We start from the raw sequence: 54,734 nt of genomic DNA on the forward strand, positions 1-54,734 counted from the left end.
TCGCGATCGTCAGCTTGACCTTGCCACCCGGCTTCGCCGGGTCGTCACTGCCACCGCAGGCCGCGGTGCCGAGCACGAGCGCGGTCGCGAGCAGCGGGCCCGCGATCGTGAGAAGACGGCGACGGACGCCGGGTGTTGCTGCACTCATGGACTTCCTCCAGAGCTCGGATATGTGGGTGGTGCCGATTTGCCTGTCATCCCGGCCGTCCGACGCGAACGCCGGACGGCCGGGTGCTTCGTTCCCGCCCTCGGCCCTACGGGCCGCTGACGAGGTTGACGACGTTGTTGCCGGAGTTGGCCGTCCCGCCGGTGTTGTTGATGACGCGGTTGATGGTTCCGGTGCCGCCGAGCGAGACGGTCACCATGTTGTGGAAACTCGTGCCCGAGCTGGGCACCTCGAACGCCCGCTCGGCCACCACGGCCGGGTTGACGTTGAAGTAGCAGTAGCTGCCCAGGCCCCAGGCTTCGTGGCTGGTGACCGTGTTGGCCACCTTGTACGCCGCGTAGCCGCGGGTGGAGCCGTTCATCCAGCTCGCCTGGTTCGGCGGGTCGTAGGGCAGCTCGTTCTGGAAGAAGTACGTCCGGCCGCCGTTGCCGTTCCAGATCACCTGGTACTTCTGGTAGTGCTCGACGAACAGGCCGTAGAACGTGATGTTGTTGCCGTTGACGACCAGGCCGGTGTCGGCGGTGTTGGTGTTCCAGCCGACGCCGGAGCCGTGGTCGGCGCGCCAGATCCAGGTGTGGTCGCCGATCACGTGGTGGCTGTTGATGACCAGGCTGGTCGTGGCCTTGCCGACGCCCGCGCCGCCGATGCGGAAGAACACGTCGTGCAGCGAGGTCGGGTTGGCCGCGTGGTTGGCGCTGGAACCGGCCGGGCCGACCTGCATCAGCGTCGCCGAGTTGGTGCTGCCGGCGTCGATCAGGATGCCGGCGAGCTTGACGCCGTCCACGTCGGCGACCGACATCGCCATGACCCCGTTGTCCGGGATGATGGTGGCCAGGCCCAGGCCCAGCACGACGGTGTCGGGCCGGGTGATCCGGATGGTGTCGTTGACGTGGTAGACCCCGGGCGTGAACAGCAGGTTCTGCCCGGCCGCGAGCGCGGCGTTGATGGTGGCCGCGGTCGCGCCCGCCTTGACGATGTGGAACTGGCTGATCGGCAGCGAGGTGCCCGCCGGGGTGCCGGTCGCCCAGGTGGTGCCGGTGCTGTTGCTGCGCAGGCCGGGCACGAACACCTGGTACGCGCCCGCGCCGTCGACGTACAGGAAGGGCTTCTCCCGCACGACCGGCGTCGCGCCGACGTTGGTGTAGGGCGGGCTCGGGAACGTGTTGCCCGGGGCGCCCTGCGTGCCGACGAACACCATGTTCCAGTTGGACCCGGCCCAGCTGCCGAACTGCGAGTTGCGCGAGATCCACTGCTGCTGGCTGCCCGAGTTCACCTGGCCGTCGATCTTGACGTCGGAGAACCAGCCGCCGCTGGCCCAGCCGCCGTCGTCGAGCAGCAGGTTGCCGCGCACGTGCATGCGGCGGTACGGCGCGGCCTGCGACACGGCCCAGCGGTCGGTGCCGCCCGTCGGGGTCACCGACAGGTTCTCCGCCCCGCGCCAGAAGTTCTGGGTCGCGTTGTTCGGCGGGAACCAGTCGGCCTCCACGTGCACCGACCCGTTGATGTTCACCGCGTCCGGCGAGAAGCCCAGACCCAGGACCTGGGTGTAGAAGCCGACGTTGACGTTGACGTTGTAGCTGCCCGGCTTGAACATCAGCGCGTACCGCTGGGTGCCGAACTGGTTCGTCTCCTGCCCCGAGAACACGCTGTTCAGCTGGGACTGGATGGTCGAGGCCGACATCGACGGGTCGAAGATCCGCACGTTCGGGCCGAGGTCGGGGTTGTTCGGGTTAGGCGGCACGGTGCTGGGCGAGGGCTGCGGGCCGCCGACCGGGTTGAGGAAGAATGACTGCGCTCCCGTTCCGTTGCAGGTGTACTGCACCAGCTGCACGCTGTCTGCGGTGGAGGCGGCGGGCACGTCCAGGCACTTGCCGCTGTGCCGGCTGACGAAGTGGTATGCCCCGTCGGCCTCCTGCACCGCCTGCCACTGCTGGTTGTTGCCGCCGCCGTAGAGCCACAGGTGGATCGCGGCGTTGTCGGCGGTCGAGACGTTGGAGACGTCCCAGACCTGGTTGACGGCCGGCGCGGTGCCGACCTTGAAGTAGCCGCCGCTGGTGGCGTCGAAGCGCCACTGCTGCGCGGCGGTGCCGTTGCAGGTGTACTGCTGCACCGCGGTGCCGTTGGCACTGGCCGCGGCCCGCGCGTCGACGCACTTGCCGTTGGCCTTGTTGACCACCGTGTACGTGGTCCCCGAGGTCACCGCGGCCTGCGCCGTGGTGCTGCCCAGCACGACCACGGCAGCCGCGCCGAGCCCGGCGAGCAGCGACGCGGTCAGCGTCGTGACGATCAGCCGCCGCCTCATGAGTAGATCCACTTCTGGTTCGCGCCCGTGGTGCAGGACCAGATCTGCAGCCGCGCGCCGTCGGCGGAGCTGTTGTCCTTGACGTCCAGGCAGGTGCCGGAGAACTGGTTGACGAACTGCTGCGTCGAGCTGTTGTAGGTCCACTTCTGGGAGGTGCCGGTGTGGCAGTCCCACAGGTGGGTCAGCGTGCCGTTGGCGGCGTTGGGGCCGACGATGTCGAGGCACTTGCCGAGCGAGCTGAGCCGGCCGCTGGAATCACGGGTCCAGGACTGCGCCCCGGTGCCGTTGCAGATGTAGAGCTGGACCGCGGTGCCGTTGGCGGTCGCCGCCCCGGCCACGTCGATGCACTTGCCGGCCAGCCCCGTGATCGGGCTGGTGCCGCCGCCGGGGTTGCTGCCCGGGGTGCCCGACCAGGTGAAGGTCGCGGTGGTACGCGCGGGCAGGGTGTACACGAAGGACTGGTTGCCCCAGTTGACCCGCATCGACTGCGCCGAGGTGCCGCCGTTGTGCGCGATCAGGGCCTTGGACCCGTCCGGGTTCTTCCACGCGACGTTCTGGATGGTGCCGTTGGCCGTCGAGTCGATGCGGAAGGCGCCGGGCTTGACGAACTTGGTCAGGTGGCCGGTGGTGTAGTACTCGATGGTGTAGTCGACCTGACCGGCCCGCGAGCCGCCCTCCTGCACGGTGATCAGGCCGGTGCAGACGTCGCAGCCGCCGTTGTGCGGGCCCATGAACTGGTTGAGCGCCAGGCTCCACTTGACCAGGCTGCCGCTCCAGTTGCGGGCGTAGTTGACGATGTCGGCCATGTCCTCGTTGTGCTGGTTGCCGATCCAGGTGCCGCCCGAGTGCTCGGTGCTGAACTGCTTGACCGACGGGTACTGGTTGTGCACCTGGGTGCCGACCGAGGGGTCGCCGAAGTAGCCGTGCCAGGCGATCCCGCCGAACAGCGGGTCGTTGCGGATGCCCGTGTCGGCCAGCGTGCCCGCGCTCATACTGGCGTAGTCGCCGTAGTTCCAGTCGTGGATGAGCACCTTGGTGGTGATGCCCGCGGCCCGGAACGCCGGGTACACGTGGTTCTTGGTGAACTCGATCAGGCCGGAGGTGTTCCAGCTCATGCCCGGGTAGTTCATCGCGGTCGGGTTGCCCGACTGGCAGCAGTTGGGCTCGTTCTGCACCGAGATGTAGTTCACCGGCACGCCGATGGCCTGGTAGCTCTGGATGTACTTGACCAGGTACTGGGCGTACATCGGGTAGTACTCGGCCTTGAGCCAGCCCATCTGGTCCATCCGGCCGTTGTCCTTCATCCAGCCCGGCGCGCTCCACGGCACGCCCTTGACCCGCAGGGCCGGGTTGAGGTTCTTGGCCTGCTGGGTGAGCAGCCGGACGTTGGTGTCGTAGCCGTTGCTGCCGAAGTCGTTGAGGTTGCAGCAGGTGTCGTCGAGCGAGACGTTGCCGGGCCGGGACAGGTCGGACGCGCCGATCGGGTTGCGCACGAACGACAGGCCGATGCCGTCGGTCGGCGAGAACAGCTTGCTCATCACCTGGTCGCGGGTCGCCGCGCTGATCGGGCCGCCGCGCAGCAGGTAGGCGGTGGTGTCGGTGATGGACGCGCCGCCGCCCTCGAACTGCTGGTAGGTGGTGCCCTCGTTGACGGTGATGGTGTGGTTGGCGCTGCCGCCGGCGGGGCCGAAGGCGATGTTGCCCTGCTGCTGCAGGCCGCGGGTGACCGTGCGGCCACCGGAGTCGGACGTGGTGGTGAGCCAGACGCTGACGCTCTCGCCGGCCGCGTAGGCCGAGGGGGCGATCACCGAGCCGGTCACCAGGAACGCGGTCGCCGCCGTGGCGGTGACCGCGATGGTGGTGGTCCAGCCTGACCGGGGACGGAACACGCGGGACCCTCCTTTCGACGAAGCCATGGCGAGCCATGACAGGACAGGGGCGCGGGGTTCGCCGGGCGCGCCGCGTGAGAGGTGGCGCGTCGCGACTCCTCGCGTGGGGCGGTGGAGGACCGGGCGGCGGTGGGGCTGCCGCCGACCCGGTCCGGGCTGTTCCTGTTACGCAGGAGCGTCGATGTAACCGATGTAACAGAATGATTGACGTCCTGTTGACAGCACTGAAACATAAGGCATTCGGGCCTGTCAAGACTCTGGAATGTCCGAGAAAGACAGTAGTATCCAGCCACGTTTAGCTGAAACAAAATGAAACTGCCGCTGCCTGCGGAGAAAAGGAAGGCGTCCTTCCTATAACGTTCGACGCGTCAGCGGGGCGGGGCGGCCGCCGTCGAGTCGCGGATGACCAGCTCGGTGCCGAGCGAGACGTGCACGGCCTCCAGCGTGTGCCGGTCCAGCAGGCGCATCAGCATCGTCACCGCCATCCGGCCCATCTCCTGCAGCGGCTGGCGCACCGTGGTCAGCATGGGCGTCGTCGCCCGGCTCACGTCGATGTCGTCGAAGCCCGCGATCGACAGGTCCTGCGGCACCCGCAGCCCGCGTTCGTGTGCCGCGGCCAGCACGCCGACGGCCATCTTGTCGTTGAACGCCACCAGCGCCGTCGGCCGGTCCGGCAGGTCCAGCAGCTCCCCCGCCGCCCGGTAGCCGTTGTCGGTGTTCGGCTCGTTGACGTGGCGCACCAGCTCCGGCGTGGGCAGCACCCCGGCGTCGGCCAGCGGCGCGACGTATCCCGCCATGCGGGCGTCGTTGGCCAGCCACTCCGGCGGGCCGCCGATGATGCCGACCCGGCGGTGGCCCAGCTCCACCAGGTGCGACATCAGCCGCCGCGCCCCGGCGAAGTGCGCCGCCGACACCGTCACGATGTCCTTCGGGGCGAGCGTGCGCGGGTCGATCACCACGAACGGGAACTGCTGGTCGCGCAGCCGCACCAGGTCGTCGGGCGACTCGGGCGGCAGGATCAGGATCGCCCCGGCCACGTCCGGCCGGTCGGCCAGCGTCGACAGCACCGGGGACGGCTGCGCGGCCTCGCCCGCGTTGAGCACCATCTGCCGCCCGTGCAGCTCGATGGTCTCCGCGATGGAACTGACGATCAGCCCGAAGTAGTCGGTGAGCACGTACGGGCAGCGCACGTAGACCGCGCCGGTGGCCGGAGGCAGCTCGCCGCGGCGCAGCGGGGCCCTGTCCCCGCGCCGGTGCACGGCCTGCAGCACCAGGTCACGCGTGTGCGGCGCGACGTTGGGCGCGCCGTTGAGCACCCGGGACACCGTCGCGATGGACAGGCCCGTCTCCGCGGCGATGTCACGCACCGTGGCGCGTACGCCGACCGTTCTAGGCATGGGCGCACACGATACCCGACCTGTCATTGCTCCGGACGGTAACGACGTTCGTACTTGTCCCAGGAGATGCCGGCCGCGGCGAAGGCCTCGCCGACCCCGACCTCGGAGATCGGCCGGGAGTAGCGGTAGCCCCGCTCGCCCTCGACGTGCCAGAAGAACCGGCCCAGGGGGTCGACCATGACGTACGAGCCGGTCATCTCGTCGTTGTCCTCGCTGACGATGACCTTGTCGAAGTGCCGGTGGCGGTCGAGGAACGCGCCGAACTGGGCGGCGGTGACGGCCTCGCGGTCGCCGTACACCGGAAGGACCTGGAAGATCTTCCACCGCTCCGGCCGCACGGCCTCGATGAGCGGCGAGAGGTCCTCCTGGTGGTTGGCCGCGCAGACGACCGTGTTGAGTTTGATCCGGGTGCCGGCGGCCTCCCGCAGGCGCGACACGTAGCCGCACAGGAACGCCGGGTCCAGCATGCCGCGGTGCCGGTCCAGCCGGCCGATGCGCTGGTTGGTCTCGTCCACCAGCGAGTCGACGCTGATGCCCACGAGGTCGATGTTGGCGGCGGTCCACGCGACGTCGAACCGCCGCAGCATCAGGCCGTTGCTGACGTACGAGACCTGGGCGCCGAGCTCGCGGCAGACCGCCACCAGCTCCGGCAGCCGTTTGAGCAGGGCCGGCTCGCCGCCGACGAAGTTGAACCGGATCCCGTCCGGCCCGCCGCCGAAGTGGTCGAACAGGTCCCGGACGACAGCCTCCCCGGCGGCCACATCATCGAAGATCTCCGTTCTGGTCACGCCCAGCCCCCACTTGCCGAAGCAGAAGGTGCAGCCGTAGTTGCACCGCTCGGTGACATGGAGGTTGACCACGAACTCACTCATACAAGGAAGTTGTCCTTCTCGATGTGATCCATGAAGCTGCCGGCGTCCTCGATGCGGTTCTTGAAGTGCTCGTTGACCACCCCGCGGATGGCGAACTCGGCGCCGTCACGGTCGACCGCCACGACGCCGTCGCCCTCGACGACCCGGCCGATGGCGTACAGCGGCAGGCCTTCGGCCTCGGCCACCCGGGCGAGTTCGTCGGCGCGCGAGCTGGGCACGCAGTAGAGGATGTTCCAGTCACCACCGCCGAACATCAGCTGGGTCAGCGGGATCGAGGTGGCTTTCGCGCACTCGACGGCGTAGGGGTGGTACGGCACAGCCTCCAGGTCGATCTCGACCCGCACGCCTGCCGCCGCGAACGTCTGCAGCACGTCCAGCAGGCCGTCACTGGCGTCCATGCCGCACCGGGCATAACCGCCCGCGTTCACCGCACCGGCGGAGCGCCACTGCGCCGTGGGCGTGCTCAGGTACTCGATGTAACCCTCGGCCTCCGGGACGGGCCGGCCCTGGAAGACGTCACGGATCATGAAGTAGGAGCCTGCGAACCCGCCGACCCGGCCGGCGCAGAAGATCCGGTCGCCCGGTTGCGCCGTGTTGCGCGGCAGGAAGCGGTCGGCTCCCACCGTGCCGACCGCCGTGCCGACGACGTGCGCGTCGGCGGCCTCCTTCGTGTCGCCGCCGGCGAACACGACCCCGTTGCGGCGGCATTCCGCGGCGGCCCCGAAGACGATGTCCCTGACGTTCGCCGCGGTCTCCTCGCCCGGGACCATGATCGCGATCATGACCGACAGCGGGCGGCCGCCGGAGGCCAGGATGTCGCTGCAGTTCGCCGTGACGGCCATCCTCCCCCAGGTCTCGTAACCGGCCAGGCCGAGGGAGAGCGCGACCGGACGGGACGCGCGGTCGATCTTCTGGATGAGGTCGAACGGGGAGTCCGCCATCTCGATCACGGAGGCGTCGTGCCCGAATCCCCCGATGAGCCGGGGATCGACGAACAGGTCACCCAGCAATCCGGACAGGAACCCCTTCTCCCCGAGCGAGCGGAGATCAGCCCCGGAATCCATGGACGTCATGTGCGAGCCTTTCTTGATGGAGACACGTCGCGCCGTCAGTCGTTGCCGGCCGGACGGGCGGGACCGCCGCCCGCCTGCGACGGCAGCGGGCCGGCCGGAGCCGCCGGACGCAGCCGTCCGACACCTTTCAGCTGCTTCAGTTCGTCGTCGTCGATCTGGTACTTGGAGTGCAGTTCCACGCCGACCTCGGCCAGCCCTTCGCGGGCGTCCCCGTCCATCCGCTCGAACAGGCAGAAGACGTCCGACACGTTCAGTCCGTAGGTCCGCAGATGATTGACGCAGGTCGCCAGGAACGACCCCTCCATGCAGAGATCGTCGACGATGACGGCGGTCGCACCGGGCAGGAACGTCCCCTCGATCGGATATCCGAAACGCGGGGCGCGGCCGGTACGAATCATAAGGAAGTCGGAGCCGAGCAGCTCCGCGACACTCGATCCGACGAGCAGGTTGCCCTCCCGTGGCGTCGCGATCGATACGCCTTTGAGATCCGTTCCGAGGCCCTCTTCGACGAAGTCGGCAAGCGACCTGGCGAGCACCGCCCTCTTGGCGGGGACACAGCTGGCGGTATGCATGTCGAGATACACCGCTATCGGCTGGGTGACGATGTATCCGACCCCGGATTTGTCCGACTGGATGAAGATGTGATCCGCGGCGATCGCGCGCACCGGATCCTCGTCGATCTCGTCGAGAATCTTGAGCGCCTCACGCGATTCGACCTTGCGGCCGGGCGCGGCGACCGCCGTCCGCTGCAGGCGGTACTGGCTCACGTTCACCCCGAGCGTCACCAGTGCGACCAGCGCACCGATGATGCCCGCCACCGCAACCGCGAATTCCATGCCGTCTCCACTGGACGTGCGAGCAATAGAGGAATGCCGCGCAGCGATGCGCACCCTGAGTTCCGATCACGTTACCGGCGGCATGCAATGACGTCTATCAACTTTCGGCGGACGGAGACGACGGCCGACCGCACGAAAGTCGTTCATGTACTCAGCCGCTCATCCGGCGCCGGGATGGACGATCATCCGCGCTGGCATGGCATTCGAGTGGCATGTCATACCGTGCGTATATTCGACGTCGCCACCGGCGACGCGATCATTCCTTTCGCGGGCCGATTCCGCCGTTCTGCAGAGGCTGACTCATGAAGCTGGTCATCGTAGGGCACATCGGCCTGAATGAGGACCGCACGCCCCATGGCAGCGCCGTGTCGCCCGGCGGGGCCGCGTACGCCTGCGCCCGCGGCGCGGCCGTGCTCGACGCCACCCAGGTGGGCGTGGTGGCGACCGTCGGCGACGACCTGAGCCTGGCGCCGATCCGCAACCTCGGCGTGAACCTGCTCGGTGTCCGGGTGGCCCGCGGCCGCTCACCCCGGTTCTACATCGACCAGCACCCCGACGGCCGGCGCACCTTCAGCGTGGACTTCGGCATCGCCACCGAAGCCGCACCCGACAGCTTCCCGCAGGCCTACCGGCTCACCCGGCACGTCCACCTGGCGACGGCGCCGCCCGAGCAGCAGCTCGCCTGGCTGGTGCACCTGCGCCGCGTCCTGCCGCGCGCCACCATCTCGGTCGACATGTTCGAGCACTTCGCCGAACGGGACGGCGCGCTGTGCCGCCAGGTGTGCCGCGGCGCCGACCTGATCTTCATGAACGAGGAGGAGCAGCGGCTGCTCTTCGGCGGGCACGAGCACCCGCCGGTGCCGGCGGTCGTGAAGTTCGGCCCCGAGGGCGCCGGATACTGCCAGGACGGGCAGCTGACGCGCGTGCGCGCGACGCGGGAGGAGCCGGTCGACACCACCCACGCCGGCGAGATCCTGGCCGGGGTCTTCCTGTCACTGCGGGCGTACGGCCTGCCCCGGCAGGACTGCCTCGCCCACGCCGTACGGGCGGCCGCCGCGAAGGTCACCCAGTTCGGCGTCAACGGCGACGCGCTGACCGCGACGCTGGACCGGATCCGCGCGGAGGTGACCGCCGCGGCGTGATCCGCGCGACACGGCACAGGCGATTCGCTGCGTTCTCCCAGGATTCGCCCAGCCGTCATGGATAGAGTCCCCAGACAGCTGGGCCGCCCCCACCAGCGGAGATCCATCAATCCCCCACATCTTCCTGTGGAAAGGTGACGCGATGCCCGCGACGACCCGACCCGCCTCGCGGCGGCCGGACAAGACCGGCGGCAAGGGACGCAAGAATCTCAAGGCGCCGGCCGGCGGCGGTATGAGCACCAACCTGAAGTTCACCCTCGGCGTGCTCGCGGCGGTCGCGCTGATCGTCGGCGGAGCCGTGTTCTTCGCCATGAAAGGCGGCTCCGAGCCGGCCGCGGCCGGCTCGAACCCGGTCCGCGCCGACTCGCACCAGCTGTCCACGGCCGCCGACGGCAAGGTGACCATCGTCGAGTTCCTCGACTTCGAGTGCCCGTCCTGCGGCCGCGCCTACCCGGCCGTCGAGCAGCTGCGCAAGGAGTACGCCGGGAAGATCACCTACGTGGTCCGGGAGTTCCCGCTCGACATGCACCCCAACGCGATGAACGCGGCCGCAGCGGCGGAGGCCGCCGCCAACCAGGGCAGGTTCGAGGCGATGTACAACAAGCTGTTCACCACCCAGCAGGCCTGGGGCGGTCAGCAGACCGACCACGCGAAGACGTTCGACGGCTACGCCGAGGAGCTGGGGCTCGACATGGCGAAGTTCCGCGCGGACGTCGCGTCGCAGCAGGTGCGGGACCGGATCGAGACCGACCGCACCGACGGGGCGGCCGCCGGGGCGCGGGGCACGCCGACGTTCTTCGTCAACGGCAAGCTGTTCGAGCCGGCGGCCACGTACGACAACCTGAAGGCCGCGATCGACACGGCGCTGGCGGGGTGACCATGACCGCGATCAAGCAGCGCGGCGCGACCCACGCCGAGCCGACGAGCGTCGAGGGGCACCTGTCTCCACGGCGGACCACCGTCGACCGCGCCATCGGCTGGATCCTGACCGTCACCGGCGTGCTGGGCACGGCGGCGGCGTTCACCCTGGCCGTGGAGAAGATCCACCTGCTGACCGACCCGTCGTACACGCCCTCGTGCAGCATCAACCCGGTGCTGTCGTGCGGCTCGGTGATGATCACCGAGCAGGCGTCGGCGTTCGGCTTCCCGAACCCGCTGCTGGGCCTGGGCACGTTCCCCGTCGTCGTGACGCTGGGTGTGCTGGTGCTGGCCGGGGTGCGGCTGCCGCGCTTCGTCTGGCTCGGGCTGCAGGCGGGGGCGACGTTCGCGCTGGGCTTCGTGTTCTGGCTGATGTTCCAGTCGATGTACCGGATCGGCGCGCTGTGCCCGTACTGCATGGTGGTGTGGGTCGCGGTGGTGGTGCTGTTCTGGTACACGACGCTGTACAACCTGCACCACGGGCACCTGCGAGTGCCGGCCCGCCTGCGCGGCGCGGTGGACCTGGCCGTGGACGTGCACGCGGTCGGCCCGGCGCTGTGGCTGCTGGTGACGGTGGTGCTGATCGCCCAGGCGTTCTGGAGCCAGTGGCAGATCATGCTGTCCTGAGACCTTCCGGCCGCCGCGGCCTCTCCTCCCCGTCGCGGCGGCCGGTTCCCGGAAAGGAGATCGCCGTTTCCGGTCAGGACCTGGGATCGGGCCCAGGCTTCTGACCGGAAACGGCGATCTTTCGGTGTGCGGGAAGCCGGCGCGCCACGGCCCGGCCGCGGGTCAGCAGATGCGCGGGAGCGGGTCGCCGACCAGGAGGTCCATGATGCGGGTGCCGCCGAAGCGGGTGCGCAGCAGGACCAGGTGGGCGGGGTCGTCGTCGACGCGGCCGATGACGGCGGCCTGCTCGCCCAGCGGGTGCCTGCGTAGTGCGGCGAGCGCCGCGTCAGCCGCGTCCGGGGCGACCACCGCCACGAAGCGGCCCTCGCAGGCGACGTAGAGCGGGTCGATGCCGAGCAGCTCGGCCGCGCCGCGTACGCCGGGGCGGACCGGCACCGCCTCCTCGTCGACCACGATGCCCACCTCGGCGGCGCGGGCGATTTCGTTCAAAACCGTGGCGACGCCGCCCCGGGTCGCGTCGCGCATGGCGCGCACACCCGCCCCGCACGCGTCGAGCAGCGCCGCGGTCGCCCCGTGCAGCGGCGCGGTGTCCGAGCGCAGGTCCACCTGAAGGTCCAGGTCGCCGCGGGCGATGAGGACGGTCATGCCGTGGTCGCCGACCGGCCCGGACACCAGCACCACGTCACCGGGCCGGGCCCGGTCGACGCCGAGGTCGTGGGCGCGCTCGCGCAGCCCCACCCCGGCCGTGGTGATGTAGCAGCCGTCGGCCTGGCCGCGCTGCACGACCTTGGTGTCCCCGGCGACGATGCGCACGTCGGCGGCCTTGGCGGCAGCCGCCATGGAGGTGACGATGCGGGTCAGGTCGGCGACTCCGAAACCCTCCTCCAGAATGAACCCGGCCGACAGGAACAGCGGGCGCGCGCCGGCGACCGCCAGGTCGTTGACGGTGCCGTTGACGGCCAGCTCGCCGATGTCGCCGCCGGGGAAGAACAGCGGCGACACCACGTACGAGTCGGTGGTGAAGGCCAGCCGGGTGCCCGCGACGGTCAGCGCCGCCGCGTCGTCGAGCGCGGCCAGCTGCGGGTTGTGGAACGCCTCCAGGAACACGGCCTCGACCAGGCTCTGCGTGGCCTTGCCGCCCGCGCCGTGGGCCATGGTGAGGCGTTCCTCGCGGATCCGGGCACGGGCCCGGCGGGCGCGGGCGACCCGCTCCATGACGGCCTGCTCGCTGACGCCGGCGACCGCCTTCGCGCCCGCCTCGGTGACCGGGCCGTCGATGGTGACCTCGCCGCTCACCGGGCCGTCACCTGCAGCAGCCGCTGGCGGCGGAACCGGCCGAAGTTGTAGTACGCCGCGCATGCGCCCTCGGGCGACACCATGCAGGTGCCGATCGGGGTCTCCGGCGTGCAGGCGGTGCCGAACACCTTGCACTCCCACGGTTTGAGCACGCCCTTGAGCACCTCGCCGCACTGGCAGGACTGCGGGTCGGCGACGCGTACGCCGGGCACGTCAAAGCGGCGCTCGGCGTCGAAGTCGGCGTACGCCTCGGTCAGCCGCAGTGCGCTGTGCGAGATGAAGCCCAGGCCGCGCCACTCGAAGAACGGGCGCAGTTCGAGCACGTCGCCGAGCACCTTCAGGGCGGTCGGGTTGCCGTCCCACGGGACGACCCGGCTGTACTGGTTCTCGATCTCGCAGCGGCCCTCGGCGAGCTGGGCGAGCAGCATGTCGATCGAGTGCAGGATGTCCAGCGGCTCGAACCCGGCCACGACCAGCGGTTTGCCGTACTGCTCAGCGATGAACCGGTAGGGCTCGCAGCCGATCACCGTGGACACGTGCCCGGGGCCGAGGAAGCCGTCGAGGCGCTGGTCCGGCGAGTCCAGGATGGCCTTGATCGCCGGGAGGATGGTGACGTGGTTGCAGAAGACGGAGAAGTTGGTCAGCCCCTCCGCCTTGGCCCGCAGCACCGTGACCGCGGTCGACGGGGCGGTCGTCTCGAAGCCGATGGCCATGAACACGACCTGGCGGTCCGGGTGCTGCCGGGCAATCTTCAGCGCGTCCAGCGGCGAGTACACCATGCGGATGTCGGCCCCGGCGGCCTTGGCGTCCAGGAAGGAGCCGTCGCCGCCGGGGACCCGCATCATGTCGCCGAACGAGGTCAGGATGACCTCGGGGCGCCGGGCGATCGCGATCGCGTCGTCGACGCGGCCCATCGGGATGACGCAGACCGGGCAGCCCGGCCCGTGCACCAGCTCGACCTGCTCGGGCAGGTAGTCCTCCAGGCCGTGCTGGTAGATGGTGTGCGTGTGACCGCCGCACACCTCCATGAACTTGTACGTGCGGCCCGGTTCGCACCGGGCGGCGATCCGGGCCGCCAGTGCTCGGGCCTGTTCGGCGTCGCGGAACTCGTCCACAAAACGCATCGTCGCCTCGCTCAGTCGATGGTGGAGCTTCGCAGGGCGGTCAGCTCGTCGGCGTACGCGTCCCCGAGGCTCTTCAGGAAGTCCATCGCGGCCGTCGCCTCGGCCTCGTCGATCTTGGATAGCGCGAAGCCGACGTGGATCAGCACCCAGTCGCCCTCGTTGATCTCACCGGGCTCGAACAGTCCGATGTTGATGGCGCGTCGTACGCCGCTGACGTCGACCTGCGCCAGGTCCGGCCGGTCGGCCATGATCTCGACGACCTCGCCGGGAATGCCCAGGCACATACGCTCAGGCCCGCAGGTCGACGAGGTGGAGCTCCTCGAGGATGAGGTCGTCGCCCCCGGTGACCACCACGTCGGCGCTGCCGCAGAAGGCGCAGACGGGCAGCATGTCCATGGACTGCTCGGCCCGGCCGCAGGCCGCGCAGGACACGTGCGCGGGCACGGCCACCATGTCGATCTCCGCACCGTCGGCGGTGGTGCCGGTCGCGACCAGCGCGAAGCCCTGCTTGAGAGCGGGCTCGGCGACGCCGTGGCGTACGCCGATGCGCACCTTCACCCGGTTGACCTGCCGACCTTCGGCGCGCTGGGTGACCGCCCCGAGGATGCTCTCACAAAGTCCGATTTCGTGCATTTTATCTCCTTATTTCCAAAATGCCCAACGCCGATCGCCCCACTCGGGAAACGAAGCCCCGGCGGCCACTTCCCGGCCACCGGGGCTTCGAAGGCATCCGGCGGTCAGGCTTCGAGGGGCAGCGCGGCGGCCAGCAGCCGCCACTGCTCGCGGGGCAGGCCCGGCTCGGCGGTCACCACCTGCACCGCCAGGTGGTCGGCACCGGCGTCCAGGTAGGCGGCCGCGCGGCGGGCGATGGCGGTCTCGTCCCCCATCGCGAACACCGCGTCCAGCAGCCGGTCACTGCCGCCCGCGCGCAGGTCGTCCTCCGTGAAACCCAGCCGCAGCAGGTTGTTGGTGTAGTTGGGCAGCTGGAGGTAGAGGGCCAGGTGGCCGCGCGCCGCAGCCATGGCGCGCGCGGCATCGGTGTCGAGCACCGCCTTGAACTCCGGCGCGAGCACCGCCGCCGTGCCGAGGATCTCCCTGGCCTGTGCGGTGTGCTCGGGCGTCACGAGATACGGGTGCGCGCCCGCGGCCCGGTCGCGGGCCAGCGCCAGCATGCGCGGGCCGAGCGCCGCCAGCACGCGGTCGCGCACCGGCACCGGTTCGGCCGCGGCGTCCAGCGCGGACAGGTACTCCGTCATCGCGGTGTACGGGTGCGCGTAGCGCTCGGTGAGCCGGCTGTGGCTCACCCCGAGGCCGAGCACGAACCGGCCAGGAAAGGCGCGTTCGAGTTCGGCCCGCTGCGCGGCGACCTCGACCGGGTCGTGCTCCCAGATGCTGAGGATGCCGGTGGCGATCGTCATCCGGGAGGTCGCCTCCAGCAGCGGGCGCGCGTAGGTGACCGCCGGTCCCCCACCCAGCCAGAGCGTGCCGTAGCCCAGGTCGTCCAGTTCGGCCGCCGCGTCGGTGAACTCGCCGCTCAGCGCCCCGCCGCCGGACCGGAGCGCCTCGGTCCACGCTCCGCTCCACACCCCGATCCGGCCCCATCGATCGTGCCGTGACACGACACCTCCCCCTGTCACATGCTGCGCATCTTGAGGTACCGCTTCATGTCCGGGAACGTGCGCACGAGCACCGCCGTCACCCCGGCCAGCACCAGCCCGGCCATCACCTTCTTGAGCGTCACACCCGTACTCCTGTCTCTCGATCCTCTTCGGCCGGCGCGGCGGCGATCAGCCCCGCCGGCAACGGCAGCGCGCCGGTCAGCGCGGCCGGGCCCAGCTCCCACAACTGCCGTACCAGCGCCACGGCGGGCGCCACGGCGGCCTCGACCGGCGGGCTCAGCCCCATCCGCTCGCTCAGGTCGGCCGGTTCGCAGCCGACCAGCAGCACCCGACCCGGGGCGCTGCCGCAGCTGTCCAGCAGGTCGAGCACCCGCTGCGGCTGCATGCCGTGCGGGTCGACCAGCACCGGGCCGTCGTCGGCCCGCCCGGCGGCCCGGTCGGCGGCGCTGACCTCCAGCAGCCGCACCGTGCCCGGGGCGTCACCGCGGCAGTCGACGTCGATCAGGACGGTCGCGTCGTAGCCGGCCATCAGGTCGTACGCCAGATGCACCCCGCGGATGCCGTAGTCGGCCACCCGCAGCCAGGTCGGGCACGGCCCGGTCAGCAGCCGCGACGCCACCGCGACGCCGAAGCCGTCGTCTCCCAGGAAGATGTTGCCCAACCCGGCCACCAGCACCTTGCGCGCATTCACGTGGACACCACCGTGACCTCCTCGGGGGCGAAGTAGCGGAACCGGCCCTGCAGGATCTGCAGGTCGGCGGCGGGGTCGTCGTCGAGGGTCACGGCCAGGTGCGTCGAGCCGTCGACGTCGAGCAGCACCGCCTGCACGGTGGCGACCCGGTCGACCAGGAACATGTCCTGCGCATCGCTGCGCCGCCCGCCCGGGTGCAGGCGCACCTTGCTGCCCTGGCCGACCGGGGTGCCGTCGATGACCACGGTGTCGGTCGCCGGATCGACGGAGGAGTCCGCGCCCGGGTCCCACCAGGGGCGGTCGGTGCCGAACACGTCAGGCCCGGTGGCGGGCGCCGGACGCAGCTGCCGGATCGCCCCGTGCAACCGCTCGAACACCTCCGGCGGCAGCGTCTCGGCCCGGCCCAGCAGCGCCTCGCCGCGCGGGTCGGTGGCGCGCACCCGGCGTTTCTCCTCGTCGGTGAGGGTGAGCGTACGCAGCACCAGCAGCTCGTCGATCTCCAGCGCGTCGTACATGTCGCCGGGGCTCTCCGGCGCGACCACCGGGTGGTCGTACAGGATCACCGGCGCGGACAGCATCACCTCGCGGCTGCCCTCCGGGCCCAGCATGACCGGCCACGTCCTGATGTTGCGGCACTCCTGCACGGCCGTCTTCGCCCACTCCGGCGGGTCGAGCAGCGACACGAAGTTGCCCGCCGTCAGCGCGAACACGCTGTGCGCCGCGATCAGCGAGTACCGCAACGCCTCCGGCCGCCCCAGCCCGCCCACCTGCGCCGCTTCCGGCGAAGCGTTAAGAAGGTGCCCTTCCTCTACGTAAACCGATGTGCAGAGCTGCTGCTCGTCTCGCTGACGCGAGCCGACGATGCCCTTCCTTTGGCTCAGGTTGGTGACGGTGGCGGTGAGGCGGAGCAGGCCGTAGGGGCCGGGGAGCGGATCGGCGTGGAGGCGGAGCTCGGCGCGCAGGGGGTGGCGTACGCGGTGGAGGCGGACCGATGGGGACAGTTGTTCGGTTTCGGTGCCGCCGGGGATGGTGAAGGCGTGTACGTGGTCACCGGCCAGGTCGGCGAGGGGGATGACGAGGTCGGCGGATTGTTCGACGGTTTCGTCGAAGGGCAGGTGGATGGTGCCGTCGACCTCGGCGGAGGGCACCGGGTGGTAGCCGTCGCCGGTGTCGGTCTCGACGGTGCGGGACTGGGCCTGCAGGAAGCGCACGCGCCAGTGCAGGCGGGTGTCGGGGCGGGGCTCGGCCAGCAGCTGGGTCTGGCACCAGGTGTACTCGCCGAGGGCGTCGTCGGCGTAGGCGGGCGGGACCAGGACGCCGAACTGCCAGCGCAGCTGGTTCTTGGCCGCGTCGGCGCGGTACGGGTAGAGCAGGTACCCCTCGTAGAGCACCGCGTCGGCGACCGCGCGGGCCTGCTCGAACGCTTCGCTCAGCGCGGTGTCGGGCACAGGCCGTCCTCCTTCGCCGCGAGCAGGGCGCACAGCGCCTCGTCGGCCGTCGGCACCGCGTGCCGGGCCTGGTGGCGCAACAGCGCGTCGACGGTGTCACGGCGCAGCCGAAGCCAGGCCGTGTCCGGGAAGTACAGGTCCATCAGCTCGCGCCACACGGCGACGGGCAGCGCGTACGCCGCCTCCCGGTCCCACGGCACCCGCCCGACCTGCACCCCGCCGGGTCCGGCCTCGAACAGCGTGCCGCTGAACAGCAACGTCATCGGCACCGTGCCCTCGGTGAGCGCGTGCAGGTATTTGCCCAGCCCCGGTTCGAGGTCGTACGTGCAGGGCACCATCAGGTCGAACTCGGTCTCGCCGGTGAACCCGGGCACGGTCACGCCGACGGTGGCGAAGTGCAGCGCCTGCATGCTGGTCGCCCAGCGGGCGGGTGCGCCGAAAACGTAGTCCAGGCCCTGCGCCTCGGACTCGGAGTAGGTCCGGGCGCGCGGGTCGATGCGCAGCTGGCAGCTGAGCACGAGCGCGTGCACGCGGACCTCCGCCGGGGCGGAGATGCGCAGGCGGAAGCGCAGCGTCGGCCCGGCGGCCCACGGCAGCGCCTGCGCGTCCACGCAGGCGAACGACAGCTCAGCCATGCCCCACCCCCACGGGCGTGCCCGCGTTCTCGCGGACCTGGGCGAGCCAGCCGTCGATCGCCGCCCACGCCTCCTGCCCGCCGTCGAAGCCGCGCCAGAGCCGGCGGACCAGCCCGACCAGGCGGTAGCAGACGTCGACCGGCACCACGTAGGCCTCCGGCCCGTCAGGGCCGCGGTGCAGCAGCAGCGCCAGCACGTCGGGCGGCAGCTGGGCCGTGTACGGGTGCCGGGCCAGCACCTTCGCCCATGCCTCGGGCGGCAGCTGCGACTCGGTCGCCCCGGCCGGGCTCGGGTAGAGCGCCACCGGCTGCCCGAGCGCGCTGTTGACGAACACGAACGTCAGCCGCACCGGCACGTCCAGCCCCGCCCAGTCCAGGTCGGACAGTGGGAAGTCGGGCAGCGCCACATGCTCGCGCGGGATCGCGGCGAACCGGCGCGCCCCCGCCGGCTCCTCCCGCGGGCCGGGCCGCCGCTCGTCGGCGGGCACGAACAGCAGGTAGCAGGGACGGCAGGCACACGGCAGCGATCTGCTCGCCAGGTCCACCAGATGGTCGTGCTCGGCCGGGATCGCGGCAGCGCACAGCTCGCAACGTTCCTGCGCCGCCTGCGCGGTGGCGGCTGGCGGCGCGGACGCGGTCAGGTACCGCCGCAGCGCGGTCATGCGGACGCGCCGGTCGGCGCCTTGGGCCGACGGCCGATCTGCAGCAGCTTCTGGGCCGGTGGGGCCTCCTCCAGCACGACCTCGACGATCTCCGGCGCGGCCTGCTGCACCAGGCGGGAGACCAGCTCGCCGGCCGTCTCGCCGGTGCTGCCGCAGCCGCTGCCGCAACCGCCCGCGGTCGCGATCCGGGCGGTGCCCGCGGCGTCGATGTCGAGCAGGGTGAACTCGCGGCCGAGCCGCCTGCGGGCCCGGTCCAGCGCCACCAGGACCCGTTCCTCGATCGGCACCGGATGCAGGCCGTACAGCGCCAGCAGGCCGCCGACCAGCTCGTCCTCGGCCAGCACGCGCAGCTCCTCGGTGACCCCGGGCACGGTGACCAGGCCGTCGAGCAGCCGGGCGAGCCCGGCCTCGTTGAGGTGCAGCAGCTCGCGGACCACCCCGTCGGCGGCGGTGCGGGCGGCCTGCCCACCCGCGCTCTCGACTTCTCCCAGCAGCCCTTCGACGCGTACGCCCACGGTGTGCGGATCCAGTGCCAGTACCCGGTCCATGTGTTGATCGCTCATCACGCGGCGCCCGATGCGAACGCGTGCGGGGTGTGCAGCTTCTTGAGCACCGAGCCGTTGCCGGTGTACATGTGCACGCCGCAGGGCAGGCACGGGTCGAAGCTGCGTACCGCGCGCATGATGTCGATGCCCTTGAAGTTCTCCTGCGAGTTCTCCTCGAAGATCGGGGTGTTCTGCACCGCGTCCTCGTAGGGGCCCGGCGTGCCGAAGCGGTCGCGCACGCTGCCGTTCCAGGGCGTCGGCGGGTACGGGTGGTAGTTGGCGATCTTCCCGTCGCGGATGACCATGTGGTGCGACAGCACGCCGCGCACGGCCTCGGTGAAGCCGACGCTGTTCGCGTCCTTGGGGACTTTGAACGGCTCCCAGGTCTGGGTGCGCCCGGCCCGCACCTCGGCCAGCGCCTTCTCGCAGGCGTGCAGCGCCACGGCGGCCGCGTACGCCTGGAAGTAGGTGCGGGCGCGGTTGCGCTCCAGCGCGTTGCTCCACTTCGGGATCTTCCACTCGAAGGTGGCCTCGGGCCGGGTCAGCGTCTTCGGTAGGTTGATCACGACGCTGTGCCCGGTCGCCTTCACGTAGCCGATGTCGACCAGGCCGGACAGGGCGGTGGACCACAGCCGGGCGATCGGGCCGCCGCCGGTGTCCAGGGCCAGGTGGTCGCTGCCGTCGAACCAGCGCGGCGACATGACCCAGGAGTACGCCCCGTCGAAGTCGCGTTTCTGCGGCTTGGGCAGGGTGTGCTGGTTCCACGGGTGGCGCACGTCGACCGGGTTGCCCAGCGGGTCCCGTTTGACGAAGACCTCCTGGCCCTGCCAGTCGTCGTAGTAGGAGCTGCCGAGCAGGATGCGGATGCCGAGGTTGATGTCGACCAGGTCGTTGGTGACGAGCTTGCCGTCGACCACGATGCCCGGCGTGACGAACATCTTCTTGCCCCACTCGCTCATCCGCTCGTAGGTGAAGTCGCAGTGGTCGGGGTCGTTCAGCGCGCCCCAGCAGCCCAGCAGCACGCGCCGCCGGCCGACCTCCTCGTAGCCGGGCAGCGCGTCGTAGAAGAAGTCGAACAGGTCGTCGTGCATGGGCACGACCCGCTTCATGAACTCGACGTAGCGCATCAGCCGGGACAGGTAGTCGGTGAACAGCTGCACCGTGGCGACCGTGCCGACGCCGCCCGGGTACAGCGTGGACGGGTGCACGTGCCTGCCCTCCATCAGGCAGAACATCTCCCGGGTGGACCGGCTGACCTGCAGCGCCTCCCGGTAGAACGCGCCTTCCAGCGGGTTCAGCGAGGTCATGATCTCGGCGATGGTCTTGTATCCGTGCTGCTCGGCGTGCGGCGCGGGGGTGTTCTTGGCCTTCTCCCACACGCCCGGGTTGGTCTCGCGGACCATCTTCTCGCAGTAGTCGACCCCGACCAGGTTCTCCTGGAAGATGTTGTGGTCGAACATGTACTCGGCGGCCTCGCCGAGGTTGACGATCCACTCGCCCAGGTGCGGCGGCTGCACGCCGTACGCCATGTTCTGGTTGTAGACCGAGCAGGTGGCGTGGTTGTCGCCGCAGATGCCGCAGATCCGGCTGGTGATGAAGTGGGCGTCGCGCGGGTCCTTGCCCTTCATGAAGATGCTGTAGCCGCGGAACACCGACGAGGTGCTGTAGCACTCGACGACCCGGCGGGCCTTCCAATCGATCTTCGTGTAGATGCCGAGGCTGCCGACGATCCGGGTGATCGGATCCCACGACATCTCGACGAGGCCCTCCGCGGCCGTCTGCGTCGCCATGCTCGTCCTCAACGCCTTTCTGACTCGATACGGCCGCTGGTCAGCGGTGGTAGCCGGTGGTGAGCTCGGTGCCCCGGTGCCGCCACTTGGGCTCCTTGTCCACGGTCTTGCCGGTGATGTTGCGCAGGCGGCGGATCATCGCGCCGTACACGCCGCTGCCGGCCGAGGACACGGTCGCGCCCGGCGGCTCGTCCATGAACGGCATGAACTTGTCCGGGAAACCCGGCATGGTGCAGCCGATGCAGATGCCGCCCACGTTCGGGCAGCCGCCGACGCCGTTCATCCAGCCGCGTTTGGGCACGTTGCACTTGACGACCGGGCCCCAGCAGCCGATCTTCACGATGCACTCGGGCGTGCCGTAGTGCGTGGCGAACTGGCCCTGCTCGTAGTAGCCGCCCCGGTCGCAGCCCTCGTGCACGGTCTGCCCGAACAGCCACTGCGGGCGCAGCTTGTCGTCCAGCGGGATCATCGGGGCCTGCCCGGCCGCCTGGTAGAGCAGGTAGGTGATCGTCTCGGCGAGGTTGTCCGGCTGGATCGGGCAGCCCGGCACGCACACGATCGGGATGCCCGCCGCCGAGCGCCAGTCCCAGCCCAGGTAGTCGGGCACGCCCATGGCCCCGGTCGGGTTGCCGGACATGGCGTGGATACCGCCGTACGTGGCGCAGGTGCCGACCGCGAGCACCGCGAGCGCTTTGGGCGCGAGCCGGTCAAGCCACTCGCTGGTCGTGATCGGCTGCCCGGTCGCCGGGTCGGTGCCGAAGGCGGCCCAGTAGCCCTCTTCCTTGATCGACTCGTTCGGGATGGAACCTTCGATCACCAGCACGAACGGTTCCAGCTCGCCCCGGTCGGCCTTGTGGAACCAGGACAGGAAGTCGTCCGCGCCGCCGTCCGGCCCGCATTCGAAGTCGATCAGCGGCCAGTGCACCGCGATCTTCGGCAGGCCCGGCAGCGCGCCGAGCGCGATCTCCTCGATGCTGGGCTGGGTCGCGGCGGTCAGCGCGACCGAGTCGCCGTCGCAGCTGAGCCCGGCGTTGATCCAGAGAATGTGGATCGGCTGCTCATCGGTGCCGGCAGGCTGTGCCTGTAGTGCGGTCATCAGCGAACACCCCCTGTGTCATGCGGAACCGGCCAGCTCCGCCACGGTCAGCTCCCACAGCACGTGGCAGGCGGTGGTCTGCGCCTCCTGGATGCGGTGCACCGACGGCGACCGCACGACGAACAAGTGGTCCACGACGCCCGGCTCGGCCAGCCGTCCCCCGCCGCCCCCGCTGAACCCGACGGTGACCATGCCGCAGCGGCGCGCCCGGTCGAACGCGGCGACCAGATTCGGCGAGTTCCCGCTGGTGGAGAAGCCCACGGCGACGTCACCGGGCCGGGCGTGCGCGGCGACCTGCCGGGCGAACACCGCCTCCACGCCGACATCGTTGGCCAGCGCGCTGACCACCGCCACATCGACGCTGAGCGCGTACGCCGCCAGCACCGGCGCGCCGTACCCCGCCGGCGGGTCCGCGAACAGGTCGGCGCAGGCCTGGGCGTCGGTCGCGCTGCCGCCGTTGCCGAACGCGAACAGCCGCCCGCCGGTGTCCAGCGCGACGGCCAGCGCCCGTGCGCACGCGGCCAGCGCCGCGCCCTGCTCGGTGAGCACCTGGGCGCGCAGCGCCGCCGCCTCGCGCAGCTTGCCGGTGGTGGAGACGACCAGCTCGGCCGTGAACGCGTCCACGGCCGGCACGGGCTGCGCGTACAGGAAGGGGTACAGGGCGCCCAGGTGCGCCGGGGCGGCGTTGCTCACCCGGCCACCTCCGGCAGCACCCGGATGGCCTCGCCGGCGTGCACCAGCACGGTGTCGCCGACCCGCGCGGCGACCAGCGCGACGCTGATCTCCTCCGGACCCGCGCCCGCGTCGGCCAGGGCCAGCCCGCCCGCCAGCAGCAGCACCACGGTCGCCGGGACAGCGGTGTCCGAGCAGGTCACACACGACCCGCCGGCCAGGTCGGCCACGGCCCGCAGCTCCGCCGGAATGGCGTGCCTCATGGCGTGGACCCGTCCGGGCCGTGTTCGAGCAGCGCGTGGGTCAGTTCCCAGAGCAGGTGGTACGCCGACACCTGCAGCTCACGCAGCACGAGCGGGTCATCGGCGGGCAGGGTGATCAGGTGGTCCACCGGCGGCCCCGCCCAGAACCGCCCGGCCAACGCGACCGTGAGCAACCCGCGCTCCCCCGCCGCCGCCAGCGCCGCCACGACCGGCCCGCGCGAGGGGTCGGTGACCCGGAGCGTCGGGGCATCGCACACCGCCAGCGCGAGATCGGCCGGGGCGGCGTGGTGCAGTCGGTGGGCGGCGCGGGAGGCGTGGTGGGCCACCGCGGGCAGGGCGCGCTTGCCGACGATCACCGGGTGCACGAACTCGACCGCGATGTGCCGGGCGTCGGCGTCGTCGTCGCCGAAGGCGTGCAGGACACCGCCCGCGCGGAACCGCCGGGCCATCGCCGTCGCGGCCGCCACCAGGTCCGCAGCGGACTCGGCCAGGTCTGCCCCGGGCCGCTCGCGCCGCTGCGCGAGGGCCGTGGTCAGCACCGCGGCCGCGGTCATACCTGCCCCCCGTGGCTAGGTTCCGTCCTGACTCACCATAGCGGCGATATCACCTCAACAGCCGCGAATCGCCCTAGTGGCCCCGGATGCGGGTCGCTCCGCGTGGCGGGCATGCGCGATGATGCCGCGCATGGCGTCCCACCCGGAACATCCCGAGAACGGCACCGGTGAGCCCGAGCTGCCGGAGACCGGCACCGCGGCCGAGCCGGCGAGGCGGCGGCCGCGGCGCGGGTGGCGTGTCGTGCGCCGGGCGGTGCTGCTCGGCGTGCTCTCCGCGGTGCTCACGCTGGTGGGCAGCATCGGCTGGGTACGCTGGCAGGCCGCCGGGCACGTGTACACGGCGCAGGACGTGCCCGAAAGCCCGGTCGCCCTGGTGCTGGGCGCGCAGGTGCACGACAACGGCTCGCCCTCGGGCTTCCTGGAGGCCCGCCTCGACATCGCCCGCCGCCTCTACGAGACCGGCAAGGTGCGCGCCGTGCTCGTCTCCGGCGACCACGGCAAGTGGACCTACGACGAGCCCGACGCCATGCGCCAGTGGCTGATCGACCGCGGGGTGCCCGACCGCAAGGTGGTCGCCGACCATGCCGGCTTCGACACGTACGACTCCTGCCAGCGGGCCGTCCGGGTGTTCGGGGTGCGGCAGCTCATCGTGATCACCCAGAGCTACCACATCGACCGGGCCGTCGCGCTGTGCCGCGAGGCGGGCATCGACGCCACCGGGGTCGGCGACGACACCGCCCGCCGCTTCGGCTCCTTCTGGACCAAGGCGGTCGTACGCGAGCAGGGCGCCTGCGTGAAAGCCATGCTCGACGTGGTCACCGACCGCGACCCGGTCTTCCTCGGCCGCCACGAGACCAGCGTCGAAGACGCCCTCCGCGACTGACCCACCCCAGCCCCGCCCTCCCACCCGCCTGCCGCAACTCTTAAAGAGATGCGGCTTCGGGGCGGCGCAGAAGGCACAACTCTTTAAGAGTTGCGGCAGGCGGGCGGGGCGGGGGCGGCGGGTCAGGGGGTGGCGGCGATGTGGAGGCGGGCGGCGGTGACGTCTTCGAACTCCTTGGTGCGGGCGGTCAGGGCCATGGTGAGGAACTGGCCCGCGTCCTCGCCGACGGGCAGGCGCAGCGGGGGTTCGGGCAGGTCCACCAGGCGGTGCACGGCTTCGGCGAACAGCTCCGGCGGGTTGAGGTCGGGGTTGCCGTGCATGCCGCGCAGGCCCTCGATCATCGGGCCCTCGACCTGCTCGTAGGCGGCCACCCGCTCGCGCGGCATGGCCGCCGACACGCCGTACAGGGTGCTGAAACCGCCGGGCTGCACGATGGTGACCTTCACGCCCAGGTGCGCGGACTCCTGGGCCAGCGACTCGGCCAGGCCCTCCAGCGCGAACTTGCTGGCCGTGTACGCCGCGAGCCCGGGGAACGGCACCATGCCCGCGATCGAGGAGACGAAGACCGCATGCCCGCCGCCCTGCGCCCGCCACAGCGGAAGCACCAGCCGGGCCAGCCGCCACGGCCCGTACACGTTGGTCGCGAACTGCGCCTCCAGCTCCCCGTCGGAGACCTCCTCCACCGCGCCGCACTGGCCGTACCCGGCGTTGTTGACGAGCACGTCGACGCCGCCGAAGTGCCGGGCCGCGGCGGCCACCACGGAGGCGCAGGCGACCGGGTCGCAGACGTCCAGCGCCAGGGTGAGCACCGTGCCGGGGTATCGCTCGGCCAGGTCGGCCAGCGTCTCGGGCCGGCGGGCCGTGGCCACCACCCGCTCCCCGGCCTGCGCCAATCGCTCCACCAGCGCCCGGCCCAGCCCGGTCGAGCATCCCGTCACCAGCCAGCGTCGTGCCATCGGTGCCACCCCTCGCGTCTTCCGCGGTCCCCTGTGGACCGCCGGGTGACCAGACTGGCAGCGGATATGCACGTACGACAATGTAAAATTACGGACGGGAGTGATTCCGCCACATAGCGTGAGTCACGATCGCGAGCGGTACCGCGGCCAGCGCGACCAGCCAGCCCCCGAGTACATCGGACGGCCAGTGCACCACCAGCGCCACCCGGCTCGCCCCCACCAGCAGCGCCCAGCCGCCGACAACCGCCACCAGCGCCGCCCGCTGCCAGCGGGCCCGCAGCAGTGGCCAGGCGAGCACCAGCAGCAGCAACGCCGCGGTCGCGAAGTGGCTGGTGTGCCCGGACGGGTAGGACCAGCCGGCCGCCAGGCCCAGCATCTCCTCCGGCCGGCGCCGGGCCACCAGCGCGTGCACGGTCAACCGCAGCGCCGCGCTGGCGGCCACCGCCGCGCACACGAATCCCAGCTGCGTGAGCAGCCGGCGGCGCAGCAGGAATCCGAGCGTGAATGCGAGCACCGACAGCAGCACCACCGTGTCACCGGTGCGGGTGACCGCGGCCATCGCCGACCGCCACATCGGATACTCCAGCGCCAGCCGGTGCGCGGCCGCGCTGACGACGGCGTCGCGCTCCACCAGCGGTGACCAGGTGGCCTCGACCGCGAAGGTCAGCAGCGCGTACGCCGCCACGGCGGCAGCCGCCGTCCACAGCCAACGACGCCGGACGTCGGGTTGCACCAGCATGGGAAGTTCTTACCGTCCGGCCGTGACGCCGGTCACCCGGGGGTGCCGGAAACTCAGCCGGCCCGGCGGCGCGCCCGGCGGGCGGCCAGCTCGTCGGTGACGCCCAGGGGCAGCACGGCCGGCGCGAACGGGGTGACCGTCGCCTCCTCGACCTCGGTGCCGCGCTCGGCAGGCAGGTGCGACAGCGAGCCCTGGATCTCCTTGAACGCGCCGCCGATGGCGATGCCGAACACGCCCTGGCCGCCCTGCAGCAGGTCCACGACCTCCTCCGGCGAGCGGCAGTCGTACACCGAGGTGCCGTCGGAGATGAGCGTGATGGTGGCCAGGTCGTCGGCGTCGTACGCCCGCAGCGTCTCGATCGCGCGCCGGATGTTCTGCAGCGACACCCCGGCGTCCAGCAGTCGTTTGACCACCTTCAGCACGACCAGGTCGCGGAACGAGTAGAGGCGCTGGGTGCCCGAGCCGGACGCGTCGCGGATGCTCGGCACGACCAGCCCGGTGCGGGCCCAGTAGTCCAGTTGCCGGTAGCTGATGCCGACCGCGTGGCAGGCCGTCACGCCCCGATAGCCGAGCGAACCGCCCTGCACGTCCGAGTCCGCATCCTCCGCGACACCGCCGCGCAACGCGGCCGCACCACCCGGACGACCTGGCTCACTACCAGGCGACTGCGGATCATGGAGCTGGTTCATGCGACTACCTCCCGCTGAGTGTCGACTTGGACCAGCCTATAGCGGATCGCGCCGACCGGCGGGGAGGTAACGCCGCGACACGCCACATTCGAGACCCGGAGCGTCACTTTTCGGTGACTGGATCGTTAGCGGATCCCGCGCTGCGACATGCGGAGCCCGCTACGCGGCCTTAATCGGTCGTCCAGCCTCCGCTGCGCTCCGGCTGGACACCGAGCGGCCGCTCCGACGGGCTCCTCAACTGGCGAAGTCCTCCGGGCGGACCTGCTCCAGGAACTCGCGGAACTTCTCGACCTCGTCCTCCTGCTCGTCCGGGATGATGATCCCGGCCTCGTCGAGCACGCGCTCCGCGCAGCGCACCGGGGCGCCCACCCGCAGCGCCAGGGCGATCGCGTCGCTGGGCCGCGCGGACACCCGCACCGAGTCGCCGATGAGCAGGTCGGCGTAGAAGATGCTGTCCTTCAGCTCGACGATCTCCACGGCCTTCAGCGGCGCCGACAGCGCCTGCAGCAGGTCCCGGAGAAGATCATGAGTGAGCGGCCGGGCAGGCTTGACCCCCTGCTGCTCGTAGGCGATCGCCGTCGCCTCGACCGCGCCGATCCAGATCGGCAGGTAGCGGTCCCCGTCCACCTCACGCAGCAGGACGATCGGCTGGTTGGTGGGCAGTTCGACCCTTACCCCGATCACGCTCAGCTCGCGCACCGTCTCGCCTCCGTCGCGTCTGCCTGGGGCCGGTGTCCGGCGGGCCCGCCTCGCGGCGGACCGTACGACACTGCGCCTCTCAGCCTCTCCTACTGCACGCTACACGCCCACGCGCACCGTCGGCTCGTACGACCGCCGGTCAGCCGCCGAGCGCGTCGTTGAGCCCGGAACGCAGCAGCGCCACGTGCAGGCGCTGCGACAGCACGGTCAGCTCGCGCATCGTCTCGGCCGCCCGGGCGCGGGCGGTGGGATCCTGCTGGCGCATCAGCGGAGCCACGAGCTGGGCGTAGAGCCCGGCCTCCCGGTCCGCCGCGACCCGGTACGCGCGCAGGTGCCGGGGCTCGACGCCGTACTCGGCGAGCTGCCCGGCGACCTCGGCGACCGCCAGCGCGTCGCCGTCGAACCACTCCCCGGCCCGCGCGGTGACCAGCCCGTGCCGCTCCAGGTCGGCCAGCAGCGCCTCGGTGATCCCGGCGCGGTGGCACAGCTCCTGGCGGCGCAGCCGCTCCTCGACCGGCTCCGCCACGGCCTCGGGCCGGTGGTCGTCGCCGACCGCGACCAGAGTCGGCCGCGCCTGGGTCAGGTGCGCGCCTTCGGACAACTGCTCGCGGATGACGCGCAGGGGCAGATACTGGTCACGCTGCGCGGCAAGGATGAAACGCAGCCGCGCCACATCCTCGCGGCTGTATTTGCGGTAGCCGGACGACGTGCGCTGCGGCTCCACCAGACCCTCCGTCTCGAGGAATCGCAGTTTCGAGATGGTGATGTCCGGAAAATCGGAACGCAGCAGCCCGAGCACCTCACCGATGCTCATCAGCGCCTGTGCCCGCGCCGCCCCGCTCCCGCCGCCGGCCGACGCCGGCACCGCTGCTGTCATGCCTCCTCGGCGCGCGGGCCGGCCACGTACAGCAGGCGGAACTTGCCGACCTGCACCTCGTCGCCGTTGTTGAGCGTGGCCGACTCGACCCGCTCCCGGTTGACGTACGTGCCGTTGAGGCTGCCCACGTCGCGCACGGTGAACGTGGACCCGTCCCGGTGGAACTCGGCGTGCCGGCGGGAGACCGTCACGTCGTCGAGGAAGATGTCGCTGTCGGGGTGACGGCCACTGGTCGTCACGTCGTGGTCGAGCAGGAAGCGGGCGCCCGCGTTGGGGCCGCGACGCACCACCAGCAGGGCCATGCCCGGCGGCAGCTGTCCCGAGACCCGCCCCGGGGCTACGTCAGACTCCGGCCCTTCCAGCGCCTCCTCCAGGGAGCCGAGGTGCAGGGTCGACGTGACGTCGAGCTGGGGGAACTCGTCGTCTGGTCGCGTCATCGGACCACCTCACGGTCATATCGGCCACGTATCCGTGGAACTGCTATGGGCACCGGGTAGGGCATTACTCGACGTCAGCGGCGAGCTTAGGCAGCGAGCCTAGCGACCCTGGAAATGAAGGGTCAACCGGACTCGCGGGTCCCGATTCACGCCCCTGAATGAAGGTTCAGCTCTGGGTCAGCTCACGGTACGCCGCCGCGTCGAGAAGCGCATCCAGCGCGGACGGGTCGGCGATCTCGATTTCGACCAGCCAGCCCTCGCCGTACGGGTCGGTGTTGATCAGGTCGGGCGAGTCCACGAGGGCCTCGTTGCGGGCGGTCACGGTGCCGCTGAGCGGGGCGTAGATCTCCGAGACGCTCTTGGTGGACTCGACCTCGCCGAAGGAATCGCCCGCCGCCACGGCCTGGCCGGTCTCGGGCAGCTGCACGTACACGATGTCGCCCAGCGCGTCCTGCGCGAAATGGGTGATGCCGACCCGGACCGACCCGCCCTTCGTGGTGACCCACTCGTGCTCGGCGGTGTACTTCAGGTCCTCAGGAATCACGGTCGTGCCCTTTCGCTCCAGGCCGTCGTGTGGCCGTGCCCGTCAGGAGACGGGCTTCGCGTACTCCAGGTTCGGCGTGCCCCGCACCGTGGTGATGTCGACCGGGTGCGGATCACTGACGATCACGTTACCGCCGTCGCCGCGCACATCGTCAACCACCCCGCCGCGGAACTCCATGGCCTTGTCCAGGTCCTCCGGGCCGATCGCGGTCACCGTGTACGGCCCGGTCAGCCGCACTCCATCGACCTCGATGCCACCGCCGCCGGCGCCGACGAAGTGGGTGGATGCGATCACCCGCACCGAGCCGCCGGTCCCGTCGACCTGGATCGCCTCCGCGCCCGCGCCGCGCAGTTCCTGGACCGCGTTGACCAGGTGCTCCGCGGTGATCGGCTCGGCGCCGTCGGAGAAGGTCAGGGTGATGCCGGAGCCCTGGGCCTTGAGCGTGCCCGCCAGGATGCCCAGGTCGTCGGCGCGCTCCTGCGCCTCCTTGAGGATCTGCTCCCGGCTGGACGCGCCGGAGGCCAGCTCGCGCTTGTTCGCCTCCAGCTCGGCGATGTCCTGGCGCAACCGGGCCGCCCGCGAGTCGAGGTCGGCGAGGATGACGTAGAGGTCCTCCTCGCGCAGCGACTGGTAACCCTCGTCCGCCGAGTTGCTCTTGAGCTGGACCGCCAGCGTGAAGCCGAGCAGCACCAGCAGCAGGCCGATGACGGCGCCCGCACCACTGAGCCGCCGCTTCGCGGTGCCGTCCGCGGCGTGGTGTGGAGCCTCGTCGGAGGCATCCGGCGTCGGCTCCGGCCGCTCCTCCGCCCCCGTGTCCCCCGGTTCCGGGGTGGCGGCCGCCGCGGTGTCCGCGGCGTCGGCGGGCGCGCTCGACACGGGCACGGTCGGCTCGTCGCCCTGCCCGGGGTCTGTCGGCTGAGTCTTCTCGTCGCTCACCGCTGCACCTAAGCCTTGAACAGCCGGCGTCGGATCGCCGCCACGTTGCCGAAGATCCGCACGCCGAGCACCACGACGACGCCGATGGACAGCTGGCCGCCCACTCCCAGCTTGTCACCGAGGTACACGATGAAGGCCGCGACCAGGACGTTCGAGATGAACGAGATGACGAACTGCTTGTCGTCGAAGATCCCGTCGAGCTTGGCGCGCAGGCCGCCGAAGACCGCGTCCAGCGCGGCCACCACGGCGATCGGCAGGTAGGGCTGCAGCGCGTCCGGAACGGTGGGGTTGAGCACGACGCCCAGCACCACTCCGGCGATCAACGCCAGTACTGCGATCACTTGCCACCTCCCGAGGGCGAGGTTGAGGGTGCGGGCGAGCCGGAGGGCGAGGGCTGCGGCACGCGGGCGAACTGCAGCCGCGGCATCACCGCCGCCGGCAGCTCCAGGTCGTCCTTCTCGTCGACGTCGAAGCCGACCTCGAAACGCTTGTCGTCGCGCAGGTTGCGGAAGTTCTCCGCGGCCGCCGAGTCGTTGAACTTGTCCGCCATGTCCGAGGGCCCGATCGCGGCAACCGAGTACGGGCCGATGATGTGCGCGTTGCCGATCAGGATCGCCGAACCGGCGGTGCGGATCGGGGTGACCGAGGTCAGCCGCCGGCCGTTGACCGAGATCGCCTCCGCGCCGGCCGCCCAGAGCGCGTTCGTGACCTGCTGCAGGTCGTAGTCGAGCACGCGGGCCAGCCGCTCGGTGCCCGCGTTGGGACCGTCGGTGAGGGTGACCACCACGCCGTCGCCGGTGACCTTGCGCACCCCGGTCGCGGCCTCCAGCTCGCGCAGCCGGCCGATGGCCGTGTCGTCCAGCGCCTGCTCCCGCAGCCGGTTCACCTCGTCCTGGAGGCCCTCGGCGGTCTGGTCGAGCTTGTCGGTGTCCGCGGTGCGCCGCTGGATGTCCTTGATCAGCTCGGTGCGGGTGGTGGCCCGCGCCGGCGCTCGCGCGATGACCTGCTGGTAGGCCACGGTGAGCAGCACGCCGATGAGCACGCAGGCGATCACCGTGAAGCCGCGGCGGGTCCACCGGGTGGCGGGCGGCAGCGGGCCGCGCTCGCGACGGGCCCGAGCCGCGTCGGTGTATCCGCCGTCGAGCGGGTCCTGGAACAGGTCGGTCAGCATGTCCGTCTGCCACACCCGCTGCCCCGACGGCGGCGTGGACACCTGCCGCGACAGCTCCGACTCCGAGCCGCCGCTCACGCCGCCACCTGCCGGGAGCGTCGCACCACCGCGGCGAACTGCACGAGGTAGAAGATGCCCGCGATCCAGTACAGGACGATGCCCCACCAGCACAGCGCCCAGCCGCTCGCGTACGCGACGGTGTGCACCGGGCCCGTCGGCACGGCCCAGGCGAGCAGCAGGATCGGGAAGCCCATCAGCAGGATGAAGGTGGCCGTCTTGCCGATGTAGTGCACGGGCAGCGGGCCGTAGCCGAGCCTGCGCAGCACCGGGAAGGTCAGCATCAGCAGCACGTCGCGGGCCAGCAGCGCGACGGTGAACTGCCAGGGCACGATGTCGCGCACGGTGAACGCGAGCAGCGTGGCGAGGATGTAGAGGCGGTCGGCCGCCGGGTCGAGCAGCTCGCCGACGCGGCTCACCTGGCCGAGCCGGCGGGCCAGATAGCCGTCGATCCAGTCGGTGGTGCCGCCCAGGCCCAGCACGGCCACGGCCCAGCCGATCTCGTCGGCGACCAGGAAGAGGTAGAGGAAGACGGGCACGCCGAGCAGGCGGGCGAAGCTGATCAGGTTGGGGACGGTGAGGATGCGATCGCGCGATGTCACGCGCGTCTCGCCCAGCGGCTGCTGAGCCACCGAGGCCTCCCCTCCGCCGCCGGCTGCAAAAGCGACAGCCGGCGCAGGCCGGCCGTATTCACCCGAATCTGAAGGACATGATCCGCCGATTCACGACCCCCAGTTGTACCACGTTGCCCAGGGTGGCTGCCGACACGGCGGCAGGCGTCGGCGACGGTGCGGGAAAAGGGCGTACCCGCAGTGCAGGTACGCCCTTTTTGTCCATTTTTATCAGAGGGCGGTGCAGACCGGCGCCGGGGTGCCGTTGGTGCCGGTCTGGCTCGCCAGGAAGCCGGCGGCCGTGCCCGCGCCCGGCGCCAGCAGCCCGTTCCAGCTGACGTTGAGCACGGTGACCGAGGAGCCGGTCTGGGTGAACTGGCCGTTCCAGCTCTGCGTGATCACCTGGCCGTTCGGGAAGGTGAACCGCACCGACCAGCCGCTGATCGCGACCGTGCCGTTGTTGACCACCCGCAGCTCACCCTGGAACCCGCCCGGCCACTGCTGCCCGACGATCACGTACGTCACCGTGCACGACTTGCCGGCGCCGCCGGACGGGGACGGTGACGGCGACGGCGGGCGCGACGGGCTCGGCGAGACCGAGGGCGACGGCGAGGCCGACGGGCTGGGCGAGGCCGACGGGGACGGCGGGTTCGACGGCGTCACCCCGCTGAGCGCCGCGGTCAGCGCCGGATACCAGCGGTCCGACATCTTCTGGTCGCCGGCCGCGTTGGGGTGCACCCCGTCGTAGGTGTCGGTCGCGGTGTTGAAGTTCGTCCACTGGTCGACCACGGTGATCGGGGACTGCGCGGTGGTCTTGCCCGCCGCCCAGGACGGGATCGCGTTGTTGAACGACACCACCCGCGCGGCGCACTCGGCGCAGCTCGACGGGTTCATCGGAATGATCTTCGCCACCAGGATCTTCATCGCCGGGTTACTCGCCCGCATCTGGTCGACCAGCTTGCCGAAGGCGGTGAGGATCTGCGTGCTGGGCAGGTTGGACCACACGTCGTTGGTGCCGAGGTGCATCAGCACGACGTCCGGCAGGGTGGCCGACAGCCAGCCGACCAGCTGGTTCTGGTTGGCGATGTTGGTGGCCAGGTAGCCGCCGTGGCCCTCGTTGTCGCCGTCGTGGGCGACCCCGCAGCCCTGCGCCGGCAGTGTGCCGACCATGTCGACGTTGGTGTAGCCGGTGCTCTGCAGCCGGTTCCACAGCGTCGCCCGCCAGCAGCCGGGCGAGCCGGTGATCGAGTCGCCGAGCGCCATGATGCGGGTCGGGGCGGCGGCGGCGCTGCCGGTGGGAGCGGCGACGACGACGGCCGTCGCGGCCACGAGTGTGCCCAGCAGCGCCATCAGCGCTGCCCTCACGGTGGGCCTGGACATGAGCGAATCCCCTCACTGGGACGCGCGAAGCCGCCCGCTGCCCACGCGGAAAACCCCACGCTGGTACGAGACAGGACGCCGACGCGGCACGGCGCGGTCGGCGAGATCAGGGGCGGCCCGGCTCCCGGGGCCGCCAGAGCCCGCCGTCGATATTAGAGGGTGCGCGGCTACGGCGAAACCGAGCTGACCAGCAGCATGAACAGCAGCGCCACCGCGACGATGCCGACACATGCCGCCACCAGGACCAACGTGTGCTGCGGCAGCCGCCGCGCGACCGGCTCGGCCGTTCGGCGGCCGGCGGCCCGCTCCGGCTCGGCGGACGGCGCGGGCGGTTCCGTGAGGTACGGCGGCAGGTACACGGTCGAGCTGAAGGCGGGCGCGGCGAGCACCGACGGCGGCTCGTACCCGGCCGGGGTCAGGTGGTCCCACACCGCGGCCTGCTCCTCCTGCGGCGGCGCCCATCGGGCGGTCTCGTCCGGCGCGACGGGCGGCACGTCGCCCGCCCACGCCGCGGGCGGCTCGACGTCGCGCAGCCGCCGCGCCCAGGAGTCCTCCGGCACCGGGTCGGGCTGGGGCACGACAGTCGGCGGCGGCTCCGCGGGTCGTTGCCGCCCGGCGAGCTCCACCGGGGAGATCGGGGTGTCCGGGATCAGGCCGACGCCGCACCGGTGGCGCGGGTCGGCGACGGCCCGGCTCGCCGCGGTGATCATCGTGTGCACCGGATCGGCGGGGTCGAGCCCCGCGGCATGCTCGCGGGCCTCGGTGAGCAGCTCGTGCGCGTCGTTGAAGCCGCCGCAGTCGCGCCACATGGCGGCCAGCCGCAACTGCATCCGGATGCCGACCGGATGCGCCGAGCCGTGCCGCCGCCGGTGCTCGTCGATCACCGTGGCCAGGCGCAGGCGCGCCGTCACGCAGTGGCCCTGGGCGTGCTCGACGGTGGCCAGGTCGCCGCGCGCGGCCAGCACCCGGTCCGAGTCCGGCCCGTCGAGCTCGGCGTACGCGGCGATGAGGTCGAGGTAACGCTGCACCGCGCGGGCGTGCACACCCACCCTGGCCAGCACCGCGGCCAGCAGCCCGAGCGCGTGCAGGGTGCGCCGGTCGCGCTTGCCGTACAGCGCCCGCGACGCCGCGAAGCCGTACGCGGCCCAGCCCCGGGCGGCGTACGGCTCCCCCAGCCCGAGCAGCACCCCGGTCTGCAGCACCACCGCCTCGGCGACGACCGGACTGGCCTGGGCCGGGTCGGTGGGCACCGTGCCCAGCGCCGCGGACAGCAGATCGTGCGCGGCCGACAGCGTCCCGGCCGCGACGTGTTCGCGCGCCCGTGCCACCACGTGCTCTCCGACCGGCATCGCCGCCCGCACCCCCTCGTCACCCGTTCGCGGACCGCCACCATGCCGCGTGGAGGCCCTCGGGCGCCAGCCCCGGGAGGGTTACGTCACCAACCTGACCCGCCACCGCCGACCGGCGAACGGTCGGCGGCGGCGGCGGAGCGCCTCGCTCAGACGACCGGCAGCGGCGAGCTGACATCCAGGATGATCTTCCACTTGCCGCGCTCGCGGACGAAGGTGAGCGCGTTGTAGAAGTGCTGCTTGAAGCCCACCGACGGGATGGCCAGCGTGAAGTCGACCACCAGCGTCGCGCCGCGGCAGCCGTCGATGTGCTTGCTCACCTCGGGGAACGTGGCCGTGAAGGCATAGGTGAACAGCCCGGTGAAGTTGGCCTGGATGGCGGCCTTGTCCTTGCGGTACGCCCCGTTGGAGCCGATCTGCACGGCGTCGTCGTGGTAGTACGCCATGACCGCGGGCAGGTCCTTGGCCAGGAAGACCGCGTCGAAGTCCGCCACCGCGGCATCGAAGTGCCGCTCGCAGCCGCGCGCCGTGTCGCCCGCGCCCGCACCCGCGGCGCCGGGCACCGCCAGCAGCACCGCCAGGCCCAGCGCCGCCATTGCCGCCGCATACCACTTGCGCACGTTTCCTCCAGCTGTCCAGGTGAGACAGTCGCTCACATCGACCACGATCATAAGAAGTTGATCGATACGCGCACCTTGGACGATCAGCCCGACAACGCGGCACGGTCGGCGGCCACGTCCGCGCGAAATCGGGACCCGGGACGGCCCGCTGCCGGTGTAGGTCCGACCGCGCGGGCCGCCGCCCGCGCACGACCCGGCCTAGGATCGGGCCATGACCCGCCCGGAGACGCCGCATCCCTGGCCGAGATTCCCCGACCGCCACCAGGCCGACCCCGACCGGCTGGCGATCATCCTGCCGGGCGGCGGCTACACGCCCGCCCGGCCGCTGCTGCACCTGGCCCGCAACGTGCTCGCCCATCACGGCTGGAGCGTGCGGGAGCTGTGGTGGACCCCGCCCGCCACCATCGACATGGACGAGCGCGCCGCCTGGGTCGTCGCGCAGGCCGTCGCCGCCGTCGAGGCCGAGTCCGCGAAACGCATCATGCTGGTGGGCAAGTCGCTGGGCACGTTCGCCGCGCCCGTCGCCGCCGAGCGCGGCCTGCCCGCGATCTGGCTCACGCCCCTGCTGTTCCACTCCTCGGTGGTCGACGCGCTCGGCGCCACCGAGGCGCCCACCCAGCTCATCGGCGGCACCGGCGACCACTCCTGGGACCCCCGGCTGGCCGACGACCTGGGCCTGGCCTGCCTGGAGCTGCCGGGCGCGGACCACGCGCTGGAGCACCCGGACGACCCGGTCCGCAGCGCGGAGAACCTGGTCCGTGTCACCCGCTGCATGCACGGGTTCGTGGCCGGGCTGTGAGCGGCAGGCGGACGGCCCGCGGCCGCAACCGGACCCGGTGCGGCTCGCCGGGTCCGGCACGCGAGCACGCGAACCCGAGCCCTCGCGGATGAAGGCCTCCCGGCTGGTGTCGCTGCTGCTCACGTTGCAGCAGCGGCGTTCGGTGCGGGCCGCCGAGCTGGCGTCGCTGTTCGAGGTGTCGGTGCGCACCGTGTACCGCGACGTCGCCGCGCTGCAGGCTGCCGGTGTGCCGCTGTGGACCGAGCCCGGCCGGGCCGGCGGCATCCGGCTGCTGGAGGGCTGGCGCACCCGCCTCGACGGGCTCACCGGAGCGGAGGCGGCCGCGCTGTTCGCCGGCGCGGCCCCGGAGGCGCTCGCCGAGCTGGGCCTCGGTTCGGTGCTGCTGGCCGCGCAGGCCAAGGTGCTCGCGACGCTGCCCGAGCCGCTGCGCGACCGGGCCCGCACCATCGCCCAGCGGTTCCACCTGGACGCGCCCGGCTGGTTCCACCGCGGCGAGGAGCTGCCGCACCTGATGACCGTCGCCGAGGCGGTGTGGGAGCAGCGCCGCATCACCGTGCGCTACCGCCGCGCCGACAGTTCGGTACGCCGCGAGCTGGAGCCGTACGGCCTGGTCCTCAAGGCCGGTGTCTGGTATCTCGTCGCCCGGGTGCCGGCCGACGATGCCGTGCGCACCTACCGGCTGGCCCGGGTCGTCGCCGTCGAGGCGGCGGGTGAGGTGTTCGAGCGGCCCGAGCAGTTCCGGCTCGCGCAGTGGTGGGCGGAGTCGGCCGCCTCGTTCGACCGTTCGCTGCTGCGCGACCTGGTCCGGCTCCGGGTGAGCCCGCGCGGCCTGCGCCTGCTGCCGCTGGTCACCGACCCCGCGGCCCGCGGCGAGGCCGTCCGGCACACCGGCCCGCCCGATGCGCAGGGCTGGTGCGAGGTGGAACTGGCCGTCGAGTCACCGACCGTCGCGCTCGGCCAGCTGCTCCCGCTGGGCGCCGAGGTCGAGATCCTGGCCCCCGCGGGGCTGCGGGCCGAGTTCGCCGCCGTGGGCGCGGCGATCGCGGCCCGCCACGCCTGAGTCGGGCAGTCATACCTCGGCGCGCGGCCACATCATTTTTGCTGTACGTACATCAATATTGATGTGGCCGCGTCACGCCATATCCCCCGCCAACCGCTCACGGAGCGATGCCCGACCACCGGCTAGCGGTAGCCGGCAGGGTCGATCGGGCCGTTCTCGGCCGTGCCGTGCTCGGCGAAGTAGCTCCAGATGTCGGGGACCGAGCCGTCCACGTCGGTGAGCCCGTACGCCCGCGCGAGCGCCGTGCTGGACAGCGAGCTGCCGGTCCACCGGGCGCGGTCGGGGTCGGCCGCCAGCGCCGCCACGCCCCGGCCCAGGTAGGCGGGGGTCTCCGACAGGATGAAGTGCGGCTCCTTGGCCGCCCCGTCGCGCCAGTTCTGCTCGGTGACGCCGAAGTGGTCGAGCATCGCCTCCGAGCGCAGGAAACCCGGCGTGACCACGACCGCGGTCCCGTCGTACGGCTTGAGCTCGGCGGACTGGGCCAGGGCGATCCGCGACACCGAGGTCTTGGTCAGGTCGTAGAAGAAGGAGTCGCGGTACTTGCGGTTGAACTCGTCGGTGCCGTCGGTGACCTCGACGACCAGCCCGCCCGGGTGGCGGACCAGCAGCGGCAGCGCGGCGTGGCTGGTGATGATGTGGGTGTGCAGGCCGAGTTCGAGCATGCGCAGGCCGCCGTCGAGCGACTGCTCCCACAGCGGCTTGCCCCACTCGGCATAGCCGTCGCCGCCCCATACGTCGTTGACCAGGATGTCCAGCCGCCCGTGCGCGGCGTCGACCTGCGCCACCAGCGCCCTGACCTCGTCGGGCACCAGGTGGTCGACGCGCACCGCGATGCCTTCGCCGCCGGCCGCGGTGACCAGGTCGGCGGTGTCCTCGATGGTCTCCGGCCGGTCCATCTCGGACCGCTGCGCGCGGGTGCTGCGACCGGTGACGTACACGGTCGCGCCCGCCCGGCCGAGTTCGACCGCGATCGCCCGCCCGCACCCGCGGGTCGCGCCCGCCACCAGGGCGATCTTTCCGTGAAGGTTCTCCTGCATGGGTCCATCGTCGCGGCATTTCCTGACACTTCCCGTCAGGTTTGCCCCGGCGTTTCAGCGCCCCGGCTCGGCATACTGACCGCGTGCTGATCGTGTTCTCCGGGCTGCCCGGGTCCGGCAAGACCACGCTGAGCCGGCCGGTCGCCGCCGCGCTCGGCGCGACCTGGCTGCGGGTGGACGCCATCGAGTCGGCCATGTGGCGAGCCGGGGTGGACCCGGCACAGCCCACCGGCCTGGCCGCTTACGTGGTGGCCGACGCCCTGGCCGACGCGCACCTGGCCGTCGGCGCGACGGTGGTGGTCGACGCGGTCAACGCGGTCGAGCCGGCGCGGGCCGGGTGGCGCGAACTCGCCGCGCGGCACGGCGCCGTGATGCACGCCATCGAAGTGGTGTGCGGCGATGAGGCCGAGCACCGCCGCCGGGTGCAGGCCCGGGTTCCCGAGCACGACCAGGCGTTCCAGCCCAGCTGGGACGAGGTGCGGGCGCGGGAGTTCACCCCGTGGCGGCAGCCGCGCCTGCTCGTGGACACCTGTGCGGGCGACACGCCCGCAAACGTGCGTCTCATATTGGGGGCCATTCGCGGGCACGCCGCGCCCGCGTGAGCTAGCGTCGGGCCCATGCCTATTCGCACCGCAACAGCCCGCTGGCAGGGAACGCTCACCGAGGGGTCCGGCACCATCGCGACCGGCAAGGGTGGCCTGCAGGGCAACTATTCGTTCAAGTCCCGTTTCGAGGAGGGTGAGGGCACCAACCCCGAGGAGCTCATCGCCGCCGCGCACTCCGGCTGTTTCTCCATGGCGTTCTCCAAGCAGCTGTCGGACGCGGGCTTCCCGCCCAACGCCGTGGTGACCAACGCCAACGTCCACCTGGACAAGACCGATGCCGGCATGACCGTGACCCGGATCGACCTGGTCACCACCGGCGACGTGCCCGGCATCGACGAGGCGCAGTTCCAGAAACTCGCCGAGGCCGCCAAGGCCGGTTGCCCGATCTCCCGCCTGCTGTCGCCCGGCGCCGAGATCACCCTCAGCGCCACGCTCCAGGCGTGACCCGAGCCCGGCGCGGCCGCTGACCAGCGCTCGCGCCGGGACACCGGACCAGACCTGCCACCGGGTCGGGACCAGCGGCCAGCCCGCCGGTCCCGGCCCGGTCGTGTCTCCGACCTGTCAGGCCGGGCGGCGGGCGACCGTGAGCAGGTGCGAGCCCGCGCCCCACAGCTCGCGTACGCCTTCGAGCTCGCGCATCATCGCCAGCGCCTGCGCGGTCCGCTGCTCGTCGGCGAGAATCTCCGGCAGCCGCGCCATCATCCACAGCGGACCCTCGACCGCGGCGATCCGCTCCAGCTCCAGCCCGGCCTCGGCCACCTCGACCGGCAGCTCGTCCGGCCGGTGGAAGTACGCGGTGGTGAACCAGTTCGGCACCGCGTCAGGGTTGCGGTGCACGCCGGTGGCGAGAGCACCTTCCACCATCCCGGCGAACACCGGGTCGTCGAGGTGGCCCTTGGCGAAACCGTCGAGCAGCGAGGCGTACCGGCTGATCGTCGCCGCGAGCACCAGCCCGCCGGGGCGCACCACGCGGCCGGCCTCGCGCCAGGCCGCGATCCGGTCGGCCCGGTCGATCAGGTGGTACAGCGGACCGAACAGCAGCACCACGTGCCGGCTCGCGTCGGGCTCGTCGAGCCGGCGGGCGTCGCCCACGGCCGCGGTCACCCCGGGCAGCGCCGACGCCGCCGCCACGTGCTCGGGCAGCGGATCGACGACGTGCACGGCGTGCCCGGCGGCGGCCAGCGGGCCCGCGTACACGCCGGTGGCCCCGCCGACGTCGAGCACGGCCAGCGGGCCGGGCGGCAGCAGCCTGGCGAGCAGGTCCCAGGTGCGCAGGAACTCCCAGCGCCCGGACCCCGCGTCGAGGCGGCGGGTCTCCCCGCCGCGCTGGTAGTACCGGGTGACCTCAGTCAGCATGCCGGTGATCCTGCGCGGTCGCGCCGGACCCGGCAAACGGGTTTCGGCCGGTGAGCGCCGCGGTCAGCAGCTCGATGTCGGCACGGTCCTTGTCGCGGCGGGGCAGGCCGGGCACCCATACCGGCATCATCTGTTTGATCTCCGCGATCGCCGCGAGCTGCAACTCTGTCCGAACGTCCACATCGCGATGGTAGGCAGCGCCGGTAGTCTCACCGCGTGACGGAGCCGCAACTGCTGGTGCCCCCGACCCTGGGCGTCGTCGCGTCGATCGGCGACCTGGCCGAGGGCCGGGCCTGGCTGGACGCGCTGCCGGAACTCATCGGCGAATTGCGCGACGCCTGGTCACTGCGGCTGGGCGCGCCCTGGACCGGTGGCTCCTGCTCCTGGGTCGCGCCCGCAGAACTCCCCGACGGCCGCGCGGCCGTCCTGAAGATCAGCTGGCCGCATCCGGAGATGATGGGCGAGGCCGCCGCGCTGCGCGTGTGGCAGGGGCACGGCGTGGCCACCCTGCACGCGCACGACGGCGTACGGCACGCGATGCTGCTGGAACGGGTGGACCCCGGCACGACACTCGGCGACCGCGACTGGCTGCCCGCCGAGGAGCGGCTGCTCGTCGCGGCGCGGCTGCTGGCCCGGCTGTGGTCGGCACCGGTCGGCGACGCGAGCGGGTTCGACCTGCTGAGCCACGTGACCGCCCGCTGGGCCGGGCTGGTCGAGCAGCGCATGGAACGGCTGCGGCCCGGCTTCGATCCCGGGCTGGTGGCGCACGGCATCCGGCTGCTGCGCGAGCTGCCCACCACGGCGCTACGGCGGGTGCTGGTGCACGGCGACATCAATCCCGGCAACATCCTCGCCGGGCAGCGCGAGCCGTGGCTGGTCATCGACCCCAAGCCGATGTACGGCGACCCGGGCTACGACCCGTGGAAGCTCGTCGAGCAGATCGACGACCCGTTCCGGCACCCGGACCCCGCCGCCGTGCTGCGGCGGCGGTTCGCGATCTTCGGCGAGGTCACCGGCGAGGACCCGGCGCGGCTGGCGGCCTGGGCCACGGCCCGGCGGGTCGAGGACTCGCTGTGGTGGGTCTCCCGAGGCAACCAGCCCAGCCACCGCGCCATGGCCGAAGCAGCCGTCCTGGCCTCCGTCGCCGGCCTGTGACCGCCCGCCCACCGCCAAGCCCCCCGCTCCCCCCACACGCCCCGCCAGCGGCGATTAAGAAGGTGCCCTTCCTCTACGAAATGCGATGGAAAGGTGCCCTTCCTTACTGGACTTCGAGGAAGGCGCCGGCGGCGCGGGCGGCGCGGTCGGGGTCGGCGGCGCGGATGGCCTCGACGAGGTCGTCGTGGGCGACGTACTTGTCGGGGGTGAGGGTCTCGCCGATCTGCTGGCTGAGGCTGGCCCGCAGCGCGCCGCCGAACGAGGCGTAGAGCTCGGCGAGCATGGCGTTGTGCGCGGCCGCGACGATCACGACGTGCAGGTCGGCGTCGGTGGCCACGAACGCCGCCGCGTCGCCGCCGCGCCACAGCTGCTCGCGCCGGGCCAGCAGCGCGTCCATCTTCTCCAGGTCGGCGGGCGTACGCCGAACCGCCGCGAGCCGCGCCGCCTCGACCTCGAAGGCGCGGCGCACCTCGACGGCCTCGGCGACCTCGGCGGCGGCCAGCCTGCGGGCGACCACTCCGGTGAGCTCGTGGGCGGCGGTGACGTAGGTGCCGGACCCCTGACGGCACTCCAGGACGCCGGCGTGCACCAGGGCGCGCACCGCCTCGCGGACCGTGTTGCGGCCCACGCCCAGCGCCGCGACCAGGTCGGGCTCGGTGGGGATGCGGCTGCCGACGGGCCATTCGCCGGTCGCGACCTGCGTGCGCAGCTGCTCGATGACCTGGGGCACCAGGGTCTGGCGGGAGGGGGTGCGCAGTGTCATTGCTTACATCTCCGGTCCGAAATTCATCCCATGATTCTACGATCGGAGGTATGCCACCGCCAGTCACCGCCGTCGAAACGCCGCCGATCGTGTCGCCGATGATCGCACCTTCGGTGACCCGGCCGACACCAGCCGTACCGGCACCGCGCTCCGCGGTGCTGATCCTGGTCGGCATCCTGCTCGTCGCGCTCAACCTGCGCGCCGCCATCACCAGCCTCGGCGCGCTGCTCGACGAGGTGACCACCGGCCTGCACCTGTCCGGCACCGTCGCCGGTGTCATCACCACGCTGCCCGCCCTGGCCTTCGCGGCCTTCGGCGCGTTCACGCCGTGGCTGGCCCGGCGCATGTCCCCGGCCCGCATCCTGGTCGGCGCAATGGGGCTGCTGGCCGTGGGCCAGCTGCTGCGGGCGGTCAGCGGCTCGCCGTGGACGTTCGTGCTCACCAGCGCGATCGCGCTGGCCGGCATCGCCATCGCCAACGTGCTGCTGCCCGTGCTGGTCAAGGAGCACTTCCCGCACCGGGCGGGGATGATGACCGGCGTCTACTCGATGACGCTGATCCTCGGCACCACCACGGCGTCGGCGGCCTCCGTGCCGATCGCGCACGCCGTCGGCGACTGGCGCGCCGGGCTAGGCGTCTGGGCGCTGCTGGCCGCCGTGGCGGTCTTGCCCTGGCTGGGCCCCGCCCTGCGGCGTACGCCCGGGTCGGCGGGCACCGGGCAGGCGACCCGGACCCGAATCCGGCCCGCGCAGACCCGGTTGGGCTGGGCGATGGCGATCTACTTCGGCGCGCAGTCGCTGTCCGGGTACGCCACCATGGGCTGGCTGGCGAAGATGTTCCGCGACGCGGCGTTCACGCCCACCGACGCCGGGCTGCTGCTGGCCGGGGTGACCGCGATCGGGGTGCCGTTCGCGCTGCTCATGCCGACGCTGGCCGGCCGGCTGCGGGACCTGCGGCCGCTGGTGCTGCTGATGTCCGCCGCGATGATCGCCTCCTACCTCGGCCTGGCGCTGGCCCCGCACGCGGGCGCGATCGCCTGGGTGGCCCTGCTCGCCCTCGGCCAGGCCGCGTTCCCCCTCGCTCTGGCGATGATCGGGATGCGGGCACGCACCGGCGAGGGCGTGGTGGCGCTGTCGGCGTTCGCGCAGAGCACCGGTTACCTGATCGCCGCGCTCGGCCCGCTGCTGGTCGGCGTGCTGCACGAAGTGACCGGCGGCTGGCAGCTGCCGCTCGGCTTCCTCATCGTCGCCGCGGTGGTGCAGGCGTTCGCCGGGCTGGCCGCCGCGCGGCCCCGTTACCTGGAGGACGAGGCGGGGCTGGTCAACGGCGAGCGGGCCGTCCCGGCGCCCGCGTCATGATCGCGGTCACAAAGCTCCCTGCACTGCAGGCCGGGATGGTTGGGTAAGGACCGTGACCCCCGCACCGGCCCAGCGACGCACCCTGATCCTGGTCCTCGGCAGCATGTCCGCCTTCGGCGCGCTGTCGTTCGACATGTACCTGCCCGCCTTCCCCACCATCGCCGCCGACCTGCGCGTGTCCCCCGCGGCCGTGCAGCTCACGCTCACCGTGGCGCTGATCGGCATCGCGCTGGGCCAGTTCGTCATGGGGCCGCTGTCGGACCGCTGGGGCCGGCGCAGGCCGATCATCGCGGGCACCGTGCTGTTCTTCGTGTCCTCCCTGCTGATCACCCTCGCCCCGACCATCGAGGTGATGACCGCGCTGCGGCTGGTCCAGGGCTTCGCGGGCGGCATCGGCATCGCGATCTCCCGCGCCGTGGTACGCGACCTGTACTCCGGCGCCGAGGCGTCGCGCTTCTTCTCCCGGCTCACCCTGGTCTTCGGCGTCGCACCGGTGATCGCGCCCACCATCGGCGCGGCCGTGCTGGAGTTCACCAGCTGGCGCGGCGTGTTCGCGCTGCTCGCCCTGTACGGGCTGGTGATGGTGGTGGTCGGGTGGCGGTTCCTGCCCGAGACGCTGCCCGCCGAGCGCCGCCGCACCGGTGGGCTGGCCGAGGTCGGCAGCGGCTTCAAGGTGCTGGCCGCCGACCGCCGGTTCTGGGGATACACCGCCGCGCAGGGGCTGACCTTCGCCGGGATGTTCGCCTACCTGTCCAGCGGCTCGTTCGTGCTGCAGGAGGTGTACGGCGTCTCCGCGCAGGCGTACGGGCTGATCTTCGGGTTGAACGCGCTCGGCCTGGTCGCGGTCGGGCAGCTCAACGCACGCCTGGTCGGCCGGCGCACCCCGCGGGCGCTGCTGTTCGCGGCGCTGGCCGGGGCGGTCGCCGCCGGGATCCTCATGATCGGCGGTGCGGGCCTGCACAGCCTGACCATCGTGGTGGCCATGCTGTTCGTCTACATCGCCAGCCTGGGCATGGTCGCTCCGAACAGCACCGCGCTCGCGCTGGACGGCCATGCGCAGATGGCGGGCACCGCCGCCGCGCTGATGGGCGCGGTGCAGTCGGTGATCGGCGCGATCGCGGGCCCGATCGTGGCCGCGCTCGGCGCGTCCAGCGGCATGCCGATGGCGGCGGCCATGTTCGGCTTCGCGGCCCTGTCCGTGCTCACCGCCACCGTGCTGACCCGCCCCGCCCGGCCGAGCCTCGCCTGATCGCCGTCCAACCTTGACGCCGTCGCTCGCGTACGGCATGATGGGAGCGCTTCCATCTTTAGATGTCTATGCGATAGACATCACCCCTCCGGTGTGGACCGGGGCCCGGCGCCGCAATCCGCCGGGCCCCGAGGGCTTGTGCGATCCCACCCACGCCCGGTGATCCACCGGCGGTAGCCTGCGAGCATGGCCGACGCGACCCGCAGCACGCTGTACCGACCGCTGACCTCGCGCTCACCCGACGAGCCGCACCGGGCCGCCACCCCGCTGGAGCTGTTCTTCGACCTGTGTTTCGTGGTCGCCGTCGCCCAGGCCGCCAACGAGCTGCACCACGCGGTCGCCGAGAACCACCTCGGGCAGGGCGTGCTCGGCTTCCTGCTGGTGTTCTTCGCGATCTGGTGGGCCTGGGTCAACTTCAGCTGGTTCGCCTCCGCGTACGACAACGACGACGTCGCCTACCGGCTGACCACCCTGGTGCAGATCGCGGGCGCGCTGATCCTCGCCGCGGGCGTGCCCCGTGCCTTCGAGCACGCCGACTGGAAGCTCATCACCCTCGGCTACGTGGTGATGCGCCTGGCCATGGTCACCCAGTGGCTGCGGGTACGGCGCGACGACCCGCCCCGCCGCGCGACCGCGACACGGTTCGCCGTCGGCATCCTGCTGGTCCAGGTCGGCTGGGTGCTGCGGCTGCTGCTGCCGCCCCAGTGGGGGCTGATCTCGTTCTTCGTGCTGGTGGTGTGCGAGCTGCTGGTGCCGCTGTGGGCCGAGCGCGGCAGGCCGACCCGCTGGCACCCGCACCACATCGCCGAGCGCTACAGCCTGTTCACGCTGATCGTGCTCGGCGAGTCCGTGCTGGCGGCGACGGTGGCCATCGAGTCCGCGTCCGGCACCGGCTACACCACCGCACTGGTCTGGCTGGCCGCGGCCGGGCTGGTCATCGTTTTCGCGATGTGGTGGCTCTACTTCGACCGCCCCGCCCACGACCTGTTGACCTCGTTCCGGCGGGCCTTCCAGTGGGGCTACGGCCACTACTTCATCCTGGCCTCGGCCGCGGCGGTCGGCGCGGGGCTGGCCGTCGCGGCCGACTACGACACCCACATGGCGCACGTGTCCGGAGTGGTCGCGGCGTACGCCGTCGCCGTGCCGGTCGCGGTGTACCTGGTCAGCCTGTGGCTGCTGCAGATCTGCCCGCACCACCGCGGCCTGGTGGTGTACGCGTTTCCCGGCACCGTCGTGCTCGTGCTCCTGGCCCCGTTCACTCCCGCGCCGATCCAGGTGATCGCCGTACTGATGGCCGCGCTGGTCGCCGTCGTGGTGCTCGCCGGGCGCGGGGTCAGTGCGGGGACCAGCGGAAGTCGGGGCGGCGGCGTTCCACGAAGGCGGTGATGCCCTCGGCGGCCTCGCCCGACTCGGCCATCTGGCGGTGCCAGTAGGACACCCGGGTGTCGTCGTGGTGGCCGTCACCGGCCATCGTCACGATCTCCTTCGCCGCGACCTGGGTCAGCAGCGACCGGGACGCCAGCGTCGCGGCGAACGCCGCGACCCGCTCGGCGAGCCGGTCGGCGGGGTGCAGCTCGTCGACCAGGCCTACCTGCAGCGCCCGGTCGGCGTCGATCAGCTCGGCGGAGTAGAGCAGGTGCTTGGCCGCCGACGGGCCGATCAGCGCCACCAGCCGCCGGGTCGTCGGCGCGGGGTACACGATGCCGAGCCGGGCCGGGGTCACCCCGAACCGGCTGCCCTCGGCCGCGAACCGCAGGTCGCAGGCGACCGCGAGCTGGCAGCCGCCGCCCACGCAGTCGCCCTCGATCGCGGCCAGCGTCGGTTTCGGAAACCGGGCCAGCCGCTCCTCGGCCAGCACCGCCAGGCTGCGGTCCCCGTCGGCGATCAGCCGGTCCACCTCGGTGATGTCGGCCCCGGCGCAGAACGTGCCGCCCGCGCCGGTCAGCACGAGCACGCGGACGTCAGGGTCGCCGGCGAGTTCGTCGAGCAGCTCGGGCAGCCGGGCCCACATGTCGTTGGTCATCGCGTTGCGCCGCGCCGGGTTGACGAACCGGATCGTCGCGACGTGCCCCGACAGCTCCAGGTCCAGGCGGGGCGGCGCGGCGGCGGACTGCTCGGTCACCTGGCGGCCTTTCTGCAGGTATGGCGGGCGGGTGCATCGTGCCACAATGCCGGACGTGGATGAGCGGAGATCGCCGAAGGTGCTGTCCCTGGCGTGGGGCGAGATCGAGATCGAGGGCGTGGGCGAGGTCAAGGACGCCGTGCTGTACCCGGGCGGCGGCGGCGAGTGGGACTGGCGGGTCAACGGCACCCGGCACTCCCCCGGCATCCAGCCCGCTGACGTCGAGCCGCTGCTCGCGGCGGGTGCGACCACGGTGGTGCTGTCACAGGGCCAGCAGCTGATGCTGGAGGTGATGCCGGAGACCGAGGACTACCTGGCCGAGCGCGGCATCGACGTGCACATCGCCGAGACCCGGGAGGCGGTGCGCGTCTACAACCTGCTGGCCGACGCGGGCGTGCGGGTGGGCGCGCTGCTGCACTCCACCTGTTAGCCCATGGAGACGCGGTCCAGCCAGCCTTCCAGCAGCGCGCGGTCGCCGTGCACGTGGACCTGTGCGAAGTCGAGCGGCAGCCGCCGGTAGAGGATCAGCAGCAGCTCGGTCAGCGGCGCCTGCAGCGCCACGTCGGCCTTCTCGTGTCCGTGCCGCCAGGTCACGCCGTCGGGGGTGAGCTCGATCAGCCACTCGGCGTCGAGTCCCTCGACGGTGTCGGTGGCGTGCAGGTGGATCGAGCGCGCCGGGCCGAAGAGTTCGGGCAGCTTCTTGAACACCCGCGTGCCCAGTTGCGGGTCGGTGGCCAGTTCCAGCAGCTCGTCGAGGGCGTCCGCGGCCAGGTCCGGCGCGATGGTGTAGCCCGCGCCGGTGGTCAGCGCGGCGTCCGCGCGGTGCACGAGGATGTCGCAGGCCGCCCGGCGGGCCCAGAACGTCAGCGTCCGCGGCATGCCGAAGATCTCGGCCACGTCCTGCGCGTCGCGTTCGCGCAGCGTCCGGGCGTACGCGTCCGCCCCGTCCTGCATCCAGGCGGTCAGCGTGTCCGGGTCGTCGGTGTCGGGCACCCCGGCCCGGGTGGGGTCGCCGATCGCGGGTCGTGGACCGGGCTCGCCGCGCACCGCGGCGTCGGTCATGTGCACGTTGCCGCCGACGTGCCGGACCAGGTCGGCCAGTGTCCACTGCGGGCAGGTCGGCACCTTCGCGCTCAGGTCGTCGCCCGGCAGCACCTCGCGCAGCAGCGCGGTCTGGGCGGACACCTCGTCGCAGTACCGGTCATAGGTCAGCCGTGCCATGCCACCAACCTAACCGCAGGTCGGCGACGACGATCACGGGTACGCGGTGAGCGTGTTCCGCTCACCGCGTACCCGCCGTTATCTCAGAGCTTGCGGATGTTGGCCGCCTGCGGGCCCTTCTGGCCCTGGGTGATCTCGAACTCGACCCGCTGGTTCTCGTCGAGGCTCCGGTAGCCGTTGGACTGGATCGCGGAGAAGTGCGCGAACACGTCCGCTCCGCCGCCGTCCGGGGTGATGAAGCCGAAGCCCTTTTCCGCGTTGAACCACTTCACGGTGCCGACAGCCATGTCAGATACTCCTTGGTGAGGCTGCGAGTCCACTTCGTGTGAACTCTTCGCCTCCCGCACCGCACCAATGCGGACAGCGCCCGGGTCGTTTCTCGGGCGCTTCGGATATACGGGAGGACGAGGTTATAACTCGGGGAATGTAACACGTATGCGCACCCGAACTGCGCCGATGAACATCGTGTCGCCGCGTGTCCGATCAGGGGGTCAGGCCGGGCGCAGCGCGCGTTTCTCGCGGTAGAGCTCCTCGTCGGCGGCCCGCACCACGGCGTCGAGGTCGCCGCCCGCGGGCAGCGCCGCCCAGCCCATGCTCATGCCCACCGGGGTCCCGGGCACCAGCGCCTCCCAGTCCTCGCCCACCACCGCGGCGATGATGCGCCCGCCGACCTCGCGGGCCTCGGCCAGGCCGGTCTCCGGCAGGATGACCATGAACTCGTCCCCGCCGAACCGGGCGGGCAGGTCCTGGCCGCGCACGCTCTGCGCGAGCAGCCCGGCGATGCGCTGCAGCACCAGGTCGCCCGAGTTGTGGCCGTGGGTGTCGTTGACGGCCTTGAACCCGTCCAGGTCGATCAGGCCCACCGCCGCGGCCGCGCCGCGGCCGGCCAGCTCGGCGGCGAACGCCTTGATGCGCCGCCGGTTGGGCAGGCCGGTCAGCGGGTCGCTCATCGCCGCGTCGGCGTGCTCCTGCGCGATCTGCCGCAGCCGGTCCTGGTCGAGGCGGGCGTTGACGCTGTCGATGTACCGGTCGCGCAGCGTGCCGTCGTCGCGGGTGATGATCCGCACCATGGCCCGTTCGGCCTCCACCGCGCCCGCGTGGTCGCCGATGCGCGACAGCGCGATCGAGCGCAGCCGGTGCGGTTCGGCCTCGCCGAGCCAGGTGCCGCTCGCCGCGGGCTCCCCGAGCAGGCGCAGCGCCTCGTCGGGCCGGTCGGCCGCGATCGCCTCGCACACCGCGGTCAGGTAGACGACCTGCGAGAACGACCGGTCGGGGCTGTCCGGCGTGGTCCCGCCGGGCGCGGGCTCACCGGCGGGGCGGTGGCCGAACACGGCGAGCCGGGCCGCGGCATACCGCAGATAGGTCCGGTCGGACACGGTCAGGTCCGCCTCGGCCGCCCGGCCGAAGGTCACCACTTCCCACAGCTCGCGTACGCAGTCGTCGGACATGCCCTGGTGGTCGCGCGCCACCGCCGAGCGCACCAGCGTCTCCAGGCAGGCGCAGTCGGCCTCGGCGATGCCCGCGGCCACGCACACGCGCCGGCCCGCCCGCATCGCCTCGACCGCCTTGGCGTGGAAGCCCATCGCCGAATACGTCACCGACATGTCGTGCCAGGTGCTCACCGCGGCCTGGTTGGCCTCGGTCATGCCGCGCAGCATCCGTTCGGCCTGCACCAGGTTGCTGACCGCGGTGCTCATCGACCCGTCGGCGAACGCCGCGTACGCGGCGAGCACGTGGTATTCACCGCTGAGCCGCGGGTGGTGGCCCGCCTGCCGCAGCAGCTCGCCGATCCGGTCCAGCAGCGGTGCCGGGCGCGCGGCGCCGCCCTGGTTGAGCAGGCCCGCGACCTTCTCGATGAGGGCCTGGGCGACCCGCAGCGGATCGCCGGACTCGGCGGCGATGCGGTCGGCGAGCGCGATGGCCTCAGCCGAGCGGCCCGCCACGAGCAGGTCGCGGAACGTCACCCACTCCGCGGCCAGCTCCTCGCCGTGCGCGCGGGCGGGCGGGTCGTCTCGCCTAGCCACGCCTCATTCCACCTTCTTCAGCCACCGCCCGACGGTGATTCCCCGTGCGGCGTCCGGCCAGGTCCGGGCCGCGCGGCAACCGTCCGGTCACCGCGCGGCCCGGCGCTCAGTCCAGCACCGCCACCGGGGCGTCGGCGGTCGCGACCCCGGCGGGGAGATCCACAGTACGCCGGGGTCCGGTGAACCACTTCCGCGCGGAGACGATCCACCACACCCCGATCAGCAGCATCACCGTACCGACTGCGATCGGCGCGTAGTTCACCGCGGACCAGTCGAACTCGTCGCTGAACGGCACCCCGGCCGGCACGGTCGGCAGGATGAAGTACACCGAGATCACGATGATCTCGATGGAGGCGATCCAGCCCAGCACCTTGTAGCGCTTGCCCAGGGTCCACGGGCCCGGCTCGAAGCTGTCTCCGGCCTTCAGCCGGAGCATGATCGGGATGAGGAAGGCCAGGTAGAGGCCGATCACGGCGACGGAGACGACCGCGTAGAAGGCGATCGGCGCGCCGTTCTTCTGGTACAGCGCGGGCAGGGTGAGCAGCCCGCCCGCGACGCAGCCCGCGACGACGGCCCAGACCGGGGTGCCGTTGCGGTCCAGCCGGGTCCACAGCCGCCAGCCGGGCACCGCGCCGTCCCGGCTGAACGCGTACATCATCCGGCTCATGCTCGTCACGCAGCTCATGCCGCAGAAGAACTGCCCCACGACGGAGATGATGATCACGACCTTGAAGAAGCCCGAGGACAGCGCACCCTGCAGCAGCACCCCGACGAAGCCGTAGCCCTCGGTGACCGCGCCCGCGTCGTCGACCGCGAACAGGAGCGCCAGCAGCAGGATCCAGCCGCCGATCGCGGAGTAGAAGATGGACCGCCACAGCGCCTTGGCCGCGTTGAGCGCCGCCCCGCGGGTCTCCTCGGCCACGTGCGCGCAGGCGTCGAACCCGGTGATCGTGTACTGCGTGAGCAGGCCGCCCAGGGGCAGCACGTACAGCCAGAAGCCCAGGCCCGAGGTGCTGCCGCCGGTGAAGCCGTTGCCGTTGATCGTCTCGGTGAACACGAACGACGGGCTCTGGTGGCTGGTCGGCACCACGATCAGGATGGCCACGATGACGGCCGCGCCGAACACGTGCCACCAGACCGAGATGTCCTGCAGCCGGTTGATGATCCGCGCGCCGAAGATGTTGATCAGCGCGTGCAGCACCAGGATGCCCAGGAACAGGTAGAACGCCTGGGTGAAGGTCCCCGCCCAGCCCGGCACGGTGTTGGCCAGCACCAGGTTGAGGAAGGTGGCGCAGCCGTAGTCGACCGACGCGGTGACCGCGACCAGGCCGATCAGGTTGAACCAGCCGGTGAACCAGCCGTGCACCGGCCGCCCGAGCTTCGCCGCCCACCAGTAGATGCCGCCCGCGGTCGGATACGCCGAGACCAGCTCCGACAGGCACAGCCCGATGACCAGGATGAACGCGGAGATGATCGGCCAGCCCCAGGAGATGGCGATCGGGCCGCCGTTCATCCAGGCCTGGCCGAACGTGGTGAAGCAGCCGGCCAGGATCGAGATGATCGAGAACGAGATGGCGAAGTTGGAGAAGCCGCTCCACCCACGGTGCAGTTCCTGCTTGTAGCCGAGTTCGGCGAGTCGTGCGGAGTCGCTGTCTGCTGTCTGCGCGGGATCACTCATGGCTGCCCCTTCTGGCGCTCGACGATGCACGAGTGTCCAGCGCCATAGAGACATATGGCAATACTCCGTTGGGCCGATCGCCCGTGCGGCCAGGGCTACACCTTTCCGGCCATGATGAGGTTGTAGTACTCGATGATCTTGTAACCGAGAAAGAACGCGATCGCGACGGCGAACAGCCAGGCCAGGACGGCGTACGTCCGGGGAAAGCGCCGCGACAGGCGGGGCCGGTCGCGCACCGCCCGCCACGCGCCGCCGAACCAGGGACTGCGACTGAACCACTGGGTGACGCGCCAGTACAGGGTGGTGCGCACGGGTTCGGCGTCCTTGCGCATCCACTCCGGCAGCGATGAGCCTTCTCTGGTCATGGGCGGCCATTCTTCCGGACAGCGTCACTCTCCGCTGACCCCTCCGCCTCCACCTGCGCTTTCGCACACCGCCGCAGCCCGGGGCCCGTCGGCCTTCGGGGCATTCGCCGAGAATATGATGGTTCATCCGGCACGTCGGGGCACACCGGCGCAGTTCGCCTGGTTACCTGGAGTACCGGCTCAACAGGCTCGCAGGAGGTGCCGCATGTCGCGCGTGATCCGTGCCGCGCTGGTCCAGACGACCTGGACGGGTGACAAGGAATCGATGATCAAAGCGCATGAGGAGTATGCGCGGCAGGCCGCCGCCCAGGGCGCAAAGGTGATCTGTTTCCAGGAGTTGTTCTACGGGCCGTATTTCTGCCAGGTGCAGGACGCGCGGTACTACTCGTATGCGGAGTCGATTCCGGGTCCGACGACGGAGCGGTTCCAGGCCCTGGCCAGGGAGCTGGGCATGGTGATGGTGCTGCCGATGTACGAGCAGGAGCAGCCGGGTGTCCTGTACAACACGGCGGCGGTGGTCGATGCGGACGGCAGCTACCTGGGCAAGTACCGCAAGACCCACATCCCGCAGGTGAAGGGCTTTTGGGAGAAGTTCTACTTCCGGCCGGGCAATCTCGGCTACCCCGTGTTCGACACCGCGGTCGGCAAGGTCGGGGTGTACATCTGCTACGACCGGCACTTCCCGGAGGGTTGGCGGGCGCTGGGTCTCAACGGGGCGCAGATCGTGTTCAACCCGTCGGCGACCAGCCGTGGGCTGTCGTCGTATCTGTGGCAGCTGGAGCAGCCCGCCTCGGCGGTGGCCAACGAGTACTTCATCGGGGCGATCAACCGGGTCGGTATCGAGGATCTGGGCGACGACGACTTCTACGGCACGTCCTACTTCGTCGACCCCGAGGGCGCGTTCGTCGGCGACACGGCCGACGCGCACCAGCCGGAACTGCTGGTCCGGGACCTGGACCTGGACCTGCTGGACACGGTGCGCGACCGGTGGCAGTTCTACCGGGACCGCCGGCCGGACGCCTACGGCCCGCTGACCCAGGCCTGAGGAGGCACGGCGTGTACCTGCTGATCAAGGGCGGCACGGTCGTCACCGCGACCGGCGCGCACCCCGCGGACGTGCTGGTCGAGGGCGAGAGGATCGCCGGGCTGTTCTCGCCGGACAGCACCCCGCCCGTCGAGGGCGCGCAGGTGGTGGACGCGAGCGGCAAGTACGTCATCCCCGGGGCGGTCGACGTGCACACCCACATGCAACTGCCGTTCGGCGGCACGTCCGCGTCGGACACGTTCGAGACCGGCACCCGAGCCGCGGCCTTCGGCGGCACGACCACGATCGTCGACTTCGCCGTGCAGCGCACCGGCGAACGCATCCCGGACGGCCTAGCAGCCTGGCACGCCAAGGCCGACGGCAACTGCCACATCGACTACGGCTTCCACATGATCATCGGTGGGGTCGACGACGAGTCGCTCAAAGCCATGGACTCCCTCGTCGACGCCGAAGGCATCAGCAGCTTCAAACTGTTCATGGCATACCCCGGCGTGTTCTACAGCGACGACGGCCAGATCCTGCGCGCCATGCAGAAAGCCCGCGACAACGGCTCCATGATCATGATGCACGCCGAGAACGGCATCGCCATCGACGTCCTCATCGGCCAAGCCCTCGCCCGCGGCGAAACCGACCCCATCAACCACGGCCTCACCCGCCCCGCCGAACTCGAAGCCGAAGCCACCCGCCGCGCCATCTCCCTGGCCCAGGTCGCCGGCGACACCCCCCTCTACATCGTGCACCTGTCCGCGTCCCAAGCCCTCGAAGCAGTAGCCGCAGCCCGCGACACCGGCCGCAACGTCTTCGCCGAGACCTGCCCCCAATACCTCTACCTCACCCTCGAAGACCAACTCGGCGCACCAGGCTTCGAAGGCGCCAAGTGGGTCTGCTCCACTCCCCTGCGCTCCAAGCACGAGCCGCACCAGCGCGACCTGTGGCGCGGCCTGCGCACCAACGACCTCGCCGTGGTCTCCACCGACCACTGCCCCTTCTGCTTCCGGGAGCAGAAAGAACTCGGCATCGGCGACTTCTCGAAGATCCCCAACGGCATCGGCGGCGTCGAACACCGCGTCGACCTGCTCTACCAGGGCGTCGTCGACGGCAAACTCTCCCTGGCCCGCTGGGTCGAAACCCTGGCCACGACCCCGGCCCGCATGTTCGGCCTCTACCCGCGCAAAGGCGTCCTCGCCCCCGGCTCCGACGCCGACATCGTCGTGTACGACCCGAACGGCCGCACCCGCATCAGCGTCGACACCCACCACATGAACATGGACCACTCCGCCTACGAGGGCTACGAGATCGCCGGCAAGGTCGACGCCGTCATCTCCCGCGGCAC

Annotated in this window: 61 protein-coding genes (1 of these 61 running past the window's edge); 15 read left to right on the forward strand and 46 right to left on the reverse strand. The window is 71.4% G+C overall.

Annotated features, from left to right (window positions below; all coding sequences use genetic code 11):
• Nucleotides 1–254 precede the first annotated feature (254 nt).
• From ACFQO7_RS18915 to ACFQO7_RS18940, 6 genes are all read right to left on the reverse strand, one after another.
• Nucleotides 255–2,468 (reverse strand): RICIN domain-containing protein, encoded by a 2,214-nt coding sequence (locus tag ACFQO7_RS18915; protein WP_376807584.1) that lies wholly within the window; start codon nt 2,466–2,468, stop codon nt 255–257.
• Complete coding sequence (locus ACFQO7_RS18920; protein WP_376807585.1) at nt 2,465–4,357, reverse strand: ricin-type beta-trefoil lectin domain protein; 1,893 nt, start codon at nt 4,355–4,357, stop codon at nt 2,465–2,467. Before ACFQO7_RS18920 ends, ACFQO7_RS18915 begins: the two co-directional genes overlap by 4 nt.
• 368 nt (nt 4,358–4,725) lie before the next feature.
• The gene (locus ACFQO7_RS18925) at nt 4,726–5,754 is read right to left on the reverse strand and encodes a LacI family DNA-binding transcriptional regulator (protein ID WP_376807586.1); all 1,029 of its coding nucleotides are present in this window, start codon (nt 5,752–5,754) and stop codon (nt 4,726–4,728) included.
• A 23-nt stretch (nt 5,755–5,777) separates the two neighbouring features.
• A complete protein-coding gene (locus ACFQO7_RS18930; RefSeq protein WP_376807587.1) occupies nt 5,778–6,626 on the reverse strand; it encodes a viperin family antiviral radical SAM protein in 849 nt (282 codons plus the stop codon).
• Nucleotides 6,623–7,699: a thiamine-phosphate kinase gene (locus tag ACFQO7_RS18935; protein WP_376807588.1), complete on the reverse strand. Its 1,077-nt coding sequence runs from the start codon at nt 7,697–7,699 to the stop codon at nt 6,623–6,625. The genes ACFQO7_RS18930 and ACFQO7_RS18935 overlap by 4 nt, the downstream gene beginning before the upstream one ends.
• Nucleotides 7,700–7,734: 35 nt before the next feature.
• Complete coding sequence (locus tag ACFQO7_RS18940; protein WP_376807589.1) at nt 7,735–8,535, reverse strand: hypothetical protein; 801 nt, start codon at nt 8,533–8,535, stop codon at nt 7,735–7,737.
• A gap of 302 nt (nt 8,536–8,837) precedes the next feature.
• On the opposite strand from ACFQO7_RS18940, the gene ACFQO7_RS18945 reads away from it, so the two are divergent.
• The 3 genes from ACFQO7_RS18945 to ACFQO7_RS18955 all read left to right on the forward strand — a co-directional run bounded on the left by ACFQO7_RS18945 (nt 8,838) and on the right by ACFQO7_RS18955 (nt 11,222).
• Nucleotides 8,838–9,677, forward strand: coding sequence for a carbohydrate kinase family protein (locus ACFQO7_RS18945; protein WP_376807590.1), 840 nt, complete (start codon nt 8,838–8,840; stop codon nt 9,675–9,677).
• 142 nt (nt 9,678–9,819) lie between these two features.
• Complete coding sequence (locus tag ACFQO7_RS18950; protein ID WP_376807591.1) at nt 9,820–10,554, forward strand: DsbA family protein; 735 nt, start codon at nt 9,820–9,822, stop codon at nt 10,552–10,554.
• A gap of 2 nt (nt 10,555–10,556) precedes the next feature.
• Nucleotides 10,557–11,222 (forward strand): vitamin K epoxide reductase family protein, encoded by a 666-nt coding sequence (locus tag ACFQO7_RS18955; RefSeq protein WP_376807592.1) that lies wholly within the window; start codon nt 10,557–10,559, stop codon nt 11,220–11,222.
• A gap of 162 nt (nt 11,223–11,384) precedes the next feature.
• On the opposite strand, the gene hypE is transcribed toward ACFQO7_RS18955, so the two are convergent.
• The 16 genes from hypE to ACFQO7_RS19035 form a co-directional block, all read right to left on the reverse strand.
• On the reverse strand, nt 11,385–12,518 hold the full coding sequence (gene hypE, locus ACFQO7_RS18960) for a hydrogenase expression/formation protein HypE (RefSeq protein ID WP_376807593.1): 1,134 nt from the start codon (nt 12,516–12,518) through the stop codon (nt 11,385–11,387).
• Nucleotides 12,515–13,642, reverse strand: a complete 1,128-nt coding sequence (hypD, locus tag ACFQO7_RS18965) for a hydrogenase formation protein HypD (protein WP_376807594.1) — start codon at nt 13,640–13,642, stop codon at nt 12,515–12,517. The genes hypE and hypD overlap by 4 nt, the downstream gene beginning before the upstream one ends.
• 11 nt (nt 13,643–13,653) lie before the next feature.
• Nucleotides 13,654–13,926: a HypC/HybG/HupF family hydrogenase formation chaperone gene (locus ACFQO7_RS18970; RefSeq protein WP_203699236.1), complete on the reverse strand. Its 273-nt coding sequence runs from the start codon at nt 13,924–13,926 to the stop codon at nt 13,654–13,656.
• Nucleotides 13,927–13,930: 4 nt separating this feature from the next.
• Complete coding sequence (locus ACFQO7_RS18975) at nt 13,931–14,275, reverse strand: hydrogenase maturation nickel metallochaperone HypA (protein WP_376807595.1); 345 nt, start codon at nt 14,273–14,275, stop codon at nt 13,931–13,933.
• A gap of 104 nt (nt 14,276–14,379) precedes the next feature.
• Nucleotides 14,380–15,261: an LLM class F420-dependent oxidoreductase gene (locus tag ACFQO7_RS18980; RefSeq protein WP_376807596.1), complete on the reverse strand. Its 882-nt coding sequence runs from the start codon at nt 15,259–15,261 to the stop codon at nt 14,380–14,382.
• 14 nt (nt 15,262–15,275) lie between these two features.
• Nucleotides 15,276–15,383, reverse strand: coding sequence for a DUF6893 family small protein (locus ACFQO7_RS18985; protein WP_376807597.1), 108 nt, complete (start codon nt 15,381–15,383; stop codon nt 15,276–15,278).
• The gene (locus ACFQO7_RS18990) at nt 15,380–15,952 is read right to left on the reverse strand and encodes a hydrogenase maturation protease (RefSeq protein ID WP_376807598.1); all 573 of its coding nucleotides are present in this window, start codon (nt 15,950–15,952) and stop codon (nt 15,380–15,382) included. The genes ACFQO7_RS18985 and ACFQO7_RS18990 overlap by 4 nt, the downstream gene beginning before the upstream one ends.
• A complete protein-coding gene (locus ACFQO7_RS18995; protein WP_376807599.1) occupies nt 15,949–17,400 on the reverse strand; it encodes a hypothetical protein in 1,452 nt (483 codons plus the stop codon). The genes ACFQO7_RS18990 and ACFQO7_RS18995 overlap by 4 nt, the downstream gene beginning before the upstream one ends.
• Nucleotides 17,382–18,035, reverse strand: coding sequence for a DUF6084 family protein (locus ACFQO7_RS19000; protein WP_376807600.1), 654 nt, complete (start codon nt 18,033–18,035; stop codon nt 17,382–17,384). Before ACFQO7_RS19000 ends, ACFQO7_RS18995 begins: the two co-directional genes overlap by 19 nt.
• The gene (locus tag ACFQO7_RS19005) at nt 18,028–18,696 is read right to left on the reverse strand and encodes a DUF5947 family protein (RefSeq protein WP_376807601.1); all 669 of its coding nucleotides are present in this window, start codon (nt 18,694–18,696) and stop codon (nt 18,028–18,030) included. The genes ACFQO7_RS19000 and ACFQO7_RS19005 overlap by 8 nt, the downstream gene beginning before the upstream one ends.
• Entirely contained in the window at nt 18,693–19,259 is a 567-nt protein-coding gene (locus tag ACFQO7_RS19010; RefSeq protein ID WP_376807602.1) for a hypothetical protein, read from the reverse strand. Before ACFQO7_RS19010 ends, ACFQO7_RS19005 begins: the two co-directional genes overlap by 4 nt.
• On the reverse strand, nt 19,259–21,031 hold the full coding sequence (locus tag ACFQO7_RS19015; protein WP_376807603.1) for a nickel-dependent hydrogenase large subunit: 1,773 nt from the start codon (nt 21,029–21,031) through the stop codon (nt 19,259–19,261). The genes ACFQO7_RS19010 and ACFQO7_RS19015 overlap by 1 nt, the downstream gene beginning before the upstream one ends.
• Before the next feature lie 40 nt (nt 21,032–21,071).
• Nucleotides 21,072–22,127, reverse strand: coding sequence for an NADH-quinone oxidoreductase subunit B family protein (locus tag ACFQO7_RS19020; RefSeq protein ID WP_376807604.1), 1,056 nt, complete (start codon nt 22,125–22,127; stop codon nt 21,072–21,074).
• 18 nt (nt 22,128–22,145) lie between these two features.
• Nucleotides 22,146–22,820: a D-sedoheptulose-7-phosphate isomerase gene (locus ACFQO7_RS19025; protein WP_376807605.1), complete on the reverse strand. Its 675-nt coding sequence runs from the start codon at nt 22,818–22,820 to the stop codon at nt 22,146–22,148.
• The gene (locus ACFQO7_RS19030; protein ID WP_360536836.1) at nt 22,817–23,062 is read right to left on the reverse strand and encodes a HypC/HybG/HupF family hydrogenase formation chaperone; all 246 of its coding nucleotides are present in this window, start codon (nt 23,060–23,062) and stop codon (nt 22,817–22,819) included. Before ACFQO7_RS19030 ends, ACFQO7_RS19025 begins: the two co-directional genes overlap by 4 nt.
• The gene (locus ACFQO7_RS19035) at nt 23,059–23,616 is read right to left on the reverse strand and encodes a hypothetical protein (protein ID WP_376807606.1); all 558 of its coding nucleotides are present in this window, start codon (nt 23,614–23,616) and stop codon (nt 23,059–23,061) included. Before ACFQO7_RS19035 ends, ACFQO7_RS19030 begins: the two co-directional genes overlap by 4 nt.
• A gap of 130 nt (nt 23,617–23,746) precedes the next feature.
• Here ACFQO7_RS19035 and ACFQO7_RS19040 point away from each other — a divergent pair, with 130 nt between their 5' ends.
• Nucleotides 23,747–24,499 (forward strand): SanA/YdcF family protein, encoded by a 753-nt coding sequence (locus tag ACFQO7_RS19040; RefSeq protein ID WP_376807607.1) that lies wholly within the window; start codon nt 23,747–23,749, stop codon nt 24,497–24,499.
• Nucleotides 24,500–24,621: 122 nt separating this feature from the next.
• Here the strand turns inward: ACFQO7_RS19040 and ACFQO7_RS19045 are convergent, their stop codons facing one another.
• The 14 genes from ACFQO7_RS19045 to ACFQO7_RS19110 form a co-directional block, all read right to left on the reverse strand.
• On the reverse strand, nt 24,622–25,455 hold the full coding sequence (locus ACFQO7_RS19045; RefSeq protein WP_376807608.1) for an SDR family NAD(P)-dependent oxidoreductase: 834 nt from the start codon (nt 25,453–25,455) through the stop codon (nt 24,622–24,624).
• An 88-nt stretch (nt 25,456–25,543) separates the two neighbouring features.
• On the reverse strand, nt 25,544–26,194 hold the full coding sequence (locus tag ACFQO7_RS19050) for a phosphatase PAP2 family protein (protein ID WP_376807609.1): 651 nt from the start codon (nt 26,192–26,194) through the stop codon (nt 25,544–25,546).
• A 53-nt stretch (nt 26,195–26,247) separates the two neighbouring features.
• Nucleotides 26,248–26,883 carry a MerR family transcriptional regulator gene (locus ACFQO7_RS19055; protein WP_360536826.1) on the reverse strand — a complete coding sequence of 212 codons (636 nt, stop codon included), beginning with the start codon at nt 26,881–26,883 and terminating at the stop codon, nt 26,248–26,250.
• Between the two features lie 234 nt (nt 26,884–27,117).
• Nucleotides 27,118–27,582 (reverse strand): bifunctional nuclease family protein, encoded by a 465-nt coding sequence (locus ACFQO7_RS19060; RefSeq protein WP_203698458.1) that lies wholly within the window; start codon nt 27,580–27,582, stop codon nt 27,118–27,120.
• Nucleotides 27,583–27,721: 139 nt separating this feature from the next.
• Nucleotides 27,722–28,459, reverse strand: a complete 738-nt coding sequence (gene ftsR, locus ACFQO7_RS19065; RefSeq protein ID WP_376807610.1) for a transcriptional regulator FtsR — start codon at nt 28,457–28,459, stop codon at nt 27,722–27,724.
• Complete coding sequence (gene odhI, locus ACFQO7_RS19070; RefSeq protein ID WP_203698457.1) at nt 28,456–28,896, reverse strand: oxoglutarate dehydrogenase inhibitor Odhl; 441 nt, start codon at nt 28,894–28,896, stop codon at nt 28,456–28,458. The genes ftsR and odhI overlap by 4 nt, the downstream gene beginning before the upstream one ends.
• A 166-nt stretch (nt 28,897–29,062) precedes the next feature.
• Nucleotides 29,063–29,440: a glycine cleavage system protein GcvH gene (gcvH, locus tag ACFQO7_RS19075; protein ID WP_376807611.1), complete on the reverse strand. Its 378-nt coding sequence runs from the start codon at nt 29,438–29,440 to the stop codon at nt 29,063–29,065.
• Nucleotides 29,441–29,482: 42 nt separating this feature from the next.
• Nucleotides 29,483–30,376: a DUF881 domain-containing protein gene (locus ACFQO7_RS19080; RefSeq protein WP_376807612.1), complete on the reverse strand. Its 894-nt coding sequence runs from the start codon at nt 30,374–30,376 to the stop codon at nt 29,483–29,485.
• Nucleotides 30,377–30,384: 8 nt separating this feature from the next.
• Nucleotides 30,385–30,717, reverse strand: coding sequence for a small basic family protein (locus tag ACFQO7_RS19085; RefSeq protein ID WP_203698454.1), 333 nt, complete (start codon nt 30,715–30,717; stop codon nt 30,385–30,387).
• Nucleotides 30,714–31,625, reverse strand: a complete 912-nt coding sequence (locus tag ACFQO7_RS19090; RefSeq protein ID WP_376807613.1) for a DUF881 domain-containing protein — start codon at nt 31,623–31,625, stop codon at nt 30,714–30,716. The genes ACFQO7_RS19085 and ACFQO7_RS19090 overlap by 4 nt, the downstream gene beginning before the upstream one ends.
• Nucleotides 31,622–32,236, reverse strand: a complete 615-nt coding sequence (locus ACFQO7_RS19095) for a CDP-alcohol phosphatidyltransferase family protein (protein WP_376807614.1) — start codon at nt 32,234–32,236, stop codon at nt 31,622–31,624. The genes ACFQO7_RS19090 and ACFQO7_RS19095 overlap by 4 nt, the downstream gene beginning before the upstream one ends.
• Before the next feature lie 210 nt (nt 32,237–32,446).
• A complete protein-coding gene (locus tag ACFQO7_RS19100; RefSeq protein ID WP_376807615.1) occupies nt 32,447–33,595 on the reverse strand; it encodes a cellulose binding domain-containing protein in 1,149 nt (382 codons plus the stop codon).
• Nucleotides 33,596–33,762: 167 nt separating this feature from the next.
• The gene (locus tag ACFQO7_RS19105; RefSeq protein WP_376807616.1) at nt 33,763–34,926 is read right to left on the reverse strand and encodes a hypothetical protein; all 1,164 of its coding nucleotides are present in this window, start codon (nt 34,924–34,926) and stop codon (nt 33,763–33,765) included.
• Between the two features lie 167 nt (nt 34,927–35,093).
• A complete protein-coding gene (locus ACFQO7_RS19110) occupies nt 35,094–35,564 on the reverse strand; it encodes a YybH family protein (protein WP_376807617.1) in 471 nt (156 codons plus the stop codon).
• A gap of 211 nt (nt 35,565–35,775) precedes the next feature.
• On the opposite strand from ACFQO7_RS19110, the gene ACFQO7_RS19115 reads away from it, so the two are divergent.
• Both ACFQO7_RS19115 and ACFQO7_RS19120 read left to right on the forward strand, forming a co-directional pair.
• Complete coding sequence (locus ACFQO7_RS19115) at nt 35,776–36,363, forward strand: alpha/beta hydrolase (RefSeq protein ID WP_376807618.1); 588 nt, start codon at nt 35,776–35,778, stop codon at nt 36,361–36,363.
• An 88-nt stretch (nt 36,364–36,451) separates the two neighbouring features.
• The gene (locus ACFQO7_RS19120; protein ID WP_376807619.1) at nt 36,452–37,423 is read left to right on the forward strand and encodes a helix-turn-helix transcriptional regulator; all 972 of its coding nucleotides are present in this window, start codon (nt 36,452–36,454) and stop codon (nt 37,421–37,423) included.
• A gap of 122 nt (nt 37,424–37,545) precedes the next feature.
• Here the strand turns inward: ACFQO7_RS19120 and ACFQO7_RS19125 are convergent, their stop codons facing one another.
• Entirely contained in the window at nt 37,546–38,460 is a 915-nt protein-coding gene (locus tag ACFQO7_RS19125) for an SDR family oxidoreductase (RefSeq protein WP_376807620.1), read from the reverse strand.
• Nucleotides 38,461–38,543: 83 nt separating this feature from the next.
• Here ACFQO7_RS19125 and ACFQO7_RS19130 point away from each other — a divergent pair, with 83 nt between their 5' ends.
• Both ACFQO7_RS19130 and ACFQO7_RS19135 read left to right on the forward strand, forming a co-directional pair.
• Nucleotides 38,544–39,062 (forward strand): P-loop nucleotide/nucleoside kinase family protein, encoded by a 519-nt coding sequence (locus tag ACFQO7_RS19130; protein ID WP_376807621.1) that lies wholly within the window; start codon nt 38,544–38,546, stop codon nt 39,060–39,062.
• 15 nt (nt 39,063–39,077) lie between these two features.
• The gene (locus ACFQO7_RS19135; protein ID WP_203698443.1) at nt 39,078–39,509 is read left to right on the forward strand and encodes an OsmC family protein; all 432 of its coding nucleotides are present in this window, start codon (nt 39,078–39,080) and stop codon (nt 39,507–39,509) included.
• Between the two features lie 117 nt (nt 39,510–39,626).
• Here the strand turns inward: ACFQO7_RS19135 and ACFQO7_RS19140 are convergent, their stop codons facing one another.
• The gene (locus tag ACFQO7_RS19140; protein ID WP_376807622.1) at nt 39,627–40,421 is read right to left on the reverse strand and encodes a class I SAM-dependent methyltransferase; all 795 of its coding nucleotides are present in this window, start codon (nt 40,419–40,421) and stop codon (nt 39,627–39,629) included.
• Nucleotides 40,411–40,602 (reverse strand): hypothetical protein, encoded by a 192-nt coding sequence (locus tag ACFQO7_RS19145; RefSeq protein ID WP_376807623.1) that lies wholly within the window; start codon nt 40,600–40,602, stop codon nt 40,411–40,413. The genes ACFQO7_RS19140 and ACFQO7_RS19145 overlap by 11 nt, the downstream gene beginning before the upstream one ends.
• Nucleotides 40,603–40,637: 35 nt before the next feature.
• On the opposite strand from ACFQO7_RS19145, the gene ACFQO7_RS19150 reads away from it, so the two are divergent.
• Nucleotides 40,638–41,576 (forward strand): aminoglycoside phosphotransferase family protein, encoded by a 939-nt coding sequence (locus tag ACFQO7_RS19150; RefSeq protein WP_376807624.1) that lies wholly within the window; start codon nt 40,638–40,640, stop codon nt 41,574–41,576.
• Nucleotides 41,577–41,679: 103 nt separating this feature from the next.
• Here ACFQO7_RS19150 and ACFQO7_RS19155 read toward each other — a convergent pair whose 3' ends face one another.
• Nucleotides 41,680–42,339, reverse strand: a complete 660-nt coding sequence (locus ACFQO7_RS19155) for a FadR/GntR family transcriptional regulator (RefSeq protein ID WP_376807625.1) — start codon at nt 42,337–42,339, stop codon at nt 41,680–41,682.
• A gap of 98 nt (nt 42,340–42,437) precedes the next feature.
• Between ACFQO7_RS19155 and ACFQO7_RS19160 the strand changes: the two genes are divergently transcribed.
• The 3 genes from ACFQO7_RS19160 (at nt 42,438) to ACFQO7_RS19170 (ending at nt 46,332) form a co-directional block, all read left to right on the forward strand.
• Nucleotides 42,438–43,697: a CynX/NimT family MFS transporter gene (locus tag ACFQO7_RS19160; protein WP_376807699.1), complete on the forward strand. Its 1,260-nt coding sequence runs from the start codon at nt 42,438–42,440 to the stop codon at nt 43,695–43,697.
• 52 nt (nt 43,698–43,749) lie between these two features.
• Nucleotides 43,750–44,946: a multidrug effflux MFS transporter gene (locus ACFQO7_RS19165; RefSeq protein ID WP_376807626.1), complete on the forward strand. Its 1,197-nt coding sequence runs from the start codon at nt 43,750–43,752 to the stop codon at nt 44,944–44,946.
• 186 nt (nt 44,947–45,132) lie between these two features.
• Entirely contained in the window at nt 45,133–46,332 is a 1,200-nt protein-coding gene (locus ACFQO7_RS19170) for a low temperature requirement protein A (RefSeq protein ID WP_376807627.1), read from the forward strand.
• On the opposite strand, the gene ACFQO7_RS19175 is transcribed toward ACFQO7_RS19170, so the two are convergent.
• Complete coding sequence (locus tag ACFQO7_RS19175; RefSeq protein ID WP_376807628.1) at nt 46,280–47,068, reverse strand: enoyl-CoA hydratase/isomerase family protein; 789 nt, start codon at nt 47,066–47,068, stop codon at nt 46,280–46,282. The genes ACFQO7_RS19170 and ACFQO7_RS19175 overlap by 53 nt on opposite strands.
• A 55-nt stretch (nt 47,069–47,123) precedes the next feature.
• Between ACFQO7_RS19175 and ACFQO7_RS19180 the strand changes: the two genes are divergently transcribed.
• Complete coding sequence (locus ACFQO7_RS19180; protein ID WP_376807629.1) at nt 47,124–47,498, forward strand: Mth938-like domain-containing protein; 375 nt, start codon at nt 47,124–47,126, stop codon at nt 47,496–47,498.
• Here the strand turns inward: ACFQO7_RS19180 and ACFQO7_RS19185 are convergent.
• From ACFQO7_RS19185 to ACFQO7_RS19205, 5 genes are all read right to left on the reverse strand, one after another.
• Nucleotides 47,495–48,289: a maleylpyruvate isomerase family mycothiol-dependent enzyme gene (locus tag ACFQO7_RS19185; RefSeq protein WP_376807630.1), complete on the reverse strand. Its 795-nt coding sequence runs from the start codon at nt 48,287–48,289 to the stop codon at nt 47,495–47,497. The genes ACFQO7_RS19180 and ACFQO7_RS19185 overlap by 4 nt on opposite strands.
• 83 nt (nt 48,290–48,372) lie before the next feature.
• Nucleotides 48,373–48,576, reverse strand: a complete 204-nt coding sequence (gene cspE / locus ACFQO7_RS19190; RefSeq protein ID WP_360536781.1) for a transcription antiterminator/RNA stability regulator CspE — start codon at nt 48,574–48,576, stop codon at nt 48,373–48,375.
• Nucleotides 48,577–48,780: 204 nt separating this feature from the next.
• Nucleotides 48,781–50,313 (reverse strand): GGDEF domain-containing protein, encoded by a 1,533-nt coding sequence (locus ACFQO7_RS19195; RefSeq protein WP_376807631.1) that lies wholly within the window; start codon nt 50,311–50,313, stop codon nt 48,781–48,783.
• A gap of 106 nt (nt 50,314–50,419) precedes the next feature.
• Nucleotides 50,420–51,991, reverse strand: coding sequence for an amino acid permease (locus ACFQO7_RS19200; RefSeq protein WP_376807632.1), 1,572 nt, complete (start codon nt 51,989–51,991; stop codon nt 50,420–50,422).
• A gap of 95 nt (nt 51,992–52,086) precedes the next feature.
• A complete protein-coding gene (locus ACFQO7_RS19205; protein ID WP_360536773.1) occupies nt 52,087–52,356 on the reverse strand; it encodes a hypothetical protein in 270 nt (89 codons plus the stop codon).
• A gap of 205 nt (nt 52,357–52,561) precedes the next feature.
• On the opposite strand from ACFQO7_RS19205, the gene ACFQO7_RS19210 reads away from it, so the two are divergent.
• Together ACFQO7_RS19210 and hydA are read left to right on the forward strand one after the other, a co-directional pair.
• Complete coding sequence (locus tag ACFQO7_RS19210) at nt 52,562–53,401, forward strand: nitrilase-related carbon-nitrogen hydrolase (protein WP_376807633.1); 840 nt, start codon at nt 52,562–52,564, stop codon at nt 53,399–53,401.
• An 11-nt stretch (nt 53,402–53,412) separates the two neighbouring features.
• Nucleotides 53,413–54,734, forward strand: the 5' portion of a protein-coding gene (gene hydA, locus ACFQO7_RS19215) for a dihydropyrimidinase (RefSeq protein ID WP_376807634.1). 85 nt of this gene lie beyond the right edge of the window; the window shows 1,322 of its 1,407 coding nt (coding positions 1–1,322); the start codon lies at nt 53,413–53,415; its stop codon lies off the right edge, out of view.

The sequence above is a fragment of the Catellatospora aurea genome (genome assembly GCF_042663325.1).
GTDB classification, from domain to species: Bacteria; Actinomycetota; Actinomycetes; order Mycobacteriales; family Micromonosporaceae; genus Catellatospora; species Catellatospora aurea.

Bases quoted from the DNA above. Each gene is read 5' to 3' on its own strand.
- hypD (WP_376807594.1), bottom strand. From the start codon at position 13,642: ATGCGTTTTGTGGACGAGTTCCGCGACGCCGAACAGGCCCGAGCACTG.
- ACFQO7_RS19155 (WP_376807625.1), bottom strand. From the start codon at position 42,339: ATGACACTGCGCACCCCCTCCCGCCAGACCCTGGTGCCCCAGGTCATC.
- ACFQO7_RS19125 (WP_376807620.1), bottom strand. From the start codon at position 38,460: ATGCAGGAGAACCTTCACGGAAAGATCGCCCTGGTGGCGGGCGCGACC.
- ACFQO7_RS19050 (WP_376807609.1), bottom strand. From the start codon at position 26,194: ATGCTGGTGCAACCCGACGTCCGGCGTCGTTGGCTGTGGACGGCGGCT.
- ACFQO7_RS18950 (WP_376807591.1), top strand. From the start codon at position 9,820: ATGCCCGCGACGACCCGACCCGCCTCGCGGCGGCCGGACAAGACCGGC.
- ACFQO7_RS18945 (WP_376807590.1), top strand. From the start codon at position 8,838: ATGAAGCTGGTCATCGTAGGGCACATCGGCCTGAATGAGGACCGCACG.
- odhI (WP_203698457.1), bottom strand. From the start codon at position 28,896: ATGACGCGACCAGACGACGAGTTCCCCCAGCTCGACGTCACGTCGACC.
- ftsR (WP_376807610.1), bottom strand. From the start codon at position 28,459: ATGACAGCAGCGGTGCCGGCGTCGGCCGGCGGCGGGAGCGGGGCGGCG.
- ACFQO7_RS18915 (WP_376807584.1), bottom strand. From the start codon at position 2,468: ATGAGGCGGCGGCTGATCGTCACGACGCTGACCGCGTCGCTGCTCGCC.
- ACFQO7_RS19010 (WP_376807602.1), bottom strand. From the start codon at position 19,259: ATGAGCGATCAACACATGGACCGGGTACTGGCACTGGATCCGCACACC.
- ACFQO7_RS18970 (WP_203699236.1), bottom strand. From the start codon at position 13,926: ATGTGCCTGGGCATTCCCGGCGAGGTCGTCGAGATCATGGCCGACCGG.
- ACFQO7_RS19015 (WP_376807603.1), bottom strand. From the start codon at position 21,031: ATGGCGACGCAGACGGCCGCGGAGGGCCTCGTCGAGATGTCGTGGGAT.
- ACFQO7_RS19115 (WP_376807618.1), top strand. From the start codon at position 35,776: ATGACCCGCCCGGAGACGCCGCATCCCTGGCCGAGATTCCCCGACCGC.
- ACFQO7_RS19135 (WP_203698443.1), top strand. From the start codon at position 39,078: ATGCCTATTCGCACCGCAACAGCCCGCTGGCAGGGAACGCTCACCGAG.
- ACFQO7_RS18935 (WP_376807588.1), bottom strand. From the start codon at position 7,699: ATGACGTCCATGGATTCCGGGGCTGATCTCCGCTCGCTCGGGGAGAAG.
- ACFQO7_RS19120 (WP_376807619.1), top strand. From the start codon at position 36,452: ATGAAGGCCTCCCGGCTGGTGTCGCTGCTGCTCACGTTGCAGCAGCGG.
- ACFQO7_RS19055 (WP_360536826.1), bottom strand. From the start codon at position 26,883: ATGAACCAGCTCCATGATCCGCAGTCGCCTGGTAGTGAGCCAGGTCGT.
- ACFQO7_RS18975 (WP_376807595.1), bottom strand. From the start codon at position 14,275: ATGCACGAAATCGGACTTTGTGAGAGCATCCTCGGGGCGGTCACCCAG.
- ACFQO7_RS19185 (WP_376807630.1), bottom strand. From the start codon at position 48,289: ATGGCACGGCTGACCTATGACCGGTACTGCGACGAGGTGTCCGCCCAG.
- ACFQO7_RS18930 (WP_376807587.1), bottom strand. From the start codon at position 6,626: ATGAGTGAGTTCGTGGTCAACCTCCATGTCACCGAGCGGTGCAACTAC.
- ACFQO7_RS19040 (WP_376807607.1), top strand. From the start codon at position 23,747: ATGGCGTCCCACCCGGAACATCCCGAGAACGGCACCGGTGAGCCCGAG.
- cspE (WP_360536781.1), bottom strand. From the start codon at position 48,576: ATGGCTGTCGGCACCGTGAAGTGGTTCAACGCGGAAAAGGGCTTCGGC.
- ACFQO7_RS19035 (WP_376807606.1), bottom strand. From the start codon at position 23,616: ATGACCGCGGCCGCGGTGCTGACCACGGCCCTCGCGCAGCGGCGCGAG.
- ACFQO7_RS19205 (WP_360536773.1), bottom strand. From the start codon at position 52,356: ATGACCAGAGAAGGCTCATCGCTGCCGGAGTGGATGCGCAAGGACGCC.
- ACFQO7_RS19160 (WP_376807699.1), top strand. From the start codon at position 42,438: ATGATCGCACCTTCGGTGACCCGGCCGACACCAGCCGTACCGGCACCG.
- ACFQO7_RS19140 (WP_376807622.1), bottom strand. From the start codon at position 40,421: ATGCTGACTGAGGTCACCCGGTACTACCAGCGCGGCGGGGAGACCCGC.
- ACFQO7_RS19100 (WP_376807615.1), bottom strand. From the start codon at position 33,595: ATGTCCAGGCCCACCGTGAGGGCAGCGCTGATGGCGCTGCTGGGCACA.
- ACFQO7_RS19210 (WP_376807633.1), top strand. From the start codon at position 52,562: ATGTCGCGCGTGATCCGTGCCGCGCTGGTCCAGACGACCTGGACGGGT.
- ACFQO7_RS18940 (WP_376807589.1), bottom strand. From the start codon at position 8,535: ATGGAATTCGCGGTTGCGGTGGCGGGCATCATCGGTGCGCTGGTCGCA.
- ACFQO7_RS18925 (WP_376807586.1), bottom strand. From the start codon at position 5,754: ATGCCTAGAACGGTCGGCGTACGCGCCACGGTGCGTGACATCGCCGCG.
- ACFQO7_RS19030 (WP_360536836.1), bottom strand. From the start codon at position 23,062: ATGAGGCACGCCATTCCGGCGGAGCTGCGGGCCGTGGCCGACCTGGCC.
- ACFQO7_RS19020 (WP_376807604.1), bottom strand. From the start codon at position 22,127: ATGACCGCACTACAGGCACAGCCTGCCGGCACCGATGAGCAGCCGATC.
- ACFQO7_RS19045 (WP_376807608.1), bottom strand. From the start codon at position 25,455: ATGGCACGACGCTGGCTGGTGACGGGATGCTCGACCGGGCTGGGCCGG.
- ACFQO7_RS18955 (WP_376807592.1), top strand. From the start codon at position 10,557: ATGACCGCGATCAAGCAGCGCGGCGCGACCCACGCCGAGCCGACGAGC.
- ACFQO7_RS19170 (WP_376807627.1), top strand. From the start codon at position 45,133: ATGGCCGACGCGACCCGCAGCACGCTGTACCGACCGCTGACCTCGCGC.
- ACFQO7_RS19005 (WP_376807601.1), bottom strand. From the start codon at position 18,696: ATGACCGCGCTGCGGCGGTACCTGACCGCGTCCGCGCCGCCAGCCGCC.
- ACFQO7_RS19000 (WP_376807600.1), bottom strand. From the start codon at position 18,035: ATGGCTGAGCTGTCGTTCGCCTGCGTGGACGCGCAGGCGCTGCCGTGG.
- ACFQO7_RS19200 (WP_376807632.1), bottom strand. From the start codon at position 51,991: ATGAGTGATCCCGCGCAGACAGCAGACAGCGACTCCGCACGACTCGCC.